The sequence below is a fragment of the Shewanella gaetbuli genome, from assembly GCF_023284065.1.
Lineage (GTDB): Bacteria > Pseudomonadota > Gammaproteobacteria > Enterobacterales > Shewanellaceae > Shewanella > Shewanella gaetbuli.
The window spans coordinates 1-57671 of the sequence record NZ_JAKIKP010000016.1 but is presented as its reverse complement, the minus strand read 5'-3'; the positions used below and the strand labels follow the sequence as shown (position 1 = coordinate 57671).

43 protein-coding genes and 1 tRNA gene are annotated in these 57671 nt (G+C 39.6%); 15 read left to right on the top strand and 29 right to left on the bottom strand.

The features are described from left to right. Window positions 1-1057 precede the first annotated feature (1057 nt). The 3 genes from L2672_RS15940 to L2672_RS15930 form a co-directional block, all read right to left on the bottom strand. The gene (locus L2672_RS15940) at window positions 1058-2695 is read right to left on the bottom strand and encodes a hypothetical protein (protein WP_248996836.1); all 1638 of its coding nucleotides are present in this window, start codon (window positions 2693-2695) and stop codon (window positions 1058-1060) included. A 77-nt stretch (window positions 2696-2772) separates the two neighbouring features. Continuing rightward, window positions 2773-3969, bottom strand: coding sequence for a tyrosine-type recombinase/integrase (locus L2672_RS15935; protein WP_248996835.1), 1197 nt, complete (start codon window positions 3967-3969; stop codon window positions 2773-2775). Between the two features lie 191 nt (window positions 3970-4160). Then, window positions 4161-4376: a helix-turn-helix domain-containing protein gene (locus L2672_RS15930; RefSeq protein ID WP_065109217.1), complete on the bottom strand. Its 216-nt coding sequence runs from the start codon at window positions 4374-4376 to the stop codon at window positions 4161-4163. 157 nt (window positions 4377-4533) lie between these two features. Here L2672_RS15930 and L2672_RS15925 point away from each other — a divergent pair, with 157 nt between their 5' ends. After that, a complete protein-coding gene (locus tag L2672_RS15925; RefSeq protein ID WP_248996834.1) occupies window positions 4534-5061 on the top strand; it encodes a hypothetical protein in 528 nt (175 codons plus the stop codon). 606 nt (window positions 5062-5667) lie between these two features. On the opposite strand, the gene L2672_RS15920 is transcribed toward L2672_RS15925, so the two are convergent. Continuing rightward, window positions 5668-7371, bottom strand: a complete 1704-nt coding sequence (locus L2672_RS15920; RefSeq protein ID WP_248996833.1) for a hypothetical protein — start codon at window positions 7369-7371, stop codon at window positions 5668-5670. Then, on the bottom strand, window positions 7368-9089 hold the full coding sequence (locus L2672_RS15915) for a hypothetical protein (RefSeq protein ID WP_248996832.1): 1722 nt from the start codon (window positions 9087-9089) through the stop codon (window positions 7368-7370). Before L2672_RS15915 ends, L2672_RS15920 begins: the two co-directional genes overlap by 4 nt. Window positions 9090-9504: 415 nt before the next feature. Here L2672_RS15915 and L2672_RS17400 point away from each other — a divergent pair, with 415 nt between their 5' ends. The 3 genes from L2672_RS17400 to L2672_RS15905 all read left to right on the top strand — a co-directional run bounded on the left by L2672_RS17400 (window position 9505) and on the right by L2672_RS15905 (window position 12328). Next, window positions 9505-10221, top strand: coding sequence for a DnaA ATPase domain-containing protein (locus L2672_RS17400; RefSeq protein WP_420833206.1), 717 nt, complete (start codon window positions 9505-9507; stop codon window positions 10219-10221). 96 nt (window positions 10222-10317) lie between these two features. Continuing rightward, window positions 10318-11124, top strand: coding sequence for a hypothetical protein (locus L2672_RS15910; RefSeq protein WP_248996831.1), 807 nt, complete (start codon window positions 10318-10320; stop codon window positions 11122-11124). Between the two features lie 574 nt (window positions 11125-11698). Then, window positions 11699-12328, top strand: coding sequence for a hypothetical protein (locus L2672_RS15905; RefSeq protein WP_248996830.1), 630 nt, complete (start codon window positions 11699-11701; stop codon window positions 12326-12328). Between the two features lie 143 nt (window positions 12329-12471). On the opposite strand, the gene L2672_RS15900 is transcribed toward L2672_RS15905, so the two are convergent. The 3 genes from L2672_RS15900 to punC form a co-directional block, all read right to left on the bottom strand. Next, window positions 12472-13791: a site-specific integrase gene (locus tag L2672_RS15900; RefSeq protein ID WP_248996829.1), complete on the bottom strand. Its 1320-nt coding sequence runs from the start codon at window positions 13789-13791 to the stop codon at window positions 12472-12474. An 87-nt stretch (window positions 13792-13878) separates the two neighbouring features. Next, window positions 13879-13969 (bottom strand) — tRNA-Ser (locus L2672_RS15895). Window positions 13970-14058: 89 nt separating this feature from the next. Beyond that, the gene (gene punC / locus L2672_RS15890) at window positions 14059-15330 is read right to left on the bottom strand and encodes a purine nucleoside transporter PunC (protein WP_248996828.1); all 1272 of its coding nucleotides are present in this window, start codon (window positions 15328-15330) and stop codon (window positions 14059-14061) included. Between the two features lie 114 nt (window positions 15331-15444). On the opposite strand from punC, the gene punR reads away from it, so the two are divergent. From punR to L2672_RS15860, 6 genes are all read left to right on the top strand, one after another. Next, entirely contained in the window at window positions 15445-16347 is a 903-nt protein-coding gene (punR, locus tag L2672_RS15885) for a DNA-binding transcriptional activator PunR (protein WP_248996827.1), read from the top strand. Between the two features lie 149 nt (window positions 16348-16496). After that, window positions 16497-17156, top strand: a complete 660-nt coding sequence (locus L2672_RS15880; RefSeq protein ID WP_248996826.1) for a Bax inhibitor-1/YccA family protein — start codon at window positions 16497-16499, stop codon at window positions 17154-17156. 58 nt (window positions 17157-17214) lie between these two features. Then, window positions 17215-17604, top strand: coding sequence for a sulfurtransferase complex subunit TusD (gene tusD, locus L2672_RS15875; RefSeq protein ID WP_248996858.1), 390 nt, complete (start codon window positions 17215-17217; stop codon window positions 17602-17604). A gap of 11 nt (window positions 17605-17615) precedes the next feature. Continuing rightward, window positions 17616-17972 carry a sulfurtransferase complex subunit TusC gene (tusC, locus tag L2672_RS15870; RefSeq protein WP_248996825.1) on the top strand — a complete coding sequence of 119 codons (357 nt, stop codon included), beginning with the start codon at window positions 17616-17618 and terminating at the stop codon, window positions 17970-17972. After that, window positions 17969-18265, top strand: a complete 297-nt coding sequence (tusB, locus tag L2672_RS15865) for a sulfurtransferase complex subunit TusB (protein ID WP_248996824.1) — start codon at window positions 17969-17971, stop codon at window positions 18263-18265. Before tusC ends, tusB begins: the two co-directional genes overlap by 4 nt. A 7-nt stretch (window positions 18266-18272) precedes the next feature. Next, window positions 18273-18623: a TusE/DsrC/DsvC family sulfur relay protein gene (locus L2672_RS15860; RefSeq protein WP_248996823.1), complete on the top strand. Its 351-nt coding sequence runs from the start codon at window positions 18273-18275 to the stop codon at window positions 18621-18623. A 346-nt stretch (window positions 18624-18969) separates the two neighbouring features. On the opposite strand, the gene serS is transcribed toward L2672_RS15860, so the two are convergent. From serS to lrp, 6 genes are all read right to left on the bottom strand, one after another. Beyond that, a complete protein-coding gene (serS, locus tag L2672_RS15855) occupies window positions 18970-20256 on the bottom strand; it encodes a serine--tRNA ligase (protein WP_248996822.1) in 1287 nt (428 codons plus the stop codon). Between the two features lie 18 nt (window positions 20257-20274). Next, entirely contained in the window at window positions 20275-20649 is a 375-nt protein-coding gene (crcB, locus tag L2672_RS15850; RefSeq protein WP_248996821.1) for a fluoride efflux transporter CrcB, read from the bottom strand. Beyond that, window positions 20642-21973 (bottom strand): replication-associated recombination protein A, encoded by a 1332-nt coding sequence (locus L2672_RS15845; protein WP_248996820.1) that lies wholly within the window; start codon window positions 21971-21973, stop codon window positions 20642-20644. Before L2672_RS15845 ends, crcB begins: the two co-directional genes overlap by 8 nt. Window positions 21974-21977: 4 nt before the next feature. Next, a complete protein-coding gene (lolA, locus tag L2672_RS15840) occupies window positions 21978-22622 on the bottom strand; it encodes an outer membrane lipoprotein periplasmic chaperone LolA (RefSeq protein WP_248996819.1) in 645 nt (214 codons plus the stop codon). Window positions 22623-22633: 11 nt separating this feature from the next. Beyond that, window positions 22634-25354 carry a DNA translocase FtsK gene (locus L2672_RS17365; RefSeq protein WP_248996818.1) on the bottom strand — a complete coding sequence of 907 codons (2721 nt, stop codon included), beginning with the start codon at window positions 25352-25354 and terminating at the stop codon, window positions 22634-22636. A gap of 210 nt (window positions 25355-25564) precedes the next feature. After that, window positions 25565-26068 carry a leucine-responsive transcriptional regulator Lrp gene (gene lrp, locus L2672_RS15830; RefSeq protein ID WP_248996817.1) on the bottom strand — a complete coding sequence of 168 codons (504 nt, stop codon included), beginning with the start codon at window positions 26066-26068 and terminating at the stop codon, window positions 25565-25567. Between the two features lie 182 nt (window positions 26069-26250). Here lrp and ald point away from each other — a divergent pair, with 182 nt between their 5' ends. After that, window positions 26251-27366 carry an alanine dehydrogenase gene (gene ald, locus L2672_RS15825; protein ID WP_248996816.1) on the top strand — a complete coding sequence of 372 codons (1116 nt, stop codon included), beginning with the start codon at window positions 26251-26253 and terminating at the stop codon, window positions 27364-27366. A gap of 294 nt (window positions 27367-27660) precedes the next feature. Here ald and L2672_RS15820 read toward each other — a convergent pair whose 3' ends face one another. The 15 genes from L2672_RS15820 to L2672_RS15750 form a co-directional block, all read right to left on the bottom strand. Then, the gene (locus tag L2672_RS15820) at window positions 27661-29907 is read right to left on the bottom strand and encodes a sensor domain-containing phosphodiesterase (RefSeq protein ID WP_248996815.1); all 2247 of its coding nucleotides are present in this window, start codon (window positions 29905-29907) and stop codon (window positions 27661-27663) included. Window positions 29908-30057: 150 nt separating this feature from the next. Next, window positions 30058-31272, bottom strand: a complete 1215-nt coding sequence (locus L2672_RS15815; RefSeq protein ID WP_248996814.1) for an RsmB/NOP family class I SAM-dependent RNA methyltransferase — start codon at window positions 31270-31272, stop codon at window positions 30058-30060. A 156-nt stretch (window positions 31273-31428) separates the two neighbouring features. Beyond that, on the bottom strand, window positions 31429-31965 hold the full coding sequence (locus L2672_RS15810) for a cell division protein ZapC (RefSeq protein ID WP_248996813.1): 537 nt from the start codon (window positions 31963-31965) through the stop codon (window positions 31429-31431). 172 nt (window positions 31966-32137) lie between these two features. After that, complete coding sequence (gene pyrD, locus L2672_RS15805) at window positions 32138-33157, bottom strand: quinone-dependent dihydroorotate dehydrogenase (protein ID WP_248996812.1); 1020 nt, start codon at window positions 33155-33157, stop codon at window positions 32138-32140. A gap of 62 nt (window positions 33158-33219) precedes the next feature. Then, window positions 33220-38064 carry an NAD-glutamate dehydrogenase gene (locus L2672_RS15800; RefSeq protein WP_248996811.1) on the bottom strand — a complete coding sequence of 1615 codons (4845 nt, stop codon included), beginning with the start codon at window positions 38062-38064 and terminating at the stop codon, window positions 33220-33222. A gap of 270 nt (window positions 38065-38334) precedes the next feature. Next, complete coding sequence (locus L2672_RS15795; protein ID WP_248996810.1) at window positions 38335-40644, bottom strand: efflux RND transporter permease subunit; 2310 nt, start codon at window positions 40642-40644, stop codon at window positions 38335-38337. Window positions 40645-40683: 39 nt separating this feature from the next. Continuing rightward, complete coding sequence (locus L2672_RS15790) at window positions 40684-41691, bottom strand: WD40/YVTN/BNR-like repeat-containing protein (protein WP_248996809.1); 1008 nt, start codon at window positions 41689-41691, stop codon at window positions 40684-40686. A gap of 67 nt (window positions 41692-41758) precedes the next feature. After that, window positions 41759-43123, bottom strand: coding sequence for a DUF1329 domain-containing protein (locus tag L2672_RS15785; protein ID WP_248996808.1), 1365 nt, complete (start codon window positions 43121-43123; stop codon window positions 41759-41761). Between the two features lie 14 nt (window positions 43124-43137). Next, a complete protein-coding gene (locus L2672_RS15780; protein WP_248996807.1) occupies window positions 43138-45174 on the bottom strand; it encodes a DUF1302 domain-containing protein in 2037 nt (678 codons plus the stop codon). A gap of 310 nt (window positions 45175-45484) precedes the next feature. After that, entirely contained in the window at window positions 45485-45703 is a 219-nt protein-coding gene (locus L2672_RS15775; protein ID WP_248996806.1) for a DUF2835 family protein, read from the bottom strand. Window positions 45704-45771: 68 nt separating this feature from the next. After that, window positions 45772-48330 carry an aminopeptidase N gene (gene pepN / locus L2672_RS15770; RefSeq protein ID WP_248996805.1) on the bottom strand — a complete coding sequence of 853 codons (2559 nt, stop codon included), beginning with the start codon at window positions 48328-48330 and terminating at the stop codon, window positions 45772-45774. A 73-nt stretch (window positions 48331-48403) separates the two neighbouring features. Further along, complete coding sequence (prc, locus tag L2672_RS15765; protein ID WP_248996804.1) at window positions 48404-50452, bottom strand: carboxy terminal-processing peptidase; 2049 nt, start codon at window positions 50450-50452, stop codon at window positions 48404-48406. A gap of 20 nt (window positions 50453-50472) precedes the next feature. Next, window positions 50473-51090, bottom strand: coding sequence for an RNA chaperone ProQ (gene proQ / locus L2672_RS15760; RefSeq protein ID WP_248996803.1), 618 nt, complete (start codon window positions 51088-51090; stop codon window positions 50473-50475). 269 nt (window positions 51091-51359) lie between these two features. Beyond that, window positions 51360-51818 (bottom strand): GAF domain-containing protein, encoded by a 459-nt coding sequence (locus L2672_RS15755; RefSeq protein ID WP_248996802.1) that lies wholly within the window; start codon window positions 51816-51818, stop codon window positions 51360-51362. A 68-nt stretch (window positions 51819-51886) separates the two neighbouring features. After that, complete coding sequence (locus tag L2672_RS15750; protein WP_248996801.1) at window positions 51887-52171, bottom strand: YebG family protein; 285 nt, start codon at window positions 52169-52171, stop codon at window positions 51887-51889. A 178-nt stretch (window positions 52172-52349) separates the two neighbouring features. Between L2672_RS15750 and L2672_RS15745 the strand changes: the two genes are divergently transcribed. From L2672_RS15745 to can, 4 genes are all read left to right on the top strand, one after another. Continuing rightward, the gene (locus L2672_RS15745; RefSeq protein WP_248996800.1) at window positions 52350-52982 is read left to right on the top strand and encodes a paraquat-inducible protein A; all 633 of its coding nucleotides are present in this window, start codon (window positions 52350-52352) and stop codon (window positions 52980-52982) included. Then, window positions 52972-53655: a paraquat-inducible protein A gene (locus L2672_RS15740; protein WP_248996857.1), complete on the top strand. Its 684-nt coding sequence runs from the start codon at window positions 52972-52974 to the stop codon at window positions 53653-53655. Before L2672_RS15745 ends, L2672_RS15740 begins: the two co-directional genes overlap by 11 nt. Beyond that, window positions 53642-56314, top strand: a complete 2673-nt coding sequence (locus L2672_RS15735; RefSeq protein ID WP_248996799.1) for an MlaD family protein — start codon at window positions 53642-53644, stop codon at window positions 56312-56314. The genes L2672_RS15740 and L2672_RS15735 overlap by 14 nt, the downstream gene beginning before the upstream one ends. Window positions 56315-56494: 180 nt before the next feature. Beyond that, the gene (gene can / locus L2672_RS15730) at window positions 56495-57097 is read left to right on the top strand and encodes a carbonate dehydratase (RefSeq protein WP_248996798.1); all 603 of its coding nucleotides are present in this window, start codon (window positions 56495-56497) and stop codon (window positions 57095-57097) included. Window positions 57098-57671 lie beyond the last annotated feature (574 nt).

The window sequence follows — 57671 nt, the reverse complement described above, 5'->3', positions numbered from 1 at the left end:
GCCAATAAATTAAAAAAACTTTTGCTCTCACTGAGAGCGAATGCAAATAAATTAAAAAAACTTTTACTCTCACTGAGAGCCAGAGCAAATGAATTTCGAAAACTTTCGCTCTCACTGAAAGCGAGTGCAATTAAATTTAAAAAGCTTTTGCTCTCACTGAGAGCGAGTGCAAACGAGTTTCAAAACGGGTTGCTCTCTGCTGTAGCGAAATATTGACAGTTGTTCGAAGCTCACTCGTTGTATTTACCGCTTTTTGTTGAAATGACATGCTTAAATTGATTTTTTAATCAAATTCAACCTTACAGGTGAAATACATTAAGAAATTGCTCTTTCTCTTTGCGATTTTTTTGCTCATAGGATTCGATAAAGGCTTGTGAGAAAGTCGAAATTTCACTTCACAGCGTCATCTCTCAGAGCGTTTTATAGGAATTATATCGCGTTAATACGTCAGAAAATGCGCTCAAAATTCAACGATATTTCTTCAGAATCTCATTGTCTGATATTAATTGCCGATGTTTTGCGACCATTACAGTCAAGTGTGGCATCCGTACTGCCACATTTGACACTATCACTGCCACATTTGACACTATCACTGCCAGTTGTGGCAGTAGCATTGCCATCACTGGCAGTAACACCCCTCACCTAACTATGGTGACACCATATAATTCGAGAATTGATGACTACTGATAGTGCCGACTTGACTAAGGGTTATGTACGGTTTCTATTCGAAAGTGCTTACACACCTTATAAGGCTGCTATATCGCTATGAGGGTTAATATTGACTCTTGAACACCAAGTAAGCTATCAGAGAATTTTGAGGTGTGACCATGGCACTGGCGCTTAATATCGAATTAAAGCGCTATACCAAGTTTAGGGAAATAACGAGGGTGATATGTACGCAAAAGGGCTTATTGGCACTTGCGTGCATTATAAGCCTCTTTTGAAAAATAGTTGCTCTAATATGTTTTATTTAAGTCAGTGTTCAGTCCACCTTAAAGGCGGTTACAGCATTGATTAAGGCTGCGTAGGGCCATTTAGCTTATGAGCAGTACCTTACTTATAAACCGTAGCCATCCTCTTTTTTAGTCAGCTTTTGGTTTTTTCTGCTTAATGCCAACACAAGTTCCCTGTCCTTTATTCGTTTGGCAACGTTTATCGATATTTCTCGTTTTTCAGGTGAGAGTTTGTCGTCAAACGCTTCCATAACCTTATCGAAAAAGTATTTACCTGTGCTACTGCCAGAAGCTTTTAGGCGTATATAGATTGCAGATATCATTTGCTCTATTGGCTTTAGAGACTCAGCAGTCATCTCTCTTATTTGTATTAATAACGCTTGTTTTTTACTAATATCCTCACCAAGCTCAATGACCTCCTTCTGTTTAACCTTGGCCACTTGAGTTAGCTTATTAACTTCAACATCTAATCGGTCTCTCATAGAGGCCTGCTCGCGAATAAACGCCTGCCCTTGCTCCATAACATTACGGATATTGTCGTGCTTAACGCGCAATTGCTTGTACTCACTTTGCAATTCAGCTATTTTTTGTTGCCAATCAATATTTTGCTTGTGTATTTTACGGTTTTCAATTTTCAACCTTGCGAGGGTTTGCTCACTATCTGAGAGGGTATGAGTAATCGACTGATGCTCCTTCTTCAAATCAATAACTTGTTGTTGTAAATATTCGACTTTGCGGGTATGAAAATTAAATGGACGCTGATGCTTTGGCAGTCTAGCCTCTGCCTTCATTTTTTTACGTAATGCTGAGTGACGCTCTGAGGCGGGAGAGAATGCTGCATTGAGGCCTTTGGAGTTAAATAGATTTGCATTGATAAATTCATAGAACATCTGCTGCATATAACGATAAACCTCACTGGTTTGAATATACTTCAACTGCCCTGACACTGGTAAGCAATCATCAACATCCCCCCGCTTGGCTAAAAACGCATTCACACATTTGATTTGAGACCGGCGTAAATCATACTCACCTGTTTCGCTGTTTTGACCAGAAATAAATACGTGAACATGCCCCCCAGTGTTTTCTTCAGGTAACCGTTCATCATGGTGTAAAACCATTAACTTAATTGGATATTGGGGGTAAAAGGTTTTTAAATACAACTTCATTGCATTCATCATTTCGACATGGCTCATCTCATCCGAATTAACGCCATGTTTGACTGGAATTTTAAAGAGTAACTCCTGAAAGTTTGTCGAATTGAGGGTTTTCGGTTTTTCAATTAACGCATTATGTAAATTGATATAGTTGATAAGTTGTGTGTGTTTTTGGTTTTTTCTGTCCAGTTCAAACTGATTATATTCAGCGCTCACCTCATTGGCATTGATAAAGGCTGAGGATGTTATGCACCTTGTGAATAAGTCGGCCACTTGTCTTGGTGTTTTAACGTCTGAAGCCCACTTATTGAGCTTGGCTTTTGATTTCGATTTAGCTTTACTTGTTTGCTCATAATTTCCCGCATGTTGAGTGGTTTTTCCCATAACATCGAGCAATATCGCTTCGCGCTGCGCTTGTGATACCGTGCTAAGTGGGACAATACCCTCTGGCGTATCTATCAGATTACTATCTGATAATGATGTATCCCACTCAGCATGCAATTCATCTTTGGTTCGAAAGTATTTTTGCAAATTGCCAAGATAGGGTATGCCGTTACCGCTAGGGTTGTTAAGGCGCAATGAATGCATCAGTGATGCCTTAGCAGTCTTGCGACCTTTTTTATTAAAGGAAAAATTTAAACATGAGAAAAAAACTCTAATATCCTTCATTTTGCCCCCTCCCCGTCAGACAGTCCAACTACTTGGTCTATACACCTTTCCAGCAATGCCTGATATTCCCGATGCTGGCGTAAAAAGAGGGTTAACTGCTCAGGCGTTAATGCAATGTCCTCAAGGGATGTAACAGGCCTCGTTATGGAGTTTGGCGTCGCAGACTGTGTATTGTGTTCAGCCAAGTCGGTCTTTGTAGAAGGTGGCTGTACAGCTTGGTTTGTGGCATCAGCACCGCCAAATACTGTGGCAAATTGTGTCGATATTTGTTCGGCATGATTAGGTGCATCTTGTGCCATCCAGCGACCGTAATGAATATCTATCATGGCGGCGGAGGTGTGCCCCATTTGCTTCGCTATCCACTCTTTAGATATGCCCGTGGTTAATGCCTGGCTTGCAAAGGTGTGCCTTAACTGCCCCACCCCACGATGACTCACTCCTGCAGATTTAAGTAGTGGAGTAAAAAAGCTTTTATTAAACTGCTTTGCATTCAAAAACGGTTTGTTCGTTTTGCTGTTGTAAAAGACTGAGCGCAATAGCGTCATACGCTTATTTTTATTATCGGCCTGCAATACACAGACTTTGCGCGGCTTTAAGTGACCTGTGATGCGATATTGCTGCTGTAATATCGATACTGCTAAGTCACATAGCTCAACAACTCTTGTCGAGCCAGCCGTTTTTGGGGTTTTATAACACTTATCCACCAGTGCAATACTGATATTCAGGACTGATTTATTAAAATCGACTGCATCCCAGCCTAATGCCAGCAACTCACTAATACGAAGACCCGTTAAGACCCCCAATTGAATAAGGTGCTTTTCACCCTCAAGCGCAACGGTGTTTAACTGTTTTAATTCTTCTAGGGAAAAAGGCTGCGGCTCTTTATGCCACACCTTACGGTTTTGTATGCCTTCCATCGGGTTTTGATGAATCAAGCCATCTCTGAGTGCGTAAGTAAAAACAGCCCGTAAGATGATAAAGAATTCATTGATGGTTTTGTTGGAATACGTTTTATCCAGTTTTTCAATCAACTTTAAAATGTCAGAGTGTCTAATGGAATCAATGGCCTGACGCCCTATTAACGCTGACAGTTTTGTTGCTTTACTTCGCTCAGAATTAAACGTGGAAGGCGCTGAATTAATGCGCCTGAAAGAAAGGTATATTTTGAGGTAATCTTTTATTACATAACTCATACGACATATCCGGTATTCTTACGGATAATATACGCCCCTAAAAAGAATTACACAAGCTATTGATTATAAAGATTAAAAGTTATTATTGAATTTAAAAAAAGTCAAATTTTTGAAGTGTGATTAATGTAGTTTCTTCCCTTAAATCATCTTCAATATGTTTGATATAAATGTGAGAAAAACACGGGCTAATCTCATTCATCAGGGATTAAATCATAGACCGAACACTCAAGCACACTCGCAATTACATACACTTTCTCTAACGTTATGCTTTTTTCTCCTCGTTCTAAAATACCAATATAGTTAAGACTAAAACCACATTGCTGTGACAAGTCTTTTTGAAGCAACCCTTTATCTTTTCTTATTTCAGCAAGCTTTTTGCCAAACTCAATCGCAATCTTTTTTTTCATTCTTATCTTGTAGATTAAAGCAAAACACACTATAGTGTGTTTTGTGATGATGAATCACTTAGCTAATATCAGTTTGCCGCTGCCTTATTAGCTAAACACCGACCCACTGATGCATGCGTCAGTGGGTTTATTTACTCACAACTCGAATCTATCAAAGATGAAACAAGTTGAATTTATAAATATTATTAATACACATTGCCCCGTGTTCTTTCATACTGAGTTCTTATTACAGGCATTAATTGCATCCACTAACAAGAATGAAGATATCGCTATTCTTCGAAAGTGTATGTATAACCATTTATATCGCCTAGAAAAGCAACATTTAGTGAAACGTCATTCACCTAAAAGAGCTCGTAATGCACTTTACGAAAGCCAGTTGAAATCACAGCACATATCACCAATGCTTCATAGACAAACTAAACCCGCATTAGATGAGCATATTAATAACCAACAATTATTAAACAGCCACTATAATGCACTTCAGCAACATATCAAGCTGTTAACACATGAAATCACGGCCTCTAAGTCACTTAGCAGTAAATTTTCATTCTATAGCCCTATCATTAATCGTAAAATGAAAACTTTAGACAGCAAGCTATATACAACACTCGCTGAATTCAAGGTTGTCACCGACTTAATAGATGAAATCAGGAAAGAGAATCAATCGTCCACCGCTAACGTTTAGTAACCCCATTAGGGGTATCACTAATTAAAAATTAAATCTTATCCAGTTTATTTTGGAGCAAAACAGCTTAGTTGTTTGATTAAGAGAATTTCTATTTAATTAGAAAAGGATAGGAATATGGCCAAATCGACTTGGCCCTTTCAGTTTATCAAATTTATTGCCGCTTTCAATCAAGGCTCATACCACTAAAGCTATTAATACTAAAGCTTTACAGATTATTTGCTTAAGAGCTACTCAAACCTCATCTGAGGCATTGCTTGAAATAAGATAATTTAGCTTGGGAATCTAGATTTCAGGAACACTCTTGGTGACAAACTATCTTAACCACCGAGTTGCTCTAACCTGAAGTACATTTCAATAATTCAATCTTTGAAGAACCGACCATTTGAATATCTTTCACTAAACCATGTTTACCGTAAGGAAACTGGTTTTTAATCATTATTTTTAAAGTGATGGTTACACATATGTCAGTTTTTTCTTAAATTATTTTTGGGCAAAAGTGAGTTATATGTTTTGCTTAACACCTATTAGTAGAAATAAGGCTATCTCTACTAATCATGTATTTCAGTTTCGCAAAGAGAGCGCAAAAGCCTACTACTTTACTATTTACTCCGATATATTGAGAAAATCCTCGATATAATGAAAAGGAACAGGATATCGGTAGCAGCGACAAGCTGTCAGTACCAAAGGAGCCTTACCTTTGGTAACGGCTGACATACTCTTGAACGAATCAGCATTGCCACATTCTTGCTTTATGTGCTCTAGTGCCGCGCTTCCATTCATTGGAAAGTCAGTTGATGCAGAACCATGCGTATCTAAGTTAGAGTACATATCCTGTTCACTGCTTTGATTTGGATACCAATACTGTAACGTGCTATGTGCAAGTTTATCTGTGGCAAATGTTTCCAAATCTTGACTTACTGAATCTAGTTTATACAGAGAACAAAAAACCGCTAACAACGGGTATAAAACACTAGCCTCAGTAACTTTATTCTTATAATTACTGTCTGCCTTATCTTTGTTTCTGTGCTCAAGCAGCTTTTCATAAGAATTATGTACGATTGGATACATGCCATTACTCTCAAAAGAGAATATGCACATATTGACCATTTCCGAGATCCAATTCTGCACAAAATCATCAAGCTCTGAATTATTTGACAGCAAAGTTAAAGCCAGACCAAGATCAATTGCTTGTGAATCTTTGTACGGAGACAACAACATTGGATTATTAACAACCAACAGGTTAATTGCTCTCAATACATCTATGAGGCGAAGGCGTAATTTTTTCTGCTCTTCGCTCTCTCCATCTGTTGGTGGTTTTTCTGCATAGCTCTTTGCAAGTGAATCTAAAATCCAATGACCTTTGACCGACAAACGTCCTAGTACATCAAATAGCTTAATATTTACATCAATAGAACATGGCGAGTGGACTGCATAAGAGAGTGCATATTTAAGTTCAACATACGGAATTAAACATCGGTCAACATAACAATCAGTAATCTGTTGATATGTAGCAAGAATGCTATCGAATGATTTTGAGGACTTGTTTCTGCCTGTGTAGTGGTCTTTAACCTTATCCCAAGCCAGCAGTAGTGCTCGCTCCGATGAAAGGTACGCAGCTTCCAAATTTCCACCGTCCCGACACCATGAATATAAAACCCATAAACAAACGTTAATCCGAGTTATGGACGATGCAACAGAGTCGGCATCAGTGGCATTTGACAAAACTTCATCAATCAATAGCGAAAAATGTTTGCCTGAACTCTCAGGCTCTTCAAGTAAGGCCAAGGATTTTCTTAATAAAGCCTGACTGGAGCTAGGCAACAGCTCCTCCTTCAACAAATACTGTTGAATAAACTCTGAGAGTTTATCGCCATTCCATTCTTCAAAGGAAATATTGTCTCGCGTATTCCGCCGCTCATAGCCAGAGACTTCCTGCCTAATTCCAGAGTTTACATCCCCACCAAAACATAAGCAGATGACTATTTTTTTATCCATGTGTTCAGATGGTAAACGACAGGGGATAAATGAGTCTTGAATCTCATCTAATGAAGGCCTAAGAGCTTGATCTGCACTCCCATTCCAAGTCTCACGGGTAAGATTTCCAGACTTAACAGAGAACAAATAAACTTTTTCATCCTGATCATTTACTTGCCCTACAGCCGCTATATCAACACCGTACTCTTTAACACCACGAGTAGGTGAAATGAACACATTCATTCCCATACTACTCAATAGATCGGGTAATACAGCATCCAATTCCTTGCGCTCTTTGAGCGAAGCTAAGTATTGCTTAAGAATTAACTTCATTCTTTCATTCTCTCACAACGGTAAACTCGTAGAACATAATCGAGTGACTCTGGGTCTAAGACGTTTAACCTTGGCATTTCAGTCGAATGGGAAAAAGACTGCATTTGCATCTCTTGCCTCACTTGCTCTCCATCCCCCCTAGGGACGTAGTAAATTGAGCTATTACCGTATAGTAGCGTCTGCTTCGTTGCTATCAGATCGATAATCGAGCCTCTTGATGCATCTTCGTAGGCTGCCTGCATACTCTTGTTAGATTCTTTCCAATAAACATTTATATTTTCTCTGGGGGCCATCAACTCTTTTAGCCCAGAGACTTTTTCAATATCAGAATGATAAGCATGAAGCTTACCGAGCAACCGCTCACATGGGGATGCTTGAAAGCCTTTATCAATGTACGATTGGAAGAATCGCTTAAGCTTCCCTGGATAACTTAAAAGCAAAGGGTCATACAAAACCTGTTCAAGCTCTTTACGAGTAGTTTTCGAAGTAGTTTCGTAAATAGATAGAATGAAGCTTGACGCCGCTATAGGCCGAATAAACAACCAACCGACAGCCTTGTGGCTAACAAACACTTGCTTCACTTCATCACCTAGCAATGCCACTTCTGCCTCTAGCTCGACATCCTTGCCCGTAACATCATGAAGTAAATCTAAAACACCGTGACAAAGTGTGGAATCACCAGACAAAAACCACTTTGTGACGATGTGATTAAGTAGCTCGCGGTGCTTGCTCAGTAGCTTTCTGGAAAAGTAGTCCAACTGAGGAAACTTCACGCCCACATTCAAAGTCGATTCTAATAGCTTTAGAGCAAGGGGTGAGGCCCCCTTCTCAACTAGATTGACCAATATACGGTCGACGTTATCTATAATGCCTTTTTGCTCAGGGGATACATTGGCCAACTGTTTTACCAGAAGCCTTAGAACACCCTCCGGTAGGTCGGTTCGCTGAAAGGCAACAATATGTGATATCTCATAGAGAACCTCTGGAGGAGTTCCCTCAACAAACGTAAGTAAAAAATCTTCAATCTGCGACCAATAAGATGGGAATGTATCTCCAAAGTTAATTGTTGCCCGCAGTATCGAAGCACAACAGCCACTTTCACGTTCGCCACTTGCACTGCTGCTAAGTAACTCCCAAATGACATTGGCCTGCGTTTCATCTACCTTAAGCCTTCCCAAAGTAAAATAGGCCTGGCTTCTGACCACCTCATTACTATTAGCAATTATGCTTTCTGTCGTTTGGATAGCGTCGGTCACACTATCTGAGCCGTATGCGAGGATTGAGCAGGAAAGAAAAGGGGCAAATGCACTTAGCTCACTTTGTGCAAGGATAAATCCAACACTATCGCCAGGGCGATGCGCTTCCACGCTACAGAAACGTTCAAAGGCTCCACCAATGGCCAAATCTCTGCCAGCCAGCTGCGTAAGATGAAGCAAGCAGCGCAGGACATCTTCAACACCTGCATCTAGAAAAGGTAGCGCGTTTTCAAAAGCGTGCAGAATGGTGAAAAAATCGTGCCCATTGGAGCTTTTATCAACCTCTCTTATTATCTCGACAAGATCAATCTCTCCTGCGTTGTGCAGCTGAGACAGCGCATCTTTCAAGACCTTCTCTTCAGACCGTATTTCCTTGACATAAAGAGCATTAATCTGAGCAAGCAACTCTTCTGCAGTGTCATTTGCCGCTAGTAACCGAGATTTTGTTTCTTCTAATGACATTGAATATCCCTTACTCAACAACAATTAAGCACTTTGCTGTAAAAGAAGAGCTAGGTCAAACTAAAAAGGTACTTGAGATAAGATCTGGAGATGTTCTAAAACGTTTTGGAGCAATAACGGTTTAGTTCGGCGACTCTATCGTAACCGGACATAAACGTGTCAAAGCTTAAAATCTGAAAATGATTATTGTCAATATGCAAAGTATGACTATCGACTAAAGTTTACCTTGTCCTCACTCGTATCAAGTTTATAGCTGGATGGCTAATGAATACTAGTGACTAAATTAGCCAATCCACTCCAATAAAGCCTATGTTTCAGCCATTCATTTAGAGTGAAGGTAATCAAATAAAAATTTTTTGCCCTAATCCCGGTTCTCAACCCCTTTGGTTTATTACTCAAATTTTCAGGAACCCAAATGAACCCAGTTCGAACCAATTGCCCCCCAGCTCAGCAAAATGGTAACCCAAGCAATGAACTCATGCGACAAAAAATAGCCAGCTTTGTTAGTAGTTTATCACCTCCAAAAGTCTTATATATCCATGGACAAAGTGGTGTTGGTAAAACGCACCTAATAAACCTGACACTATCTAACTTAGAAGATGGCAAAAAAGCTATAAAAGTACTAAATGCTAATAGCTTCGTGCCTAGCATTCTCTCCGCTATAAACAAAAAAAGCCTGGAGTCATACAGAAGTTCGCTTAAGTGTTACAGGCTAGTCGTGATTGAAAGTATAGATTTTTTTTCTTTTAAACAGCCTGCTCATGTTGAACTTTTAAAAGCTGTAGAATACGTGTTGTCTCATGACCATATGAAAGTAATCGTTACTAGCCAGTCCCACCCGTCAAAGCTTGTTGGATTAAATCGAAAACGAATCAATTGGCTTAACTCTTGTATTATTCTACAGATAGCTTGCCCAACAAATTATGATAAGCTTCTGCTTATACAAGCTTTCGTTCGCAAGCATAGGATGCAGATAAGCGCAAAAGCTGTAGAATATCTTTGCGTTCACGGACCTGAGAATTACTTTTACCTTCTAGGCATCCTAAATACGCTGAATCTATATTACGAACATACAAACTGCCCCATAACCATCAGAACACCTGAGTTTTTAATTCTATTATGGCGATGTTGAATTAAAAGATTGGTAACATGAAATCAGTAGATTAAAAGTTCTCACAAAAGCTTAGTAATGCCACAGTGAAACTTGTACTAAGTTAAGGAGTTAACGATGAACGAAGGAAAGTTAGAAAAAGTATTTATCACATGTGGTGAAGATGTATCAGTTGCGATGGCAAGGTTTGCGTCTAAGTGGGATAAGGGTTATGTAACACATATCGAGGCGACCCCAACTAAATCTTTTTTTGAAGAAATAGCATTAAATACTTCCAGAGATAAAGCCTTCTTTATACTCGTGGATGCAAATGCCGAATCATTGTCCCAGGCTCAAGATTTAATCTCAAATACGTGGGTAGGAGGCCAATCTGAAGTAATCTGTTTTACGAGCAATAAATTCTCAACAGATCCAGACAATATCCATAGTCAACTTGAACTAAATTCTCAACAACGAATGCAAATATTTTCGATTGTTAGTTTTGAACCGGTAATCAGTGCATACGGCCATGTGATGACTGGCTTATCAATTTCTTGTATAGGCTTTGATGATATTTATAGTATTTTAAATACTGGCACGACTGTAAAAATGCACGAAGTTGCTTGTGACAATTTAAAGGAATCTCCTTTTTCACTTTATACTGGTTATGAAAAATTAATCAGTGAAGGAAAACAAGATGCTTTAACTCTCACAGGTGTTGTAGTGGTGCTAATAGGCGATATAAGTGACCAAAATCTTATGGAGGCAACAAATGCATGTTGCTTAGTATTGCGCGGGTTAGTGCATAATGAAGATGTCAACTTACACACAAGCTTTCAATCTGGCGCAAAAAGCAAGGTTTTACTGTGTGGTGTTTTAAAAGAAGCGACTGGCACTAAATTATTCAATGAGGGCAAGGGATTACCAGGATTCTTAAAATTGTAAAAAACTAAAAGTGCTGAGTAATCCCCTTATGATTCAGCCCCCCACAGTGTGAACCTCTTTTTCAAGGCTCACTGTTTATAAAATGGGTTTATGTGACTTGAAAATACTTTTGCCAAGTTAAGTCTATAACAATGACATTTAGGGAGCATCGCTATAAGTAACAATGCTCAGGCAGAGCATATGTTAACTCACCTATAAGTAGGGGCTTTGCTGTCTATACTATACGTGCTCATAGAGTTAGCCTTCCAACGATAAATTGATTAATGTTTAATCTACTGTAAACAGCCTAGAGTGTTAAAGCCCAAATTGGTTTAAATGATTCTGTTTGAACCAAGAAGAGGCGGTGTTTCGACTAAAAGAAAATTTATACATTTTGGGAGTAACGGGGCATTGGTAACTCAGAAATTTATGTATATAGTATATGGCATCTATGATGGAGGGCGCTTTTTCGAGATTAGCCATTTTAAAATAACAATTTAAGTGACTATTCATTGATTGATATAGGAACTATCTAGTAATTCTTAATGAAAAGATGCTATGTGGAAGTTTAAATTAATAAGTTAAAGGGAATTTTATGAAAAGTGTATTTTTTAAGCCTTGGGTAGGGAATGATTTCGGTAAAGATGGTTCGGTTTTTAGTCAGAAAATTTTAGTTTTGGGCGACTCGCATTACATTGATGAATCTGATGAAGTAAATATGAGTAAAAATAATGAGGAGCCATGTGACTTTACGACTGCAGTTCTACAAGCTTATCTCAATCAAGCTGTCAAAGGCCGATGGAAGTCAACATTTACGAAATTTATGAATAGTTTTGTGTGCAATACCAATCACTCCGAGACCAGTCGAGAAAAACTGTGGAACTCTGTTGCATTCTATAATTATTTGCAAATTCCTGCTGGTTCAGATAGTCGTCAAACTCATCAATTTAGTTATCACGATGATAGAGATCGAAATGCATTTTTAGAAGTAGTCAATAAGCTGGAACCAGACATAATTATAAGTTGGGGAAACAATGTCTGGGATGCAATACCTGCAAACTTAGGGTATGGCAATGGTATTGTTAGTGAGTCCGTCAAAGATTGTTGTTTAATATATCCATTTAAAGGTAAAGAATTGAAATTGATCGGTATAACTCATCCATCAACCTCATATAGATCCTCTTATTGGGCGAATATATTTGATGAATTAAATGCAAACACTTAAGTTTACACGTTGTGCAGTGAGGGACACTTAACCTCTGAATTCACAATATGCTTTATCTTCCAACAGACTTTGAAGATACAAACTTTGGGGCAAAACCTTGTCAGCTTTGCCCTGCTAAGTTCACTGATTTACCTACCCGTTCATCAAAACTCATAGTTAATTTTTGCGATGTATTTAACCAGTGCCTTAGCATTAATATCCTTACCATATCGGCTATAAGTGATGTTGGGATTACTGTGCCCTACCATTTGTGCCACAATATGTTCACTAACATCTAATTGCTTCATTACGTCTACAAAAGTGTGCCTAAAACCATAAGACGTTGGCCGCTGGTTTGCTTTCATGCCTATTTGGGTTTGTAATTGAGCTAACTGTCTGCAATAGGTTTTTGACCAATCATCATTGCTGCCAACTGGCTGGTAGGTAAATAGTTGAACATGCTGTTTTCGCTCCTCTACAAACGTTAAAAAGCCTTGTGCTATCAAAGCTGAATGTATTGGTACTATTCGCTTTGCATTAAGGTTTTTCAGTCTTTGTTTTTTGCCGCTGTCATTAATGCAAATACACTGCACGCCCTCTATAACCTGTATATCTGTGGGTTTAAGTTGGCAGGCTTCTGACGGCCTTAACCCTGCATAAAGCATTAACTGCGATACCCATTTAAAGTCTGCTTTTGCTTCGTTGAAATGAGGGCTAGTAAACAGCTTCCTCAGCTCAGTATGAGACCAGCGTTCTCTGGCTTGATTTACTTTTACTTTTGGCTTTTGTCCGATAGATACATTTTCGAAAGGATTTTGACTGCAATAATTCATAAGCTGACACCACTTAAAAAACTGAAATACTGCTGCCATGTATTCTTTATTGCTTTTATAGCTGCGACCTTGAGTGAGTAAAGCATCACGGTACTTCATTGCATCACCAGTACAGATGTCATTGACACAAATACGTTGAGTGCTTTTTGATGACCGGTTTGCTATTTCAGGCATCATGTTGATGAAATGAAGGGTTCGTTGTTTAAGCTGTTTTATAGATAACGGCCTCATATCTGTTTTCTGCTTTGAATCAACAAACTCTGATAATGCATCATCAAGGGGTATAACAGGCATTGCTTGCGCTACAGCTGTGGTTTCACGGTGTTCATACAGCTTAGTTTCTCTGATGGGGATGTTAATCCTTTTAGGTGAAGCGCTACTGGCGGGGTTGCCTTTATCAAACTCAGTACGAATCTCGTTAATCACTTCATCTACATATCGAATAAAGTCATTTATACGCGTTGTGTGGTCTATTGAGTTAATGATTCTTTTCAGTGTGCCTGCAACATCAATGTTGCGAATGACCGCCTCTGCTCTATCAGAGGTTAATAGCGACACTTTAACATCAAAAGGAAAGCCTTTATCACGAAGTGACTTGGCTAAACAGATACGTGTGAAATACACATTATTGGGGGCTCGATAAAGGTACATTGTCTGAGTCAATCCTCTCAGAAAGCCTTTCCGAAATCAAAAACAAAAAAAGCCGTTGATAATCAACGGCTTTTCTCGCATTTAATATGGCGGAGAGATAGGGATTTGAACCCTAGACGGGCTACAAACCCGTGCCGGTTTTCAAGACCGGTGCATTCGACCACTCTGCCATCTCTCCGAACGCGGCGAATAATATGATAACCAGATTGGTATGTAAAGCCTTAAATGCAATTTTATGTACTGCTGATTACTTTAAGGCCAACTTGATTAATCTTCGTGCTTTTTAAGTGCCACTCTAGCGGGATCTGGCATTGTTAATGAGTGAGTCATTTTATCCCATGAACGCAATCTTCTTACACAATAAGCGCCAAACACCAATACTGAGCTAACTAATATGCCTAAACCAATGGCCTTTTCATTTGCTGAGGCAAAAGCGGCTACAATGCTTGATGCTCCAAATGCCACTGAGATCTGTATAAAGTTTTGTAATCCTGCGGCTTTAGCGGCATCGTCTTTAAAGGTCTGTAAGGCGTTATTCACTACTATTGGATAAATTGCTCCATTAGCCGATGCCATAAAGGCAAAGATGATGAGTAATGGGAAAATTGTTGTCATATTCAATACTAATGTCACCAAGCTAATTAACAGGGTACTGATAAAAAATAACCCCAATTGACACTTTAGCGCGATTTCACTACCAAATTTATTGATCAATATTTTGCCGCTGTAGCCACCCACAATAAACATGATGGTTTGTGGAATGAAGCTTAAACCAATTGCCGTTGCGTCATATCCAAACTTATCCATAACGGCTGGCCATAGGGTTAAATATGAAAAGAACGCTGCTGAACACGCAGCAAATATCATCACATTGCCTACGTAGAAAGGGTTAGCCAACATTTGCTTGAAACTCAAGGCTGGTCTATTTTGTTGCTGATCATGTTTAATTTGTTTTGGATTGTCTGCTGCTACAAAAAGCTGCGTTAGTAATATCAACAACACGCCCAATACAGCTAAACATACGAAGATACTTTGCCAGCCCCATTGTGATAGAAAAAATGCGCCAATTAACGGTGCAACAGCCGGTGATAACGCCACTAAAGGCATGATGTTTGACAATACTTGTTGTGATTCTTGCTCATCATATTTTTCAATCACTAACGCTTGCCATATGACACTTGCACTACAGACACCAATCGCTTGCACAAAACGGCCAATATTCATCATCACAATATTATCGCTAACAATGATGATCGCGGTGGAGATAACAAATAAACCTAACCCCAATAATAACGAATTTCGCTTGCCCCACTTTTCAACCAACTTACCATAAAGCAATTGACCAAAAGCTAAACCGGCTAAAAATGTCGTCAACGACATTGCCACATCGGTAGTCGATGCGCTTAGTGAGCTTTCAATTGATTTAAAAGCAGGCAAATACATATCAGTTGCGATAAAACACAACATGCTTAAAATAGTTAAATATAAAAAGAACCCGCCACGCTCTAGCATGCTGGCAGTTTTTGTAGACTTAGTCATAATAAAATCTCTAGCTTAAATAGAATCGCGCTAGTTTAATTATTAGAAATTACTCTGTGAAACGTTTATATTTGCACACAGCTTTCAAAAAAACTCATAGCAAAGGATTAGGGTATGCTTTCAGAACAAACACTTCATATGATTGATATTGTCGCTCGACTTGGGAGTTTTACCGCTGCCGCTAACGAGTTACATAAAGTACCTTCTGCCGTGAGTTATGCCGTTAAGCAAGTTGAGTCTGATATTGGGGTGGTATTGTTTGAGCGACATCACCGTTCAGTCACCCTCACAGAACCGGGGAAACACTTTTTACAACATTCCCGTGAATTATTACGCCAAATGCAAGAGTTGAAAACACAAACTCAACGAGTCGCAAACGGTTGGCAACCTACCCTTTCTATTGCCCTTGACAATATCGTTCGCGCAGACAGAATTAGCTCATTAATTGCTGATTTTTATCGCCATTTTGATGATGTAGAACTCATTATCCAAATTGAAGTATTTAATGGCGTTTGGGAGTCACTCTCTACCGGTCGCAGTATGATTGCCATTGGCGCGACCACCGCTATTCCTGTCGGTGGCGTTTATCAATACCGAGATATGAAAGACATTGAATGGGCGTTTTTAGTGAGCAAGAATCACCCTTTAGCTAAGGTTGAAGGTCCGCTTCAAGATGATGACTTACGACAATATCCTGCCATTTGTTTGGAAGATACATCCAGAGAAATCCCTAAACGTATCACTTGGTTACTGGATAACCAACGCAGATTAGTGGTACCCGATTGGATTAGGGCAATTAATTGTTTTATTGCAGGTTTGGGCATTGGTTATATGCCAATTCATTTAGCTCAACCCTTTATTGCTAACGGTATGCTAGTTGCCAAACAATTACAAAACCCCAAACCTTCTAGCCCTTGTTGTTTAGCGTGGGATCAAGACAAAATGTCACCGGCACTGCAATGGGTGTTAGATTATTTGGGCGATACTGAAAAACTTCACCGTGAATGGCTGGCTTAAATCAGCAATTGCCGTGTTTTAGGCTTTATCCTAGTATTTAGCTAGGTTAAGATACCCTAAGTTAATGCTGTGAAACTTAAGCTTTTCTATTGAATTTATTTACAATAACCGTGTCTTAGTAAAATACGATTATTTAGACGGAGTACAACATGAGTCAACAATCAGCTATATCACCTAGTTTATCGACACTGGAAGTCAATAAACTGTTGAAAAACACCTATATGTTATTATCGATGACATTAGCATTTGCGGCAGTTTGTGCTGGTTTTGCAATGGCATTGAACATCAGCCCAATGATGTCACTCGGTTTATCCATTGGTGGTTTAGTTTTATTATTCGTTACCCTTAAAAAGGCAGACACTGCTGCTGGTATCTTTTGGGTCTTTGCCTTCACCGGTATGGAAGGCGCGTCTTTAGGCTATATTTTAAATCATTATGTGGGTGTGGCTAACGGCCCATCTATTGTGATGCAAGCACTAGGCTTAACCTCGGTTATTTTTGTGTCGTTATCGGCTTATGCATTAACCACCAAAAAAGACTTCTCATTTATGGGCGGCTTCTTATTTGCAGGGTTATTAGTCATGATTGGTGCTGCAATTATTAATATTTTTGTTGGTAGCTCAGTACTGTTTATGGCACTTAATGCCGGTGTGGCATTACTAATGACAGGTTTTATCCTTTACGATACAAGCCGCATTGTTAACGGTGGTGAAACAAACTACATTCGCGCGACGGTGTCGCTATTCTTAGATTTCTTAAACTTATTTGTGAGTTTATTACATTTATTAGGAATGGGCAGCGACGACTAATCGTCAACCGCTTCAATATACGATAAAATGACCCTAAGTGAGGGTCATTTTTTTTATGATGAAAAAGTTTATTATTCAAGTTAACGGGCCAGCTTATGGCTCTACTTCAAGCTATAAAGCCTTGCAATATTGTCAGGCCGTTATTGCTGCTGGGCATCAAATAGAAAAAGTCTTTTTCTACCAAGATGGAGTGACTAACAGTAGCTCCTTAAACTGCCCTGCCAGTGATGAAGTTAACCTGTATCAATTATGGCTTAGACTTGCCAACGAACATAATGTGCCATTGATTAATTGTGTTTCAGCCGCCTTAAGACGTGGCGTGTTATCGCAACAGGATGCCTATGAATCTAACAAGGCTCATTGGAATGTTGACGCGCCCTTTGTTATGGGGGGCTTGGGTGAGTTGGTTACCGGCATTGAACAAGCCGACCGCTTTGTAAGCTTTTAAGGATCACTATCATGAAGCACATATGCGTAGTTTTTCGTCATGCGCCCTTTGGCGCTACTAGTAGTCGTGAAGGAATAGACTTTGCCTTGTTAAGCGCCAGTTTTGAACAACAATTATGCTTAGTTTTTACTGATGAAGCGGTATTGCATTTGCTGGCTGATCAGCAGCCTGAATTAGCGGGAAGCAAAGATTATGTATCAGTTTTTAAAGCATTTGACCTTTACGATATAGAACACGTTTTAGTGTGTGAAACATCATTACAACGCTTTGGGTTAACGCTTGAAGATTTAGCAATTAGTGCACAACTGGCGTCAAGCACTGTCATTACTGAGCAATTACAACAAGCAGATGAGGTATTAGTATTTTGATTTTACATCATGTTCAAACATCTGCGTTAAATGACAATGCTTTAGCAGTATGCCTTCGTTTTTGTGCTCCGCAAGACAGTATTGTCTTAAGTTCTGATGCCGTAATTGCCCTATTAGATCAGCAATGGCTCAATAAGCTTAAACCATTCAACATAATGGCGTTAGCTGACGATGTTGCTGCTAGAGGCTTAACCGAAAAACACTTGGCGGCATCGTCAATAGCAATCAATTTAATCAGTATGAATGAGTTTGTCGCTCAATCTTTAACACACCAAAAAGTGATCACCTGGTAAACCTATTATGACTACAAGTTTCGAGTTTTCGTTTCAATTTAATGGCAAAGCGATTGAAACAGACAAACAAGGTTATTTAAAAAATGCCCATGACTGGCATGAAGATATGGCCGCCATAATTGCAGCTACTGAAGAAATTGAGTTAACAGAACAACATTGGGAAGTGATTCGTTTTGTGCGTGAGTTTTATATGGAGTACAAAACAAGTCCAGCCATAAGAGTGTTAGTTAAAGCCATAGGCCAAAGCCTTGGTGCTGAAAAAGGTAACTCAAAGTACCTTTATACGTTATTCCCTGTAGGGCCAGCTAAACAAGCCACTAAAATTGCGGGCTTACCTAAACCTGCAAAATGCTTATAAAGAGTTTAAGTAAACTGCGTGTAGAGTGAGCTTTAGCTTCAATAAAAAATGCCTTGTTTAAAAACAAGGCATTTTTATTAACTGTTCATATTGGACGCTGTTATTGTAAAAGCGGCGTACCATGTTTAATGACAATTAACATGGCCTGACCTATCTGAAACAACACAAAAGATCCAAAAAACATCATCACTAATGAATATATCAAACGATTATTATTAGTCATTCTGCGGCTTGTAGATGACGGTTTTTTATTGTTTTTCTGCAACATCGTGCACTTTCCCAAGTACAAATACATACTAACGGTATTTGTAATGAAAAAGTGCTACGTAGTCAATTAAAAACTTTATTAACCAATCACTTCTAAGCCACCCATATATGGGCGAAGTACTGTAGGAACAGTAATGGTTCCATCAGCATTTTGATAGTTTTCTAAAATCGCCACCAAAGTACGGCCTACCGCTAAACCAGAACCATTTAAGGTGTGGACTAACGCTGGCTTATTGTCAGCCTTGTTGCGGAATCTAGCTTGCATGCGGCGGGCTTGGAAGTCTTTCATGTTAGAACATGATGAGATTTCACGGTAAGTATTCTGTGCTGGCAACCACACTTCAATATCAAACGTTTTGCTTGCGCCAAAGCCCATGTCGCCGGTACATAACACGACGGTACGATAAGGTAATTCTAGTGCCTGTAGAATGTTTTCTGCATGTTGAGTCAGTGACTCAAGCGCTTCCATTGACTGTTCTGGATGAACAATTTGTACTAACTCGACTTTATCAAATTGATGCTGACGAATAAGACCACGAGTATCACGACCGTAAGAGCCTGCTTCACTTCTAAAACACGCGGTTAAAGCGGTCATTTTAATGGGTAAGTCGGCTTCATCAATGATGGTATCACGCACTAAATTAGTTAATGGCACTTCAGCTGTAGGAATAAGAGATAAGCTTTGTGCTTCTTCCGTTGCAGGTTTGGTGTGGAATAAATCTTCACCAAATTTAGGTAGCTGCCCAGTGCCTAATAAGCTGTCTTCATTAACCAATAATGGCACGTAAGCTTCAGTGTAGCCATGCTGAGTAGTATGCATATCTAACATGAACTGGCCTAATGCACGGTTTAAGCGGGCAATTTGACCTTTCATTACGATAAAGCGTGAACCGGTAATTTTAACGGCATTTTTAAAATCTAAGCCGTCAAGGGCCTCACCCAGGTCAAGGTGATCTTTTACTTCAAAATCGAAGCTTTTTGGCGTACCCCAACGACGAACTTCAACGTTGTCATTTTCGTCTGCACCTGCTGGTACTGCATCGTCTGGCAAGTTAGGAATGCTCATTGCAATCATGTTTAACTGTTGCAGTAATTCAGCTAACTCAGCTTTTTTAGCATCTAACTTTGAACCTAAATCACCCACTTGAGCCATAATAGGTGCTATGTCTTCACCTTTGGCTTTAGCTTGTCCAATCGACTTGGAAATGGCATTACGAGACGCTTGTAACTCTTCTGTTTCTACTTGTAGCTTTTTACGCTTTTCTTCAAGGGATGAAATGTGCGCTACATCTAAAGTATAACCACGGGCAGCTAATCGCTTAGCAGTGTCTTCAAGTTCATTTCGCAAAAATTTTGGATCTAGCATGTTCTCAGTTCTTTTAAGTTAAACGCGTGAAAAAATTAATTGTTGTCCAAGGTACACCATAAATAGGCACACACTGACATTCAACAATACATTCAAAATACTCTTAAACCATAAACCTTCTTGCATTAACAGTAAGGTTTCATTTGAAAAAGTAGAAAAAGTGGTTAACGCTCCTAATAAACCAACTCCAATCATTGATTTTAATTCTGGGCTTATATGACTCAGTTGCCCAAGTGCATAAACCACACCCATTAGAAACGAGCCAAGTATATTGACCATCAGTGTACCAAAAGGGAAACTGCTTCCAAATACTTGGATCATAAATATTGAAATTAGATAGCGTAAAACAGCACCAATTGAGCCACCTAATGCCACAAACAAAATATTAGTCATAACGTTTTAGTCCGCTGAGTTGATCTAACTGCTCTAGGTTGGCTAATTTGTCTTGTATTCTTTTTTCAAACCCTCGATTAGTGGGTTGATAAAATTTACTCGTTTTTAATGATTCAGGAAAATAATTCTCGCCCGCAGCATAAGCTCCATCTTCATCGTGGGCATATCTATACTCTTGACCATAACCAATATCTTTCATTAATTGAGTAGGCGCATTACGTAAATGGTTCGGTACGGGCTCATGGCCTGTTTCTTTAGCTAAACTTCTAGCTTGCTTGAATGCGGTATAAACGGCATTACTTTTGGGCGCGCTGGCTAAATATAATACCGCTTGGGCAATAGCTCGCTCGCCTTCTGTTGGGCCAATGCGATGATAACAATCCCACGCATTGAGCGCGACCGTCATCGCCACTGGGTCAGCGTTGCCAATATCTTCTGAAGCAATAGCCAATAAACGTCTTGCTACATAAAGAGGATCACCGCCACCTTCTAAAATTCGACAAAACCAATATAGCGCGGCATCTGGCGACGAACCTCTAACGGATTTATGTACGGCTGAAATTAAATCGTAAAATTGGTCGCCATTTTTGTCATAGCCCGCGGCTTGGTGCCCTGCAACTTGGGTAAGCATTTCAAGAGTAAAGGCATTATTGTCTTCAACAAAATCTGCCATTAACTCTATTAAGTTGAGTGCTTTACGAGCATCACCCTCACAAATTTGCGCTAACGATACAGCAACATCATGCGGTAATGTCAGTTGTCGTTGCCCTAAACCTCGCTCATTGTCAGTTAACGCTTGTTGGGCTATTTGTATAATTTCATCATCGGTTAAGCGATGAATTAAATACACCCGAGCACGAGAAAGTAGCGCGTTGTTAATTTCAAATGATGGGTTTTCGGTTGTTGCCCCAATAAAAATAACCGTACCGTCTTCAATAAACGGTAAAAATGCGTCTTGTTGGCTTTTATTAAAACGATGAACCTCGTCAACAAATAGCAGTGTTCGCTGGCCGCGGCTTTGAGCTATGGCTTTAGCTTGCTCGATGGCGGCACGAATATCTTTGACACCCGATGTTACCGCAGAAATGCGTTCAACATGGGCATTGGCGTAATGTGCTACTAATTCAGCTAAAGTGGTTTTTCCGGTACCCGGTGGCCCCCACAACAACATTGAATGAGCACGATTTGCCTCTAAGGCTTGTCTTAGTGGTTTACCTTGTCCAAGTAAATGATTCTGGCCAATATATTCACTAATATCTCGCGGCCGCATTCTAGCAGCTAATGGGCGAAAATCTGGGGCAAAGTCGAAACCGAGGTTACTCACGATTTTAAGGCACTTGTTTTAGGCGTTGATCATCAATATCAACATTTTCAGGAATAGCAAAGTCAAACAATGTTTGTTCTTCTTCAGCTAAATTACGTTGTTCAGATAATGAAAACTGGCTCAAATTACCCTGTTCATCTAATAAATCAAATGAGGATAATTGTTCACCAGCAAAACAAACGGTTACTTCAACAACATTACCGCTAGCTTGCTTTGGCTTTATGTCAAAGCACTCATTTTTGTCTGAGCTCGCCTGATTAACATGATACTGTGACCAAGTTTTTTCATCTCTGTGCACTAATAAAGCAATTGGCGAGGCTTCAACCGCTTGATCAATGTCCATCACGGTGACTTCTTCAGCAAAGGGGTTGTAAATCCATAGATTTACTCCGTCTGCTACTATCAGTGACTCATCTGGCTCAGTAAGATTCCAAAAGAATTTATTGGGATGAGATAACGCAAAAATACCACTACCTGATTGGATAGGTTTCTTATTGACATCAGTAACTTGTTGTTCAAACTTTGCATGCAAATTATCAATATTTGACAGTTTACTACGTAATGCAGACGCAACGTCAGCCATAACAACGCCACTGGTTAACAGTGAGGTTGCAACAAATGAAACAATAACAGATGGCTTTAATAGCATATTATTTCCTACTAATTTTTCGGTGGCGGTGGTGCCAATACTTCACGATTACCATTATGACCTTGCGAGCTCACAATCCCCTGCGCTTCCATTGACTCGATAATTCTGGCCGCACGGTTATAACCTATTTTAAACTTTCTCTGCACGCTGGAAATTGAGCCACGACGCGTTTCAGTCACAAAAGCAACCGCTTCATCATAAAGTGCATCTAAATCATCTTCAGATTCTGATGCTTCACCAGGCAGCAATACTTGTTCACCGTCAGATACACCATTTAAAATTTCATCAATGTATTGTGGTTTTCCACGCTCACACCAATCGGCCACAACTTTGTGTACTTCATGATCATCAATAAACGCGCCGTGAACACGATTTGGTACACTGGTACCAGGGGGCAGATATAACATATCACCCATACCTAATAATGTTTCTGCACCTTGTTGGTCTAGAATGGTTCTTGAATCAATACGTGAAGAAACCTGAAACGCGATACGGGTTGGAATATTCGCTTTAATCAAACCAGTAATTACGTCTACTGATGGTCTTTGGGTGGCTAATATTAAATGAATACCCGCAGCCCTAGCCTTTTGAGCAATACGGGCAATTAACTCTTCCACCTTTTTACCCACAATCATAATCATGTCGGCAAATTCATCTACCACAACCACAATTGCCGGTAACTTTTCTAAAGCTGGCGCTTCATCTAACATGCTTTCAGACTGTTTCCATAACGGATCGGGTATGTATTCCCCTTTAGCAGCAGCCTCTTTAATTTTTATGTTATAGCCTTTAAGGTTACGTACCCCTAATGCCGACATTAGTTTATAACGACGCTCCATTTCACCCACACACCAACGCAGTGCATTGGCAGCTTCTTTCATGTCGGTAACCACTTCACATAATAGGTGCGGGATCCCCTCATATACCGACAATTCAAGCATTTTCGGGTCGATCATAATAAAGCGCACATCATCAGGGCCAGATTTATAAAGCAAACTGGTGATCATCACGTTCACACCTACAGACTTACCTGAACCCGTAGTACCTGCCACTAGCAAGTGCGGCATTTTACCTAAATCAACTACAACAGGGTCGCCGGAAATATCTTGACCAAGTACCATTGATAACTTCGATTTACTGTCCCTAAATGCGTCACAATCAAGAACATCACGCATAAATACGGTTTCACGGAATTTATTAGGTAATTCAAGGCCAACATAAGCTTTACCTGGAATCACTTCTACCACACGTACGTTTTCAGATAACAACGAACGGGCTAAATCTTTAGACAGATTAGTGATTTTAGAGGCTTTTACACCTGGTGCTAACTCCAGTTCAAATCGGGTCACTACAGGACCGGGATAGACCCCCACCACATTAGCAACAATATTAAAATCAGCTAATTTGACTTCAACTAATCGCGCAACCTGCTCTAATTCTTCCTCTGTGATAGGGTTTTTCTTTCTGTCTGGCACATCCAGTAAACTGATATCTGGTAAAGGCGGCATCGGCTTTCTTGCTTGTTCAGGCGTTTGACCGTCAATCAGCACAATACCATCAACAATTTTGGCTTCTTTTTTAGGCTGTTGTTGTGCCACTAACGCCCCTTGTGAATGGGTTTGATCTAACGCGGCCAATGGCTGGTCTTCTTGAGTTTCAGCGGCTTTAATGACTGGCTCTATATCATCTACATCATCAATTGCCGAAAAACTCGGTGTCTTATCTTCATCTTCAGCGGTCCAAGGGACGATGGTAGGTTCGATATCATTAATATCTTGCTGGAACATTTTCGGCTCTAGCATTTCATCGTCATCATCAACTTTACTTGGGTCAACTTGAGGTTGTTTCGATTTACGGCTGAAGATACTGCGTTTTTTAGCGAGTTTCGCTTTGGCCGCTAATAAGGCATTGCTATTAGACTGTGGCTCTGGATCCTGTGACTCTGAATCATTTTGTTGAATAACTTGCTCAGTGGGTTCTGATTCTGACTCAGTGACTGAGTGCGGTTTAATATTAACTTGAGTATCAGTTATGTCGGTTTCATCAAAACCGTTTTCTCGTCGTTGTTTAAATTTGTCGACCATGCTCATAAAGCCACGAGTATCTTCAGTTTCTCGCGATCTGTTAATGGTTTGAGGTAAATGCCACAATTTAAGCGCTAACCAAATAACACCATGTCCCAATAACTCAATAATGGTTAGCCAGCTAATTCCGGTGGCTAATGTAAACCCTGCTCCAATAAAGCATAACAATAACAGTGTGGTGCCCAGTACATTAAAGTACGGCAGCATGGCTTGGTTAATTACGTCGCCTGCGACACCGCCAGCGGAGAACACATAAACATCATCAACATTCATGCTAACTAGTGCCGCAGAAGCTAACACCATTAACATAAAGCCAATGATCCTTAGACCCACTGAAAAATAATCAATTTCTAATAACTTGTGGGCACGATTAAAGAAAAACCAGCCTGTAGTAGCAATAATAATTGGGATTAAATAGGCAATAAATCCGAAGAAATAAAATAATACATCTGCTGTCCAAGCACCAACTGCACCTGTCCAGTTATGAATTTCACCTTGATAATGAGATTGACTCCAGCCGGGGTCATTAGGGCTGAAGCTCGATAATGCCAATAAAATATAAGTTGCAACCATGCAACAAAATATGAGGCCACCTTCTAAAAGTCGCTGTAGGCCACTGAGTGTTTTTAAGCTATTTCCCTGAGTCAACGGTATTTTCCATGCGTAAAAGAAGACAATAAAATATAACAGAAAAAGTCTGTAATATATCAACGATTATGCACTGTGAATCAAATTAGCTCAATGGAATGTGAATAGGTTTTCACCGATCGGAATGGATAACTTGTGGCAAGTATAAAAAATAAACAGGATTAGTCTTAAAAGACCAATCCTGTGATTCAGGGTAAGTAAAAATTAGATTTAAGACTCAGTGATGACATTAAGCGCGACTTTATTAGTTTGCTTAACTTCTTCCATTACCACGTATGTGCGAGTATCCGATACTGATGGTAACTTTAATAAGGTTTCACCTAATAAGCGACGATAAGCTGACATATCAGATACTCGCGTTTTAAGTAAATAATCAAAATCACCAGACACTAAATGGCACTCTTGAATATCATCTAATAACTGCACCGCACGATTAAAGCGATCAAAAATATCTGGTGTATCACGATTTAACGTAATTTCAACAAATACTAACAGTGATGCACCTAGATAGTGTGGATTAACTAGAGCGGTATAACCATTGATAAAACCTTGCTTCTCAAGACGTTTAACCCTTTCAAGACAAGGAGTTGGACTCAGGCCGACACGTTTAGAGAGTTCAACATTTGATATCCTTCCATCCATCTGAAGTTCGTTCAAAATATTTCTGTCAATACGGTCTAAATCTTTTACTGAATAATTCTTATTGTTCGCCATATTTTTAACTCTATTTTACCACTTTAACAACATTTTTATCTTTTTATTATCAAACTTCAGCAGCATAAACTGCTTAAGGGGTACTATACTAGAGAACCCTGACATAAGCACGTTCAGGTGTTGAATTAATAATAAAAATTACTCGTCAATCCTACGGGTTATATCTAAATTGAGGCTCAAAAATGATTATTGGTGTTCCAACAGAAATCAAAAACCACGAATATCGTGTCGGTATGGTTCCTTCTAGTGTTCGCGAATTGACTCTAAAAGGTCATGAAGTCTTTATCCAGTCAGATGCAGGGATAGGCATCGGTTTTACGAATCAAGATTATGTTGATGCTGGTGCTCAAATTCTTGCAACTGCTGCAGAAGTATTTGAAAAATCAGATATGATCGTCAAAGTAAAAGAGCCACAAGCTATTGAGCGTGCGATGTTACGTCACGATCAAATTCTATTTACTTACCTTCATTTAGCACCTGATTTACCTCAAACAAATGACTTAATTAAAAGTGGTGCTGTTTGTATTGCTTATGAAACCGTTACAGATGACCGTGGCGGATTACCATTATTAGCACCTATGTCTGAAGTTGCTGGCCGTATGTCTATTCAAGCGGGCGCACGTGCATTAGAAAAATCTCTTGGCGGCCGTGGCATGTTATTAGGTGGCGTACCAGGTGTTGAACCCGCTAAAGTCGTTATTATTGGTGGCGGTATGGTTGGAACCAATGCAGCCCAAATGGCTGTTGGTATGGGTGCTGACGTTGTAGTATTAGATAGAAGCATTGATGCACTTCGTCGTCTAAACGTACAATTTGGTTCTTCTGTTAAAGCTATTTACTCAACTGCAGATGCTATTGAGCGTCATGTTTTAGAAGCGGATTTAGTTATTGGTGGCGTATTAGTGCCAGGTGCTGCTGCACCTAAACTGATTTCTAAAGAGTTAATTAAGCGCATGAAACCTGGCAGTGCCATTGTTGACGTCGCCATTGACCAAGGGGGATGTGTAGAAACATCTCATGCAACAACTCACCAAGACCCTACATATATCGTTGATGATGTTGTGCATTACTGTGTAGCTAACATGCCAGGTGCAGTAGCTCGTACGTCAACGTTTGCGCTAAACAATGCTACCCTTCCATATATCATCAAATTAGCCAATTTAGGCTATAAAGAAGCACTACTTGCTGACAAGCATTTATTGAATGGATTGAATGTCATTCATGGAAAGCTGGTTTGTAAAGAAGTGGCTGAAGCACTTTCTTTAGAATTTACCGAGCCAAAGAGCTTACTTGCTTAAATCTTAGTAATATTCTGATTTAAAAGAAAATACCGCAGAAATGCGGTATTTTTTTATGTTGGTATTTATCCAGGAAAGCAGAATAAATTAACAGGACATTGTGCTGTAATTATCATTTCCCACCCTATAATTCACTTTTGGTATGAATAAGGTAATTGGTTATAAAATGACTACAATATGATTAGAAGTCAGTCAATTAAGCATCGTTTGGTGTTTGTTTTTCAGCCAGCACACATCCCGATTTCAGAGTGTTAACAATTGAGAAAATTAACAACAATTTGAATAAATAGTACGCTATTCTTGTTGCGAAATTATTGCTAAAAACTCATCAGTAGGCATAGGCTTATAATAATAGTAACCTTGTACCGCAGGGATTTTTAACTGCTTAATGAAATCTAACTGTTCTTGTGTTTCAACACCTTCAGCCACTAAAGATAAATCAAGTGAATTTGACATGCTTACAATGGCTTCAATTAATGCTTTATGCCGTTCATCTGTTTCAATTTGCTGGATAAAAGCCTTATCAATCTTGATTTGATCAACCGGAAAATTGACTAAATATGACAATGATGAATAACCTGTTCCAAAATCATCAATTGAAATATTAACCCCGCGTTTTCTCAGCAAAGCCAGTAAATCATAAACGGCTTGTTGTTGGTTCATCATTAATGATTCAGTAATTTCTAGCGTGACTAGATGGTAAGGAAAGTCGCTTAATCCTGAAGATTGGCTTACTTTTTCAAAACTTTGTAAAAAACGATTTTGAAGTTCATTAGTACAAAACTCAATAGTTGAAACATTAATTGAGAAACAGATACTTTTGTTTAAACTCTGAACAGCACTGATCATTTTGACAACTTCGGCTCTAACCCACTCACCTATTTCTACAATTAACCCTGATTTTTCTGCAATGGGGATAAACTCATCAGGTGAAATAAATTGACCATCATGATGCCAGCGTAACAGCGCTTCGGCTTTATTTATCTCTGTAGTGTTAGGGTCAACAATAGGCTGAAAATATAATTCTAGTTCGTTCAGGATAATGGCATTTTTTAAATGATAATGCAGTTTGGCGGTGCGTTCAGTTTCTAGCTGAATAGTTTGATTAAAGTACTCAAAACAATTGCGCCCATTTGATTTAGCGCTATACATTGCCTGACTTGCAAAATTCAGTAATTGCTCTGCTGTATTGGCATCTGCAGGATATCGTGCAAAACCAATACTACTGGTGATGGAAACAATGGTTTTAGCCACCACCATTTCTTCAGATAACTTTCCATTAACCGCCAAAGCAAGTGCACTAAGCTCATCATTCGTGATATTTCCAGGTAAAATAACAGCGAACTCGTCTGCCGCAATTCTTGAAGGTAAGCTGTTTTCAGGGAGCACTTGAGTGATTTTTTTAGCCACTTGCTTTAACACTTCGTCACCATGATCAGCACCAAGCGTATCGTTAACTTGTTTGAAATGATCTAAGTCTAAAATCATTAAACAAAACGGGGCGGCATTATCGTTATTTTCATCAGCAGCGACTTGTTGCTCCAATTGTTTAAATAATAACTTTCGATTCGCTAGGCCTGTAAGCTGATCATAATAAGTTTGAAATTCAATTAATTTATCAGCCATTTTACTGGCTGTGGTATCCGTTATCATCCAAGCATAACAATTTTGCTGGGTTATATTATCTTTGATTACCGTGACAACCAGTTCGATATCTCTAATATCCGTTGAGGTTTTTACGCCTTTGAGCATACCTTTCCAAGAATGGCCACGCTCAATTGTTTGATAAAGAGTGCTCACTAATTGGGGATCTGATTGTGATAAATAGCCTTTTATATCAAAAAAACTTTTCTCTTTATCGAAATAATCAGTTGAATTTTCAAAAGTGGGATTGGCAGTTAATACGGAGTTTTTGTCATTGGTGATCACCAGTGATATCGGCAAGCTATCAAATATTTTACTGGTTAACCGTTGCAGATGAAGACTTCTGCTTCTTTCAATCGCTAAACTGGCAAGCCGAGCGGCTTCTTGAATTAAGTCTAAATCTTGTGAAGTTGGAGACTTTATTGTGTCGTAGTACATGGCAAATGTACCCAGTACATTTGAAGCGCTATCAAAAATAGGTTCAGACCAACAGGCCATTAAACCGGCTTTTAACGGCAGTGCTTTATAATCTTTCCAGTGGGGGTGTGATGCAATATCTTCAACAATAACTCGTTGTCGAATGAAAGCCGCTGTGCCGCATGAACCAACGTTTGGGCCGATATAAACCCCATTAATTGCTTCATTGTAATCATTAGGTAAATTGGGCGCTGCACCAGATAACAACTGCTTACCGTCATCACTTAACAATAATACAGAAGCTTTGGTGCCTATTTTTTGGGCTTCAATAATTAATACCAGTGCATGAAGAATTTCGCCTAACGGTAGCCCCTTCAACACCATATTCAATATCGTACTGTAGCGTTCAATACTTGAATGATATTCAAAGGTTGACGCAGCAGACGAATCGGCACTAATCATTGTTTTACCTAAATCCATATTTCCCCATTGAGTTATCTGTTGCGGCACAACAAATATCAAGTCCATTTATTAAGGTTATGCACAATAATCAACATAATCAAATTTTATAATGGGAAAAATTGAATTTTGGTTTATTTTTATACAATTAATTGTTTAACCATCAAAATATTACTCTTCATTTCTGATCATTCTGGCTAAATAGAAGCCATCAAAACCGTGTTCAGAAGACAAAATAGTTTCATCATCAATAAATGAAAAGTGAGGATGTTCAGCTAAAAACCTATCGACTTGGAGACGATTTTCTTCAGGCATAATTGAACAGGTTGCATAAACTAATATGCCGCCAACTTTAACCATGCGTGAATAACTATCGATAATCTGTTTTTGTAAATCAACCAGAATTGGTAAACGCTCTGCAGTATCGCGCCATTTTGAGTCAGGGTTACGCTTTAACACCCCTAAACCCGAACAAGGTACATCCAGTAATACTCTATCTGCAGATAATTTGAGTCGTTTAATGGTTTTAGAGCTGGCAATAATGCGAGTTTCAACATTGTGTGCACCTGCACGTTTAGCACGGGTTTTTAAGTTATCAAGTTTCCATTGCTCGACGTCCATGGCTAATAAACGGCCCTTACCTTGCATTTGAGCCGCAATATGTAACGTTTTGCCACCGGCACCGGCACAAGCATCAACTACTCTCATTCCAGGTTTAGCATCAACGGCCGCAGCGACTAACTGTGAGCCCGCATCTTGTTGTTCAAACAAACCTTGTTTAAAGCATTCAGTTCTAAATAATGCTGAGTCAGATGTGACTTCTACTGCACTTGGCACTGTTTCAACAGAGACAGCAGTAACTCCTTCTTTAGCCAGCTTTTCTATTAGCTTTTGACGGTCACACTTTAATTCATTTACCCGAATAAATCGTTTGGGTGCTTGCATTAACGCGGCACGTTCTGCAGGCCATTTATCTTTTAATTGTTGCTGACCTAAATCATCTAGCCATTGTGGGCAACCATCCCATAATGCAGGCTGTTGTTTGGCAGACTCAATGTTAGCGGCTAATGCTTTTTCATCAACTTGTAATGAATACTGCATTTTAGGCAGTTCAAGACCATGAAATAAATGCCAACCATTAAGTAGCTTAGAGCCCATTCGGTCGAACTCGTCGGCATTAATATCAACAATAAAACAGTACAAATTTAACCGACGTAAAATATCACCTGCAACCACAGTAATGCGTGCCTGCTCTGTAGGTTCTAATTTTAATCCTGAGAAGTTATGTGAATAAGCGCGATCAAGCGGCTTACCTTGGTTTAGCACCATTGTTAAGATGTTCAACACAAGTTCAGACGAACTGCCAGATAAAGGATAAGTCAGCATAACATTCTCGATTACAAATTTTAGGTATCAATATTGCGGCTGATCATAGGTATTTAATACTGGGATAGCAATATAAAGCGTAGAATTAACGGATTAAGCCGCAGAAAATATGACCCAAAGACATATTTATGATGAAAGGTTTAGTGAATGAAACGATTAAGCCGCAACAACAACCTGTTTTGCTTTCTTAAGCGGATGTAAACGATTATGCATTACCTTAATCACATCAAATTGATTCAATGATTTTGATTCAGTCAACGCGCACGATTGAGATAATAACATCACCGTAGCCGCTTGCAGACTATTTTCAACCACTAACACTAAGGCACTTTTGCCATTACAGTTAATTTGAAATAATTTTCCCGTGTCACTGAAAACACACTCATCACTGGCTTCAAAAAACCACGATTTCGGCATTTGAGGTTTTAACAGGAAGTGAGCAGCCGTTGCATTAAGGGCCGTTTGTACAATACCAGCATCAGAGATATGAAGAACTTTTGGTAACATTTCAAGCAGGCGAATATAGAACTTAGCATGTTCTACGCTAAATTCTGCCCTGGTTAGTGCATCAGGGATAAGTTGCTTTGTCTTGTATGGGGTTAAGAACTCCATTTCGGAACTTAATGATATACTTAACTGCTGATATCTAGAGTTAAATTCCCAATGCCAGTCCTTATTCGGCATTAATAACATGACGCAATTTCACCTAATATTTGAGTACATTTGAATAATAGTTGATAAATAGAACAATATCAAAAATATTTTTCAAAAATATAATCTATATATCATTAACTTAGGTAAAAATGCGATCGCCCGAAAACGATCGCGGCACGTTTCTTGATCAGTCCAAATTGATCAAAACGATCTATTTAGCTTTATATGCAGAAACGATCTCAGAAACCAGCTGGGGACCTTGATAGATAAAGCCAGAGTATATCTGTACTAACGTCGCACCTGCGGCAAACTTATCATTAGCATCTGCAGCAGAGTTGATCCCGCCCACACCAATGATCGGGATCTCGCCATTTAGAAAACCCGCTAACTTTTTGATCACTGTAGTCGATAATGAAGTTAGTGGTTTACCGCTTAATCCGCCCATTTCTTCTGCGTGCTGTAAACCTTTAACAGCATCTCTAGACAAGGTTGTGTTAGTCGCTATTACCGCATCAAATTTGTTTTTAATTAAAGAGTCTGCAATTGACTGAATTTCTTCATCAGTTAAGTCTGGAGCAATTTTTAATGCGACAGGCACATATTTGTTATATTTTTCAGCTAACTCAGTTTGCTTAGCTTTAATTGAACTCAGCAAATCATCCAGTAATTCACCGTATTGTAAAGTACGTAAACCTGGAGTATTTGGCGATGAAATATTAACCGCAATATAAGCACTATATTGATACACTTTATCCATGCAGATTAAGTAATCATCCTTGCCCTGCTCTACTGGCGTGTCTTTATTTTTGCCGATATTGACCCCAACTAAAATATCAGATTTCTTGGCCATTAAGTTGCGAACTAAATTATCAACACCTTTATTGTTAAAGCCCATGCGATTGATAATGCCCTTGGCAGGCTTTAGTCTAAATAAACGCGGTTGGTCATTACCGGGTTGTGGACGGGGTGTAACGGTACCCACTTCTACATGACCGAAACCCATTGCATGAAAGGCATCAATTGACTCGCCGTCTTTATCTAAACCAGCTGCTAAGCCCACTGGGTTGGGAAAAGTTATCCCCATACACTCTACCGGTGTCTGGCTAACATTCTGACGATAAAAGCAATTTAGCGGTGTATTACCGGTCATTTTCAAACTTCCAATAGCAATGTTATGTGCTACTTCAGGATCCATTTGAAACATTACTTTTTGAGCGAGTTTATAAAACATGTTTTCTCCTAGGCCTAAAAAAAGCCCCGGCAATCGCCAGGGCTGTTTGTTATTATAATGAATTACTTCTGACCTTCGCAATGTAAAATCAGTAAGTTAAGTTCACGTAGGGCGACTGAGAACTTAGCAAATTCATGTGTTTGAGATACTTTAAAGTCTGCAAGCATATGATACCAGCGCTCAAGTAAGGCTTTGTTGTTATTAATCCATTGGTTAATAACAGTGTCAGCATCACAAGTATTGCTGCAGGTACGTAATACCGCAGAACTTAATGCACGTTGTTGCCAGTCTAACTCTTCACGGAAAGCGGCTCTTGCCAGTGCTTGCCAATGGTTCGCTACAGGTTGAGCACTAATTTGTTCTAAGAACCAATGCAACTCAACTTTCGCACCAAGCTTAAAGTAAGTCTCTGAGACTAAATCTAATGATTTATTTTCAATTTCGGCTATTTGAGCAATATCCAATGCTGAGAATAAAGTACTCATTTTGGCAACAATAGAGGCAACCGACTCAGGGACATTCTCTTTCATCAATGCACTAATTTCAGTTGAAATCGCTTTCACTTCAGCTTCAATCATGTATTGATCAATATTCTGTTTAAGTTTCTCGAATACAGGAACAAAAAACTCGACGGTTTGCTCAATGTTATGGCCACGATTACGATGACGAATAAACCAACGACATGCACGACGCATATTGCGACGTAGTTGATGAAGCATTTCACCTTGCACAATGGCCGGAATAACGCCGTTTAAATCAGTAATAGATTTAGTTAACTCTGCCAAACCAAAAACTTCTCTGGCCATAGTATAACAAATAGCGGCTTCAGCGACTGTGGCACCAGTCTCATCCTGCATTCTTTGAACAAAATTAAAGCCCATGTCATTAACCAATTCGTTGGCTAAGGAGGTAGCAATAATCTCCCCTCTTAACGGATGGTTAACCATTTTGTCGGCATACTTTTGTTGCAGCTTTTTAGGGAAGTAATCCACTAATAATTTGCTTAAGAAGCTATCTTCGGTAATTTCAGGAGTGACTAATTGTTCTTTTAGCACCATCTTGGCATAAGCAACCAAAACAGATAATTCAGGACGCGTTAATGCACGACCATTGGCTAAACGTTCAGCGAGATCATCGTCAGTTGGCAAGAACTCTAATGCTCTATCTAATTTACCGTCTTTTTCAAGATATTGAATAAAGCGAATTTGCTCTTTAAGTTGTGAAACACCATGAACTTGGGTCACCGAAATGGTACGAGTTTGGTCTTTACAGTCTTGTAAAACAATTTCACTGACTTCGTCGGTCATTTCTTCTAATACTTGGTTTCGTTGCTTAACGGTTAACTCACCATCAGCAACTAAGGTATTTAAGAAAATTTTGATATTAACTTCATTATCAGAACAATCAACACCACCCACGTTATCCACAAAGTCAGTATTCATTCTGCCGCCATTAGCGGTGTATTCTATACGTCCTAACTGTGTACAACCTAAGTTACCGCCTTCACCAATAATTTTGGCGCGAACTTCATTACCGTTTACACGTAATGCGTCGTTAGCTCTGTCACCCACTTCGGCATGAGATTCTTTGCTTGATTTAACGTATGTGCCAATACCGCCATTCCAAATCAAGTCAACTGGCATTTTAAGCAGTTCTTTTAATAACTCGATGGGGTTCATGGTGTCTTTGTCTGTAGACAACATGGTTTTCATTTCAGGCGTCAGCTTAATTGATTTAGCTGAGCGTAAGAAAATACCGCCACCTTTAGAAATCAGTTTAGCGTTATAGTCTTCCCAACTTGAGCGTGGCAGCTCAAACAAACGCTTACGTTCTGCATAGCTAGTTGCAATGTCTGGATTTGGGTCGATGAAAATATGCATATGGTTAAACGCAGCAACCAGTTTTGTATGCTCAGATAACAACATACCGTTACCAAACACGTCACCCGCCATATCGCCTACGGCTAAACAGGTAAAGTCTGTTGTTTGGCAATCAACACCAATTTCGCGGAAATGTCGTTTAACGGACTCCCATGCACCTTTGGCGGTAATCCCCATTTTCTTATGGTCATAACCGTTACTGCCACCCGAGGCAAATGCATCACCTAACCAGAAGTCATATTCAATGGCAATTGAGTTAGCGATATCAGAGAACGTTGCCGTTCCTTTATCTGCTGCAACCACTAAATAAGGGTCATCTTCATCATGGCGAACAACATCAACAGGCGGCACTATATCGCCATTTTTAATGTTGTCAGTAATATCTAATAGGCCTCGAATGAACAAACGGTAACAAGCTTGTCCTTCGTTGAAAAATGCTTCGCGACCGCCCTCTGTTGGCAGTTGTTTACACACGAAACCACCTTTGGCTCCTACCGGGACAATTACGGTGTTTTTAACTTGCTGCGCTTTAACTAAGCCCAGTACTTCGGTACGGAAATCCTCACGTCTGTCTGACCAACGTAAACCACCACGAGCAACTTTACCACCACGTAAATGAACCCCTTCAACCCGTGGAGAATAAACAAATATCTCAAACTTAGGCAATGGCTTAGGCATTTCAGGAATAAGATCAGGGGCAAACTTAAACGAGGTGTACGCTTTGGTATCACCTTTTTCATCAGTTTGATAAAAATTGGTTCTCAAAGTCGCATTGATTAGGTCTAAATAACGACGAATAATACGATCGTCATCCAAACTAGATACGTCATCAAGCTGCTTATCGATTTGTTCTAAAAACTTGCTTAACGTGCGCGTTTTTAGTTTCGGGTTAAATTTGCGAATGAACATTTTAACCAATAAATCTGCAATCTTAGGATAACGACTAAAGGTTTCTTCAATATATGATTGGCTAAATGTCGCATCGATTTGACGCATATATTTGGCATATGCACGTAAAATAGACACTTCTCGACCCGTTAAGCCGGTAGAAAGTACCATACGGTTAAAGCCGTCGTCTTCCAGCTTTTTCTGCCACACAAGTGATAGAGCATTTTGGAAACGCTCTTGGCTGTCTGCTAAGTTATCAACTGCAGCACCCTGCACTGTCATTAAAAAGTCTAAAATCCAAAACGTGTGACCGTCATTAGTTTTGACTTCATAAGGACGTTCGTTGATCACTCGAAGACCAAAGTTTTCTAACATTGGTAACACGTCAGAAAGATGGATTGGTTCATCTTTATGGAACAGTTTTAAACGCACTTTATTGTCGTTAAGCACCGTTTCTTGCGGCTGATAGAACAACATGCCGAGCTTATGCTCATCATCTAATGCTTCTAAGTGCTGTAAATCAACCACTGACGAGCTTGGTAACACATCGTCTTTATAGCTTTGTGGGAAGGCATTTTGGTAGCGTTTTGTTAACCCAGTACCCGCTTGTTCACCTAGTTCATTGTTTAGCGCAGTGTGTAACTTATCGTCCCATGAACGCGCAGCTTCAATAAGATTTGTTTCAATAGCAGCCACATCTACATCCATATTATTATTGTCGACTTTAATAATGTAATGAGTTCGAGCTAAAGTAGACTCTGAGAAATATGTTGTAAATTCAACATCTTCATTACTATTAAAATGCTGTGCAAGTATACGTTGGGTATCTTGTCTGAACTTGGTGTTGTAACGGTCTTTTGACACATAAACCAAACAAGAGAAGAAACGCCCAAAACCATCTTTACGGACAAATAACTTCAATTTATCACGGTCTTGCATTTGCAATACACCGTGAGCCATTGTTGAAAGTTCAGAAACTTTAGCTTGAATTAATTCGTCGCGAGGTAAGTTTTCAAGAATATTCATCAAGGCTTTGTAGTCATGCGATCGAGGCGCTAGACCAGAAAGTGCTAATACTCTTTCAACCTTTTGTGAAAGTAATGGAATTTCGCGCGGGCTGCGATTATAAACATTTGAGGCATAAAGTCCTGTGAAGCGATCTTCACCAATAACATTACCTTTTTTATCAAATCGTTTAATACCCACATAATCAACATAGGCCGGACGATGAACACGGCTTTTGGTTGAGCTTTTTGTCAGCACTAATAAGCTTGAATCCAGCGCTTCTTTGCGAGCAGTTTCAGATAACGATGACAACAATAAACCACGTTCATTTGAAGCGGTTTTAGTCCGGCTCATTAATCCAAGACTTGAGTCTAAATCGGGAACCAGTTCAACATCACCTTCAACTCGCTTTAAGTCATAATAGCGGTAGCCTAATAATGTGAAATGATGATTACTCAAATAAGTTAGATAATTGATTGACTCTTCAAGTTCTGCTTTGTCACCTGGAAATGGTCTTTTAGGTAACTGCTTAATCGTGTCGATTAGTTTAGCAGACATGCTTTCCCAATCAGACACTGAAGAGACAACATCTGACAACACCGATTGCAATTCTTTCTCAATCACTTTGATATCGGCATCAGTACTTTGTTTATCAATTTCAATCAAGAATACCGCGATATTATCGCTGTTTTTCGGTGCGTCATTAACAAAGCTGACTTGCGAGACTGACTTACCGTCACGGACTACCGCTAATGGAGTGTGTAGCATCACATGAGCGGTGATCCCCATTCGGTTTAATGCCATGGCCAACGAGTCCACTAAAAATGGCATGTCGGGTTGAATCACCTCAATAACACTATGAGTTGATTGCCAGCCATGTTTTGACTGCGTTGGGTTAAACACGCGAATATGCCTATCGGCAGCGGCGGTTTTATTCAGTGCATTCCAAAGACTAACGACAGCACCGTATAGGTCACTGTCATTACGAACATTGAGGTCGTCTTTGGACATATGAGCGTAGAGGCATTTAGCAAATTGCTCTACTTGCTTTGCTTGTGAATTAGGGATTTTTGAATGAATTAAATTGACTACGTTTTCAAGTAGTACAGAAGGCATTGCATCTTTAAAGGCCATTTTGCAGATTCCTTAAGCGTCTATGGCAGCGCTCTTATCATTATATGGATGCTTCGGCTTGGTTCGCTCAAATAGAGACTATTTGAGATCTGGCGCAAAGTTTATTACTAAATTGCTGCTATATCGAGAAAAATTTTAGTGGTAGATCCTCTATTTCTCCAGTTTTGACAGGTAAAAAATGCATAAAATGCAATAAAACGCGATGGATTAGATTATCTATTCAAAAAAAAATGGAGAGCTAAGCTCTCCATTTTAAGTAACGCATTGAATTTATTTGGCTTTAGGCCAAAATATTGCCGATAGTGCTGGAAGAATAATAATTGCTCCCAACATATTTACTAAAAACATGAATGTCAGCAAAATTCCCATATCCATTTGGAATTTCAATGCAGAGAAGAACCAAGTACTTACACCAATGGCTAATGTGAGTCCGGTAAATATCACCGCACTACCGCGCTCAACTAATGCTTCAAAATAAGCTTGTTGAACCGCCATACCGTTAGAAAGTTTATTCGACATGGTAGATAAAATATAAATACCATAATCAACCCCGATGCCTACGCCTAACGCTATAACCGGTAAAGTGCTCACAGCTAAACCAATGTCAAGCAAGGTCATTAACGCTTGAGCCAAGGTGGATACCACATATAATGGGATAATGACTGCAACCGTTGCTTTAATTGATTTAAAGCTGATTAGACACAAAATAAATACCGCACCATAAACATACAACATCATAGGCAGTTGTGCCTTGCTAACCGCTTCATTGGTCGCGGCCATTACCCCTACAGGGCCAGATGCCAGTTTAAACTGCAATTTATCGGTATTAAGTTCAGCCGCCACTTGCTTCACTTTATCGACAACCACTTCAATGGTTTCAGCTTTATGATCTTTCAAAAACAGATAGACCGGCATAACCGAGCAGTTTCCATTTAACAAACCAGAAGTGGTTGGTACTTGACCGACCGCCTGCACTAAGCTTGCTGTGGTGCGAGGTAAAATCTCCCACTTTGGATTACCCTCGTTAAAGCCAGCATTCACTTTTTTAGCGATAGAAGAAAGGCTGACTGTTGACTCGACTCCAGGGGTATTAGCCACCATCCACTCAAATTGATCTATCTGCTTTAATACCGAATGGTAAGTACAGGCTTCGGGTTCAGCTTCTACAATTACCGACATAACATCGGTAGTAATTGAAAAATGATCAGTAATAAAAAAGGTATCTAGGTTATAGCGAGAGTCTTGGTGTAAAGCAGGAGCGCCACCTTTTAAATCACCAATCTTCATTTGAGTCGCTTGCATAAAGCCCACGCAGTACAACACTGCGGTACAAGCCAGTACTACCACGGCATATTTTTTAGTGGCAAATTTAGACATACCACGCCAAAGATTTTCTATCTTTTGTTTTTGCTCAACATTTTCTTTAGCATTAGACAAATTGGTATAAGAAATCACTAATGGCAGCAAGATCAGATTAGTAAGAATAATCACTGCAACCCCTAGTGAGGCAGAAATAGCTAACTCACGGATAATCCCAATATCAATGGCCAATAAGGTTAAAAAGCCTACTGTGTCAGATAATAATGCAACCCCACCTGGCACTAACAAACTTCTGAATGCTGAAGCCGCAGCGGCTTTAGTCACTTGACCATCAATAACACGACGTCTAACCGCATTAATCATTTGCACGCCATGACTGACACCAATAGCGAACACCAAAAATGGCACAAGAATAGACATCGGGTCTAAGCCAAATCCAACAACCGTTAATAAACCTAGTTGCCAAATAACCGCCATTAAACTGCACACCAGCGGTAACACGGTTAACATGATCGACTTTGAAAACAGGTAAACCATCGCAGCAGTAATGGCAATGGCGATCAAGAAGAATAATAAAACCCCTTTGGCACCATCAGCAACATCTCCTGCCATTTTGGCAAAACCGATAATATGAATTTTAATATTCTCGTTTTCAAATTGACCACGTAATTGCTCTTCTAATTGCTGAGCAAACTTGATGGTATTCAGTGGTTCACCGGTTTGCGGGTCAAAATCCATTAACTGAGCCGATACCATTGCCGCAGAGTAATCATTGGCAATTAACCGCCCCACAATGCCCGCCTTTTCAATATTGTCTCTGACAATATTTAAGCCATAATCATCAGTTCTAAAGTCAGCTGGAATCACTGGGCCACCGGCAAAGCCGTCTTCTACGACTTCGGTAAAGCGTGTTGAGGGTGAAAATAACGATTTAACTTGAGAGCGCTCTACACCTGGAATGAAAAATAATTGATCATGAACATTTTTAAGGGCTTCAAAAAACACCGGATTAAAAATATTTCCGCTAGTGTCTTCAACCGCCACCATAATGCTGTTGGCGCCACCAAAATCCTTTTGATGTTTGGTGTAGGTTTGCATGTAGGTATGATTAAGCGGAATATTTTTACTAAACGCCGCATCCATTTTGAGCTGGCTAGCTTGGTAACCTAAAAAAACCGTAATAAGAATAAACGAAATTATCACCCACATTCGGTTTCTAAATAAGTGAGTTTCAAAGGTATTGACCAGTTTTTCTAACATCTTTGCGGCCCTATTATTGTTGTTTTAATTTTGTTGATGCTATTGAGGTAATTGAAACAAGCCTTTTGAGCCTGCAAACCAAATGTCACCTTGGTTATTTTTAGCAACTGACACAATGTTCTCACCTTGACGACGCTCAACAATTGTCGCTTGAGTGTCTTTAACTTTTAAGATGATTCCGGCATTACCCACAAGGTATAAATTGCCCTCATGAACTAATGCGCCATTGATTGATGATTCAACAGGTAACTCAAGTTGCTCCCAACCATCAAATGAATCATTTGTTTTGAAAACATGACCTCGTAAGCCCATAACATAAATATCACCGTTATGAGTAATGGCATTAAACATCGAGCCATCGTAATCAAACTCGACGGTGCTAAATGTTTGCCCTTGGTCATCAGAAACTGCCACTGTTCCTAATTCTCCGACTAATAATAGACGGTCATTACTGATGTTGATAATTCGATTGAAGTGCGGCAAAAGTGCAGCACGTTCAGACAAATAAAGTTGTTCATCTTCAGCTTTTAAATCATTAAGATAGGCAATATCTTCTTCAAATAACAACTCTTGATGGAATTCATCAACCCACGTTTTCCCACCATCTTGAGTGCGATAAAACAGTCCATAGGCACCCACAGCCACCCCATGGTTTTCATCAAAAAATAGAATATCTAAAAAGGGTTTTTCAATATCGGTTGACTGCATTTGCAATGACCACGTTTGGCCACCATCTTGGGTGTGTAATATGGTCGCGTCATGTCCAACAGCCCAACCTAAATTGGCATTTAAAAAAAATACTTTAGTGAGTTGTGACAATACTGGAGTATTAACCTGCTGCCATTTCTCATTTAATACGAGTACGTGACCACGTTGGCCAACCGCAACTAATGTGTCACCGGCATTAGCGATATCGACGAGTAATGACGACTGAGCTAAAGGTTGAATTTGAGCAGATAATGGATCGAATTGAGCAGAAACTGAAGCAGTATATAAACATGCACTTAAGCTTAACGCTACAGTACTGCGAAGCATGCTAACCGTCATACAAACTTCCTTACATATAGGGGCGCAAAGCGCCCCATTAAAAACAAATCAAACTATTTGATAACGCTTAACGAATGCCCGCACGACGTAATGCGTCTGGGGTAAAGTTAGCTTCAGATAGATTGGCATCGAAGTTATACATGCGACCTTCGTTATCTAATCCCATGGCTAAATAACGACGAGATTGTAAATCATGGAATATTTCTAACGTACTCCAATGAGTCGGTACTTCGTAATAGTTAATCGTATGTGCTGTGCCTACACGATATAACTCATCACGGTTATCGTACATGTCAGTTAATGACACTTGCCAAGAGTCTTCGTCAATGTAGAAAACACGCGTTTTATAAATATGACGCATGCCATCTTTCAGGGTTGCTTTCACTTCCCATACACGGTGTTTTTCCCAACGAGCATACTCAGGATTAATATGACCAGGTTTTAGAATTTGGTCATATTCAACGGCATCAGAATGCAACTTGTAATCATTATATGGAATAAAGATTTCTTTTTTACCGACTAACTCCCAGTTGTAACGCACTGGTGAGCCGTTGAACATATCAAAGTCATCGGTTGTTCTTAAGCCATCTGATACTGTACCTGGAGTATCAAATGCAACATTAGGGGCTTTACGAACACGTCGTTGACCTGTGTTGTAGGTCCAAGCTTGGCGTGGTAGTGCTTCTTGATCCATGGTTTCTTTAACTAATAGTGCAGTACCTGCTAAACGAGCTGGCTGAGTCACTACTTGCTTAAAGTAAAATAATGTATTGGTTTCTTTCAGTTTATCGAGTGTGATTTCTGGTCGAGTATATTCAAAGCGAATTTCTTCAGCGTTTTCAACCAAAGTATAAGAACCACCTGCCGTTGGCGCAGCTTGGCTTCGGTGAGTTTCTACATCAACACCACGGAAACGAAGAATATGATTCCAAATGACTTCTAAACCATTTTGTGGAATAGGAAATGGCACACCAATGACCGCACCAGAAATACCATTACCTTCAGCGACTAGCTCAGCCGTCGTCGCATTAGCTTTAATGGCATCATAAACATACTGTGGCGATGAAGCTGTACGACGAGTTTGGTAAACGTTCATCTTGTATGTATCAGGGTACAATTCAAATAATTTGTTTTGACCAGGCGTCAAAAACTCTTGGTATTCAGCCTTATTCGCATTGGTAATAGTGAACAACACTTTGTCATCCGGGAATGGATTTAAGTGATGCATTCCTTTTTCATAACCCGCAACTGGCTTAGTAATGCCACCGTCCCAAGCTGGAATTGAACCGTCAGCATTAGCGGCTTTTTCTGCGCCCATTGGCGTTAAAGTTGTACCAAGTTTGGCTGCATCAGCTTCTGATACTTTCGCCATCGCAACAGGTGCCCCTAGAGCCATAATCACTGCTGCCGATAATATCGTCAGATTTTTCATTATTATTATCCTTTTTAAATCGAATACTTGACGTTAAACGAGACGTAATCTCGGTCTTCCATCGCGTTCGTTGTTCCTACACCACCAAAGAAGCTGTTGTATGAGAAATCGACACCCCAACGATTTTGATAGTCAAAATTCAATCCAAGAGCGACTGATTTTTTGCCCTCTGTAAATAAGAACATAGGGTCAGGTGTAATACCTGATACATCGTGAGAGAAAATCACTCGCGGAGCCATATTCACACCCGCAAACACGTTATTAAAATCCGCTTTTGCCACTAAACGGTATCCCCAAGCAAAATCAGTGGGAAACGGGTTAGTTTCTGGACCATTATGTAACGCTTCAATAATGCCTGGCATATCTGGATTGCCACCAGAACGCGCTGTACCTGGGCCATTTAATCTTAGCTCATCAAAACCTGGCATGTCGTGAATCCACACACCACCTACTTCGGCCAACATAGTTAAGTTATCAGTGCCTAACGTTGGACCAAATAAATGAGTGAATGTCATTTGTGCTTGGGTGGTATCTAATTGAATGAAACCGTCCACTGTTGCACCTGGTGCAACCACGTCCATTTGCGAAATACCGTCTAAATCAGGACGAAGACCCGCATTGGCTAATTGTTGTGGCATGGCGGCAAACAGTAATTCAACATCATCAATTTGTAGAGGCTCATCAACGCGGTGAGCAATTTCACCTGCTACTGAAGTATCGCCTACTAACGTGTTGAAACTAAAGCCGTATAATTGAATATCTTCAGGATAAACAATTTGCGCTTTAGTGAACGTTTCCATGCTCAACAATAATTCACGGTCAATGTTTCCGCCACTAGCGGCAAGTTTACCGTAGTCACCAGCAATGGCTGCTGAAGTAAAGTTAGAGGCAGTACCGCTAATAAGTGGACGTCGACTGTGATAATTCATGTAGTAGAAACCAAACTCGGTTTCATTTAAATCAGGGGCGTAATACCCTAACTTAACACCATACTGACCATCATCTTCAGGTTCAGCTTCATCTTGAATCAATGCAACCTTGGTTGAATAAGCCGTCATAGCTGATGCCAGAGCTGGATTAAAGTTAGCCGCAGCAGCTTGGCCGTACAACGCTTGATACTCTGCAATCAGAAAATCTAAATTGATATCGGGGTTTGCATTAAAGCCTAACTGTGCATTTTGGTTGTAACCACCAAAACCGGCAAAGTCGTTAGTTGCAAAGTTTGAACCGGGTGTTGGCACCCAAACAGGTTCCCACTGATATTGATAAAACGCTTCAATATTTAAGTTGTCGGTTAAGCCTAAAGAAGCCCAAACCATACCTTGAGGGCGGAAAGCTTCTTTCAGTTCTGCACCAGGTGCATTCAAAATGTTCAAATCAACAGGGTTAATCACACCGATACCATGTGGAATAAGGGTACTTTCACCCCAAGAAACCACTTGATTACCCACACGAACCGTTAATGGGTTTTGGCCATCATTTAAATCCCAGTTGGCATAGATGAATGCGTCTAGTAAACGAATGTCTTTACACTGTACTTCAGACGCTCGGTCATCATCACATGGGTCAAAGCTGTTACCCGTAAGCGGGTCATTAAAATCGTAACTGCCGTCATTTAGCTTGCGGTCATAAAAATACATACCACGGACAAATAAGCCGTAGTTTTCATATTTTAATGAAAGCTCATGCAAACCTTTTACGATTTCAGAGGTGGTATCACCTTGAGAGTAAAGTAAATTACTTAAGTCATTGTTGCTTGAATATGATCCAGGCTGAGCCCAAATTTCAGCTGAAGTGTACTTTGTATCACTAAATGCAGAGTAACCAGACCAATCAAATTGTGGTTGGTTAACTTTACCTATTTGACCTTCCCAATCACGCTCGCCAACACGCCAGCTTGCACCGACTGTCCAAGTAGAGTCGAAAGTACCATCAACATCCCCCCAATTAAATGAGACGGCTGACACATTTGAACTCATACCAAAACATAAAGCCGACATTACCCCCAAAGTAATTGCCGACTTGTTAAATTTTTTCTTAACAATATTCATTTTAGCTTATCTCCGTAACCTGCTGGAATCGTTGTTATAGGAATTTAAACCAACATCTTGTTAGCCCACAGGCAACATCATTGTTACAGTAATTGACCTTGTTCGGCAAGGCTAAAATCAACAAAATATGCAATAAAATTAACGTTATTAACGATATGGTTACATGCTGAGCAGGGTTCATATTTGAATTATACGAGTAAAAAAAAATGCCTTTACACAACAAACATGTAAAGGCATTGTTTTTCAGCGACTTACATAGAAATAAACACTAATTAGACAAACGAACGAGTGAATCACTCGTTTTAAGTAATTACTCTAATTTTATTAGCGATTTGTATTTTCCTTCTTCATCAAGTTCTAATATAAATTGACCTTTAATTCCCACTGGCGTTAAAAAGGGTTTAAAGTATTTTGCATGAATTTGTAACTGTCGCCCATGAATATCATTGGTTAACACTGACTCGCTAACACCCTGATAATAAGGCAAAAAATCATCATAACTAATATTAATGTTTAATTTGAATTGCATATTAATACGCTCTTATTCAAAACAGGAAAGCAAGCTCTCCTGTTTATTTACCCTAAAACCCGTCAGCGTTAACCTAAGGCTTTAGTGACTTTTTCGAATAAGTCTTTAGACAAGTCTGGTAACGATTTCAATGTTTCAAGCGAGCGCTTCATTAACATTTGTCTTGTATCATCAAATTTCGCAAATTGAATTAAAGGTGTAATCATTCTAGAGGCGACTTGCGGGTTAGATTTATTCAATTTGATTAATATCTGGGTCAAATATTCATAGCCTGAGCCGTCTTTTTTGTGAAACTGATAAGTATTACCCGCCACAAAACTGCCAATTAATGAACGAACACGATTGGGGTTGTTAAAGCTGAAGCTTGAATGCTGTGTAAGTTTAACTATTTGATCAATAACATCATCATTATTTGCCGTTGCCTGTAAAGTAAACCACTTATCCATTACCAATGGTGTTGAATGCCATTGCTTCTCGAACTGAGCTAATAACTCAGTTAGACAATCAAACTGCCCTACTGTCGCCGCTTTAAGTGCTGCTAAGGTATCGGTCATATTAGTTGATTGTTCAAATTGGCTAATAACAAGTCCCTCATGTTGTTGAGAAACATAGCTTAATAACACCAATGCGGCATTTTTAAATGCACGGTGTTCAGCAGTATCAAATGAGTTGAGTTCGCGGTAACGCGCTACTAACTCATCTTCACAGGCTGAGGCAATTTCTTCGATAACAAATTCACGAGCCACTTGCAGCAAATCTAAGTCAACTTTATCAACTTGCTCAATTAATGAAGAAGCCGAAGGCACATTGAGTATTTCAGCCACTAGCGCTGGGTCAAGTTGCTCATTAAGAATGACGCCTCTAAATGCTTCTAAGACTCTATTATCAACCGCCATTGATTGATGTTGTGCAAGGTGGTCAACATTATCCCATACTGATTGACTAAATAACTGCACAGAGGCTTCCCAGCGAGCAACCTCACTGGATGCGAAACGCATTAAGTGAACTAAGTGATCAAATTCAACCGTGTATTGCAGTTTTACCGGTGCAGAAAAGTCCTGTAGCAGAGAGGCTATCGGTTTAGCATCGAATCCATCAAATACAAACTCTTGTTTAGCTTGAGTGAAATCTAAAACTTGATTAACAATGGAATGTCCTTGGTCATCAAGCAATTCAATACTAAATGGAATATGTAAGGTTTGCCCTTTAACGCCTTGACTTGAAACCTGCTGGGTTAGATGTAATTTGTATTGGCCTGAACTAGAGTCAAAAGACTCATCAACCGTTACAACCGGAGTGCCTGCTTGAGAATACCAGCGACGGAATTGTTGTAAGTCTTTCCCTGTTGCAGACTCCATCGCATTGACAAAGTCGTCACAGGTGACGGCTTGACCATCATGACGCTCAAAATAACACTTCATACCGGCCTGAAAACCTTGTTCACCCAGAATGGTATGCATCATACGAATCACTTCTGCACCTTTATTGTATACGGTGACGGTATAGAAGTTATTCATTTCAATGACTGATTCTGGACGAATAGGATGGGACATAGGCCCTGCATCTTCAGCAAACTGTTGGTTTTTCATTACCTTTACAGCTTGAATTCGATTAACCGCTCTTGAACCTAAATCAGAGCTAAACTCTTGATCTCTGAATACCGTTAAACCTTCTTTTAAACTTAATTGGAACCAATCACGACACGTCACTCGGTTACCCGTCCAGTTATGGAAGTATTCATGGCCTACAACAGACTCAATACCATGGTAATCTTCATCGGTAGCACTGGCTTTATCTGCAAGAACATATTTAGTGTTAAAGACATTTAAGCCTTTATTTTCCATCGCCCCCATGTTGAAAAAATCCACAGCGACAATCATATAAATATCGAGATCATATTCTAAATCAAAACGCTGCTCGTCCCATTTCATTGATTTTTTTAGAGATTCCATTGCATGGGATGCTTTATGTAAATTACCTTTATCAACAAAAACCTGCAATTTGACATCTCTACCTGACTGAGTAATAAAGTGGTCCTCTAAAAGATCAAAGTCACCTGCCACCAGAGCAAACAAATAACTTGGCTTAGGGAACGGGTCTTGCCATTGAACAAAATGGCGACCAGAACGTGGCATTTCGCCTTGCTCAATTTGATTGCCATTACTGAGTAAAAAAGGAAATGCCGCTTTATCAGCTTCAATACGCACGTTATAAATGGCTAATACATCAGGTCTATCTAAAAAGTAGGTAATTCTTCTAAAACCTTCTGCTTCACACTGAGTACAATAAGCACCATCAGACATATACAAGCCTTCTAAGCTGGTATTAGCTTCAGGATTCAGTGCTGTAATAATCTCTAATTCAAATTCATTAAGGTCAGTGGTAATTGTTAGTGAAGTGTCTGTGCGACGATAATCATGGTTTTTGCCATTAAGTTTTACTGACTCTAACTCAAGCTGCTCACCCTCTAACACTAAATCAAACTGATGTTCATTAGTTCGCTTTACTTTACTAGTGGCAATAACCTTAGTGTTTTCACCATCTAAGATAAAATTTAAATCAATATGGGTAATGGTAAAATGTGGCGCGGTATAATCTTTTAAATGCTTTGCCTGAGTTTGAGACATATAGGGTCCTTGCTATTTTTATGTTCAATAACAAAAAACGCGCCAAAGCGCGTTTTTATTTTGTAAGTTAATACTATTTAGCGACTTTCGCTGTTTTCTTCGCATCAACCATATCAAGAGTAATGTAAGCCGTTTCATCTAAGAATGGATCGGGTGCTTTGGTATCTTTATCATCTTCAATCTCATCCAAAGACTTAACCACTTCTAGCCCTTCACGCACACGACGCTCATTGGTTCTATCTAACGCTCGTTTGTCGTCATCTTCACGTGATTTAACACGCTCAGCTTCAACCAAAGATATGGTTTTGTCATTATGATGTTTTTTAAATTCAGCGATATCTTCATTAATATAACCAAACTCAACATCATTACTAATTCGATTAGTATGTTTAGCGTCTAGGTTGCTGATCAGCGCAGGCGAAATATTACCTAAGGTACTGTATTGAGCTACAGGCACTTTATCCCACGGTAATGCATTTTTCTCTTCTGACTCACCATATTCACCCGGCTCTAACGCACTTGGGAAGCGAATATCAGGAGTCACACCTTTTAGCTGAGTACTGCCGCCATTAATGCGGTAAAACTTAGCGATAGTATATTGCACATGACCGATAGGCTTTTCATACATATCGTAAATACGGCCTAAACTCTTATGCTGCTGAACCGTACCTTTACCAAACGTTGACTCACCTACAATTAATGCACGTTCATAGTCTTGCAACGCTGCCGCAAAAATTTCAGATGCCGATGCACTATAACGGTCAACCATCACAGTTAATGGGCCGTCATACGCCACTTTGCCGTCATTATCACGATTTTGATTAACACGACCATTAGCATCACGAATTTGAACCACAGGGCCCATTTCGATAAATAAACCCGTTAATAGAGTCGCTTCAGTTAACGCGCCACCACCATTGCCACGAAGGTCAATAATCACGCCTTCAACGTTGGCTTCTTTTAACTTAACTAACTCTTTAGCGACGTCTTGCGAAAGGTTCATATAGAAGCCAGGAATTTGAATCACACCGACTTTTCTATTAGCGTATTCACCCTCAGTCGGTTCAATTACTTCAGAGGTTGCAGCGCGATCTTCTAAACGAATTTTATCCCTTACAATGGTGACTTCAAAAGGTTGTGCATTACCACCGCCTTTATTTGGCAAGACTTGTAATACCACTTCACTGCCTTTTGGGCCTTTAATCAGTTCAACAACGTCGTCTAAACGCCAACCAATCACGTCAACAATTTCTTCACCTTTTTGACCCACACCCACAATCTTGTCTTCAGGTGATAGCTTTTCACTTAATGCTGCTGGTCCGCCAGCCACAAGACTTTTAATAACAGTGTAATCATCATCCATTTGTAATACTGCCCCAATGCCTTCAAGGCTTAGGTTCATTTCCATTTGGAAGCGTTCAGCATTGCGAGGAGATAGATAACTTGTGTGTGGTTCAACTGTACGTGCAAAGGCATTCATAACACTTTGAAAAACATCTTCGCTGTGAGTTTGGCTTAGACGCTTAATGGCGTTGTTATAACGTTTGGTGAGTATTTCAACAATTTCTGGCCATTTTTTACCGGTTAACTTTAGATTTAACGCATCATATTTAACACGCTGACGCCAAAGTTCGTTTAATTCAGCTTCATCTTTTGGCCATGCTGCTTCTTTACGATCAAATTCATAAGCATCACCTTCTTTGGTAAAGTCAAATTCGGTTGAAAGTAAAGTCAGCGCATAAGAAAAGCGCTCATATCGGCGGGTTTGCAGTAAGTCGAACATTTTATAAGCTGGTGACATATCACCTGCTTTTACCATGTCATCAAACTGATGCTTGTACTGGTCAAAATTTTTGATGTCTGCTTGAGTCAATACATTACGGCGGTAATCTAATTGCTCTAAAAAGCGGGCATAAATCTGCTCAGAAAAAGCGTTATCTAAGTCAAAACGATGATAGTGCGCTCGGGTAAATAAGTTAGTCACCCGTTTGCTAGCCACCTGGTGTTGTGGCTCCTGACTTAATTTGGGTAACTCGCTGATTTGAATAGTTGGTGAAATTGCATATGCCGAGAATCCAATAAATGCACATGCAATTGACGCGGCCAAAGTGAGTTTTCGCATCAACAAGTTACTCCTTTAAATTATACTAGTATGTGGTCTACACGTACCTTAATGCTCAAGCCAGAATCTAACTGTACGTGAACGTCATCTTTCTTAATATCCGTAATAGTGCCAGAGACTGGTGATGCACCAAGCTTAACATTAACACGTTGATTTGCAGCTAATTGCTCCATTTTTGCAGGAACTAAATTAACCACTGGGGCAGCAGGTTTAGCCACTCGCTCTTTTTTCGCAGCTGGGCGAGGTTTTACGGCTTTTTTGGCTGGTTTTTTAGCAGCTTTTGGAGCTTGAGCTTGGCGTTTTGCTTTCGCTTTTTCTTGGCTCTCTTTCAAAGTAGCTTGAGCATGATCAACATGTTCTTGTTCTAACTCGCCACATTCGTTGCCGTCTAAATCAACACGTTGTACACCCGCTTTGACACCTTTAAGGTATCTCCAACTGCTTGTATAGCGACGTAAAGCAACACGTAATTGTGTTTTACTGACTCTAGAATCATCAGCTAACCGTTCAGCCAAATCTTGAAATAAACCAATTTTTAATGGTTTAGTCTCACCTTCTGCAATAAAACAAGCAGGAAAGGTTTCATATAAAAACGCTAAAATTGCGTTGGTGTCGGTCAACTTGTCTGTTGATTCCATTTTTACTTCCACGTTAAATAAGGGGACTAAATAGGCATTGCCTGAAGTCGTTCATCTTTTGTTAAGCAGTACAGGAAATCTGACCCTTAACCTACAAATTAGCACTAACAACCAAATTGCTAAAGCCTCAGAAACAAACCTTAACAAATTTAAATGGGTTTACACTAGTGTCTATCGGGTATTCATCCACAATGGTGGTCCCATAAGTGCGCTATTATAAAGCCCACAGCAGCGATTGCGACCATCATTTGCAATTTATTGTTCGCTATTTAACCAAATAAGCATTTTTCAAACTGTTTAACCAGTAATTCGAGGCCAATTTGATCATCTTGGTCAAAACGGTCTAACATTGGGCTATCAATATCCAATACCGCGATGATTCGATTATCTTGTCTTACAGGGATGACAATTTCTGAATTACTGGCTGAATCACAGGCAATGTGGCCATCAAATTGGTGTACATCGGCAACTCTTATGGTGTCATTGTTAGCTGCAGCAGTTCCACAGACCCCTTTACCTAACGGTATGCGAGTACAGGCAACTTTACCTTGAAAAGGGCCTAATACAAGTTGGTCATTTTTCAAAATATAAAAGCCAGCCCAGTTTAAATTTTCAAGGTTATCATTAATTAACGCTGAAAAATTAGCCATACCGGCAATCAGATCATCTTCTGAGGAAAGTAACGCTTCAACTTGACGTGATAAAATTTGGTAAAACTCAGCTTTCATTGTGTTTCCTGAAATAAACTAAATAGATAATATAGCCTTAGATTATCAGTTGTTAAAGCTGATTAGAATTAATCTTCCTTAACGGCTTTCTTTTTGGTTTTAGGTTCTTTAGCAGGTTTAGCTTTAACCCCACCCTTTAATATATTGGCTAAATCATCTTTGTTTGAAGCTAAGTAAAATGCCAGCTGCTCACATTTGGTTTCATCTAATTGCGCATCTGACTCGGCTAAAAATGGGACTAAGTTATCGACTATGTCGAGCATTTTGTCGTAAGCATCGGCTTCTTTTTTTGATGTGAAAGTCATCTTTTCAACCCCTTCTCTTACCACGACAAACTGAGTTATTACTGCCATGAACACCTCTCCACTGTTTTTATATACAGTGCAAGAGTGACAAATTTTGCTCATTGGTGCAATAGAGAAGTGCTTAAAAATGACTTTGTGGCGTTAAATGATTAATATTAGTCTTAATTCGGTTTAATTTCGTATACTATATCGGCCAATTAGTCAGGATAATTGTATAAAAAACATAATGTCTGAAGCCAAGTCTTATAAAGCCGTCATCCTTTGTCGCTCTTGTGATTTAGTGATCAGGAAACGTGCGTTACCTTCAAATGTCAGAGCACTTTGCCCTCGTTGTGACACAGCACTTTATGACACGCCATATTGTTCAATTAACGGACTACTGGCGCTATGTATAACCGCATTATTGTTATTTTTACCGGCTAATTTACTGCCGGTATTGGAAATTCATTTTTTGGGAAGTATCCGGACAACAACCGCTTACGAAGCCGCTATTGAAGTTTGGGTGCAAGGATATTGGGTGGTGGGATTAGCTGTCCTCATTTCCGCTGTTATTGCGCCCGCTTTATTAATATTGTCAGTGCTGCTTCAAGTCTTAATCGTAAAATTGAATTTATGCTCCCCCTTTTGGCAATCAATCTTTCTTCAACTGCTCAAAAAACACGGGTTACTGTCGCAATTAACGATGCTAGAAATTTATGTCATTAGCTTCCTTGTATCAGCTTTTCAACTTTCAGATTTTTCAGATGTTTATTTTGGAATGGGTACGCTAAGTTTTACCTTGTTGTTTATCGCCATGTTATTTTTACAACGAGAATATAATCTCGAGCATATGTGGAGCTATGTCCATGATGAGCAATAATCAAACCCGCCCAGCAAATCACAATGAAACGAGCGCTCGGACTACGCTTGAAAGTCTTGCGCCACAAGGGAAAAAACTCGGTATTTGTTTATGCCCTACCTGCAAAAAAGTTAACTCTCTCACGTTAACTCATTGTATTAGATGTAAAACAAAGCTAAGTACTCGAAATTATGCTAGTGTACAACAGAGTTGGGCTTTGTTAATAACGGCCATTATTTTATTGGTTTTAGCCAATGTTTATCCTATTACTTTGTTAACTAATCGCGGCGTTGTTACTAACGACACTATTTTCAGTGGCATCGCTCATCTGATACATACTGGCATGATCCCAATTGCTATAATTGTGTTTACGGCCAGTATTTTAGTGCCTTGGCTAAAGATTATTGGTTTATCACTTTATCTTTGCGCCATTAGTTTTAAGATACCCATTTCAAAAAGAAAGATGATGATAGGGTTTCACATTATTGAATGGATTGGTCGTTGGTCGATGCTAGATTTATTTGTCATCTCACTGACCGTCGCATTAGTTAATATGGGGCAATTACTGGATGCAAAACCGGCTCCGGCAGCAACGGCATTTGCGTTAGTTATTTTACTCACTCAGCTTTCAGCAAAAGTACTAGATACCCGCTTACTTTGGGACCGATTGGAAACACATAATGACACAAATTGAATCACCAAAAGTTGTTAAGAAAAAACTATTCTCCCCAATTTGGTTACTACCAATCGTCGCGTTAATTTTAGGCGCTTGGTTAGGCATCAAAAGCATTAAAGAATCAGGAATTGAAATCAATATTCATTTTCCCAGTGCAGCAGGCATCGACATTGGTAAGACACTGGTTAAATATCAGGGATTAACGGTAGGAAAAGTGTCCGACATTAGTATCGATGATGACTTAAATGGCGTAAACGTTAAAGTCGTAATGGATTATCGAGCAGACCCATTTTTACTTCAAAACACCCAATTTTGGTTAGTAAAACCCAAAGCAAGTATAACGGGGGTCGAAGGCTTAGAAACCCTTTTTTCGGGTAACTATATCGCAATACAACCCGGTGATGGAAAATCAACTAAAGAGTTTGAAGCTCAACGAGAAGCCCCTGCAATTACTCATGGTTCCGAGGGGATGGTTGTAGAACTTCATGCTGAGAAACTAGGCTCTATTGATGTTGGCTCATCAATATTTTACCGACAAATTCCAGTGGGACATGTGGTTGGTTATCGCCTTTCTGGCAGTGAAAAAGTCATCATCAGTGCCTTTATACAAGAACAATACGCTCACTTAATCCATACTGACTCACGATTTTGGAATGTTTCCGGGTTAAAAATTGATGCGTCTTTATCAGGTATTTCAGTGAATACTGAAAGTCTAGCATCCATTTTAGCTGGCGGCATTAGTTTTAATACCGGTAGTAAAACCGTTAAAGCTAAAAATGGCGAAGTGTTTCAATTATATCAAGACCAAAAATCAGCAGTGGGTGGCATTGAGTTTACATTAACCCATGAAAATGCCGAAGACATAGCTGAAAACGCCAGTATTGTATATCGCGGTATCAGCGTCGGAAAGGTTGAAAAAATTGATCTCGCCGATGATGGAGTGAAACTTTCAGCGACATTAGAACATAAATACCGCTCTCTATTAGCTGCCGATAGCCTATTTTGGATATCAGGGCCTGAAATATCCTTAAACGGCATTAAAAACCTTTCCAGAATGGTCACCGGCAATATCATCAATATTCTTCCGGGTACGAATACAGAAGCCTTACCTGACAGTTTTCCATTAGCCGACAATGCACCTGATTTAATGCATGCCAAAAAACTTGCTATTAAATTAATCGCACATAGTCACACAGGTATGTCAGTAGGCGCACAAGTTAGATATAAGCAGCTGCCTATTGGTGAGATTGTTACCACTGATTTAACTGAAGATTTTAGCGCTGTAGAATATCAAGCTGAAATATACCCTGAATTTAAATCCCTGATTACTCAAGGGAGTTTTTTCGTTACAGAATCTGCACTCTCTATTGATGCGTCATTGGATGGGGTGAGTGTTGAAACCCGCGATTTAACGACATTATTACAAGGAGCTGTCACCTTAGTGCCTAGCAAATCAAAATCTTTAGCTAAGCCAGGCAGCCAATTTACGATTTATGATGACGTTGAAAGTGCTAAATCCTTGTTTGCCGAACAGCAAAAATTACCGTTAACATTATCCAGCATAGACGGCGCAAATTTATCTGAAGGAGCACCGGTCTATTATAAAAAAATGGTTATTGGTCAGATAAATAAGATTGAATGGCAAGCTGCCACTGATTTATTTTCATTAACCTTATCCATTGATAAACAGTTTAAACAACTTATCAAACCGAATACCGTATTTTGGCGCAATGATGCCCTATCGGTTAATGCCAGTCTTTCGGGTGTTCAAATTGATGTTGCTCCACTTGCTGGCGCGATTAAAGGCAGTATTTCATTAGGGTTCGTTGACGATGAAATTTTCAATGATATACACGATTTAACTCTAACAAAGCAACATGATGTTATCGTCAATACACAACTTTATGATGATAAACACTTAGCCCTAACTCAGGCTAAACCAATTACAATAACCTTGCCTGCTTCAGCTCAAGTTGACGCCAACTCCCCTATCCGATACCGAGGTCATCAAATCGGTGAAATAAAACAGGTGAAGTTAGCAAAAGATCTTAGTCAACAAATAGCTCAAGCCTATTTATACGGTGAATATGCCACTCATTTCAGTAAATCTGACAGTGAATACTTTGTTGTAGATGCACAAATATCTTTAGCGGGTATTAAGAATGTTGAGACCTTAGTTTCTGGTGCATATATTGGTGTTTTACCTGGAAAATCTGACCAATCATTTAACGAGTTCAGCGCTAAGTTAGCCAGTCGATATGATGCTAATAGGCCTAAAAATGCAATTGGTTTTACCCTAGTTGACAATCAATTAGGCTCAATCAAAGTCGGCACACCCATTTTCTTCAGGGGCATCAATATTGGCCAAATAGATGGTTACAACTTATCAGAAACTGGGCAGTCTGTAATGATGTTTGCCCACATACGTCAAGAGTATGTTCACCTAGTGAACCAAAGTAGCCAATTTTGGGATGCATCGGGCATAAAGCTTGAAGTGGGTATTTTTTCAGGCGCTCAAATTGAGACGGGGTCACTGGAAACATTATTATCTGGCGGTATTTCAGTGGTCACAGAAGATGTCACTACTGAAGCAAATAAAATGACTTCTTCCAGCCAGTTTACTTTACATAACAGAATGAAACCTGAGTGGGAAAATTGGCAGCCAGCTCAAAAGTAATCATTAAACGGAGTATCTTAATCATTAAGGTTTATTGGTTAAGATACTCGGCACTTTCTCTATGAATATATTATTGGTAAATTGGAATGACCAGATATAGGTAATTTACTGATATACTCTTTTTAGTTCTCTTCCAAGCCCCCTATTTCAAGCGGTGCTTTCATTGTTCTGAGAGTCAATATGAAACTGTTAAAACCCCTGTTCGATAATAATAAAAATTGGGCAGAACGCATCAACAAAGAAGATCCAAGTTTTTTTGAGAAACTGGCTAAACAACAAAATCCTGAATATCTGTGGATTGGTTGCTCTGACAGTCGCGTGCCATCGAACCAAATTATCGACCTGATGCCTGGTGAGGTATTTGTCCATCGAAATATTGCAAATATGGTTATTCATACTGACTTAAATTGCTTGTCGGTAATTCAATATGCTGTTGATGTACTAAAAGTTAAACATATCATGGTTGTCGGCCACTATGGATGTGGCGGTGTTAAAGCTTCGATGCAAAATCAACGCTTTGGCTTAATTGATAATTGGTTGGGACATTTACGCGATATCTATCGTATGTATCAATCTGAGTTAAATCAACTTGATGAAACAGACAAGTTTAATCGACTCTGTGAACTCAATGTCATTGAGCAAGTCGCTAACGTCACTTCGACACCGATTATTCAAGAGGCATGGGATAGAGGCCAAAATGTCGCTATTCATGGTTGGATCTACGGTATAAATAACGGCTTATTGACAGACTTAGATGTCACCATAGACAGCAATAGCAGGTAGAGCAGAAGCAATCGCCATTCCAGTAACGACCCAACCGTCATTCCAGTAATGCTTTTGAGCTGGAATCTGCACTAAATACTTAACAGCAGATCCTCGATTAAAGATTTCGAGGATGACGAGCCAACCGTCATTCCAGCAATGCTTTTGAGCTGGAATCTACGCTAAATACTCAACAGCAGATCCTCGATTAAAGATTTCGAGGATGACGGGGTTACCGTCATTCCAGCAACGTTTCTGAGCTGGAATCTACGCTAATTACTCAACAACAGATCCTCGATTAAAGATTTCGAGGATGACGAAATTGGATGTGTTCGAGGATAACAGAAATATCGTCATTTCAGACTAATCCCAACCGTCATTCCAGCAACGCTTTTGAGCTGGAATCTGCGCTAAATACTTAACAACAGATCCTCGATTAAAGATTTCGAGGATGACGACCCAACCGTCTTTCCAGCAATGATTTTGAGCTGGAATCTACGCTAATTACTCAAAAGCAGATCCTCGATTAAAGCTTTCGAGGATGACGAGCCAACCGTCATTCCAGCAATGATTTTGAGCTGGAATCTACGCTTAA

Bases quoted from the DNA above. Each gene is read 5' to 3' on its own strand.
- pyrD (WP_248996812.1), bottom strand. From the start codon at position 33,157: ATGTTTTATAAACTCGCTCAAAAAGTAATGTTTCAAATGGATCCTGAA.
- L2672_RS15790 (WP_248996809.1), bottom strand. From the start codon at position 41,691: ATGACGGTTAGCATGCTTCGCAGTACTGTAGCGTTAAGCTTAAGTGCA.
- L2672_RS17400 (WP_420833206.1), top strand. From the start codon at position 9,505: ATGAACCCAGTTCGAACCAATTGCCCCCCAGCTCAGCAAAATGGTAAC.
- L2672_RS15785 (WP_248996808.1), bottom strand. From the start codon at position 43,123: ATGAAAAATCTGACGATATTATCGGCAGCAGTGATTATGGCTCTAGGG.
- crcB (WP_248996821.1), bottom strand. From the start codon at position 20,649: ATGACTAATATTTTGTTTGTGGCATTAGGTGGCTCAATTGGTGCTGTT.
- lolA (WP_248996819.1), bottom strand. From the start codon at position 22,622: ATGCTATTAAAGCCATCTGTTATTGTTTCATTTGTTGCAACCTCACTG.
- tusD (WP_248996858.1), top strand. From the start codon at position 17,215: ATGAAAAAGTTTATTATTCAAGTTAACGGGCCAGCTTATGGCTCTACT.
- ald (WP_248996816.1), top strand. From the start codon at position 26,251: ATGATTATTGGTGTTCCAACAGAAATCAAAAACCACGAATATCGTGTC.
- L2672_RS15810 (WP_248996813.1), bottom strand. From the start codon at position 31,965: ATGTTATTAATGCCGAATAAGGACTGGCATTGGGAATTTAACTCTAGA.
- punR (WP_248996827.1), top strand. From the start codon at position 15,445: ATGCTTTCAGAACAAACACTTCATATGATTGATATTGTCGCTCGACTT.
- L2672_RS15915 (WP_248996832.1), bottom strand. From the start codon at position 9,089: ATGTCATTAGAAGAAACAAAATCTCGGTTACTAGCGGCAAATGACACT.
- L2672_RS15880 (WP_248996826.1), top strand. From the start codon at position 16,497: ATGAGTCAACAATCAGCTATATCACCTAGTTTATCGACACTGGAAGTC.
- L2672_RS15820 (WP_248996815.1), bottom strand. From the start codon at position 29,907: ATGGATTTAGGTAAAACAATGATTAGTGCCGATTCGTCTGCTGCGTCA.
- L2672_RS15940 (WP_248996836.1), bottom strand. From the start codon at position 2,695: ATGCATTCATTGCGCCTTAACAACCCTAGCGGTAACGGCATACCCTAT.
- L2672_RS15775 (WP_248996806.1), bottom strand. From the start codon at position 45,703: ATGCAATTCAAATTAAACATTAATATTAGTTATGATGATTTTTTGCCT.
- L2672_RS15920 (WP_248996833.1), bottom strand. From the start codon at position 7,371: ATGAAGTTAATTCTTAAGCAATACTTAGCTTCGCTCAAAGAGCGCAAG.
- lrp (WP_248996817.1), bottom strand. From the start codon at position 26,068: ATGGCGAACAATAAGAATTATTCAGTAAAAGATTTAGACCGTATTGAC.
- L2672_RS15910 (WP_248996831.1), top strand. From the start codon at position 10,318: ATGAACGAAGGAAAGTTAGAAAAAGTATTTATCACATGTGGTGAAGAT.
- can (WP_248996798.1), top strand. From the start codon at position 56,495: ATGAAACTGTTAAAACCCCTGTTCGATAATAATAAAAATTGGGCAGAA.
- L2672_RS15905 (WP_248996830.1), top strand. From the start codon at position 11,699: ATGAAAAGTGTATTTTTTAAGCCTTGGGTAGGGAATGATTTCGGTAAA.
- L2672_RS15925 (WP_248996834.1), top strand. From the start codon at position 4,534: ATGAAACAAGTTGAATTTATAAATATTATTAATACACATTGCCCCGTG.
- L2672_RS15930 (WP_065109217.1), bottom strand. From the start codon at position 4,376: ATGAAAAAAAAGATTGCGATTGAGTTTGGCAAAAAGCTTGCTGAAATA.
- L2672_RS15795 (WP_248996810.1), bottom strand. From the start codon at position 40,644: ATGTTAGAAAAACTGGTCAATACCTTTGAAACTCACTTATTTAGAAAC.
- L2672_RS15735 (WP_248996799.1), top strand. From the start codon at position 53,642: ATGACACAAATTGAATCACCAAAAGTTGTTAAGAAAAAACTATTCTCC.
- punC (WP_248996828.1), bottom strand. From the start codon at position 15,330: ATGACTAAGTCTACAAAAACTGCCAGCATGCTAGAGCGTGGCGGGTTC.
- L2672_RS15750 (WP_248996801.1), bottom strand. From the start codon at position 52,171: ATGGCAGTAATAACTCAGTTTGTCGTGGTAAGAGAAGGGGTTGAAAAG.
- L2672_RS15815 (WP_248996814.1), bottom strand. From the start codon at position 31,272: ATGCTGACTTATCCTTTATCTGGCAGTTCGTCTGAACTTGTGTTGAAC.
- L2672_RS15740 (WP_248996857.1), top strand. From the start codon at position 52,972: ATGAGCAATAATCAAACCCGCCCAGCAAATCACAATGAAACGAGCGCT.
- prc (WP_248996804.1), bottom strand. From the start codon at position 50,452: ATGCGAAAACTCACTTTGGCCGCGTCAATTGCATGTGCATTTATTGGA.
- pepN (WP_248996805.1), bottom strand. From the start codon at position 48,330: ATGTCTCAAACTCAGGCAAAGCATTTAAAAGATTATACCGCGCCACAT.
- L2672_RS15800 (WP_248996811.1), bottom strand. From the start codon at position 38,064: ATGGCCTTTAAAGATGCAATGCCTTCTGTACTACTTGAAAACGTAGTC.
- L2672_RS15860 (WP_248996823.1), top strand. From the start codon at position 18,273: ATGACTACAAGTTTCGAGTTTTCGTTTCAATTTAATGGCAAAGCGATT.
- L2672_RS15745 (WP_248996800.1), top strand. From the start codon at position 52,350: ATGTCTGAAGCCAAGTCTTATAAAGCCGTCATCCTTTGTCGCTCTTGT.
- L2672_RS15780 (WP_248996807.1), bottom strand. From the start codon at position 45,174: ATGAATATTGTTAAGAAAAAATTTAACAAGTCGGCAATTACTTTGGGG.
- L2672_RS15900 (WP_248996829.1), bottom strand. From the start codon at position 13,791: ATGTACCTTTATCGAGCCCCCAATAATGTGTATTTCACACGTATCTGT.
- L2672_RS15755 (WP_248996802.1), bottom strand. From the start codon at position 51,818: ATGAAAGCTGAGTTTTACCAAATTTTATCACGTCAAGTTGAAGCGTTA.
- proQ (WP_248996803.1), bottom strand. From the start codon at position 51,090: ATGGAATCAACAGACAAGTTGACCGACACCAACGCAATTTTAGCGTTT.
- serS (WP_248996822.1), bottom strand. From the start codon at position 20,256: ATGCTAGATCCAAAATTTTTGCGAAATGAACTTGAAGACACTGCTAAG.
- tusC (WP_248996825.1), top strand. From the start codon at position 17,616: ATGAAGCACATATGCGTAGTTTTTCGTCATGCGCCCTTTGGCGCTACT.
- L2672_RS15935 (WP_248996835.1), bottom strand. From the start codon at position 3,969: ATGAGTTATGTAATAAAAGATTACCTCAAAATATACCTTTCTTTCAGG.